Here is a 56,310-nt window from a genome sequence, read left to right as displayed (position 1 = left end):
TGGGTATACGTCGCGCTTTAGGCTGAACGTTTTAAGCTTTACGCATCTCCAGACTATGTTTTATAAAACAAGAAGCTTGCTTTACAGCTAACTCAGAACTTAAAACTTGAAGAGATTCTTCACTTCGCTATCGCTACATTCAGAATGACAGTTTTATTTTCGCTTATTGCTTAAACCCCGCGTTAGGGATAGTAGTGGAAATCCTTTTGTAAGAATTGTATTTTCTATAATCACTTCTAATCTTCTTCTACAAAAGATTGGAACGGATAGCCCGACCGAAGGGAACGCCATAATAATTACGCTTATCATTATGTTTTATTAATATTTGTCCATCTGCTATAATTTTAGTACATTGAAGAATAATTTAATTTTGAATAAAATTTTATTTATTCAGCAAGAGGTTTTCTATCTCTTTATATGTTGTAATCATTAGATTACTCATTCTATTCTGTTTTACACAGTTTTTATAGAAGTTAGTTTCTATATCAGGTCGTTTCAGACATAAAAATCAATTACTATCGAGAGATAGTTGAGTAGTTCATATAAGTTTAATTAAAAACAATTCATGAGTTTAAAAGTAGGCATTATCGGGGCTGGACCAAGTGGTTTGGCAATGTTAAGAGCATTTGAGTCAGAAGAGAAAAAAGGTAACAAAATTCCAGAAATTAAATGTTTTGAGAAGCAAGACAACTGGGGAGGAATGTGGAACTACACTTGGCGTACAGGAGTAGGTAAATACGGAGAGCCATTGCATGGCAGTATGTATAAATATTTATGGTCGAATGGACCAAAAGAATGCTTAGAATTTGCAGATTATACATTTTCTGAACACTTTGGTCAAACAATATCTTCTTATCCACCTAGAGAAGTATTATTCGATTATATAGAAGGGAGAATTAAACAAAGTAATGCGCGAAAGTACATTCAGTTTAATACCGTTGCAAGGTGGGTAGATTATGTAGAGGATAAAAAACAGTTTCGCGTTGTTTTTGATGATTTAAAGAAAAATGAAACTTTCGAAGAATATTTCGATTATTTAATTGTCGGAACTGGACATTTTTCTACACCAAATATGCCTTATTTTAAAGGTATCGAGAATTATACAGGAAATGTAATGCATGCGCATGATTTTCGCGGAGCTGATCCATTTAGAGGCAAAGAAATTTTATTGATTGGTAGTAGTTATTCGGCAGAAGATATTGCGGTACAATGCTATAAACACGGAACTAAATCGGTCATAATTTCTTATCGTACAAACCCGATTGATTGTAAATGGCCCGAAGGGATAAAAGAATTGCCTTTAGTGACACATTTTGAAGATAAGAAAGCATTTTTCAAAGACGGAACATCAAAAGAGTTTGATGCAGTAATTATGTGTACAGGTTATCAACACAAATTTCCGTTTTTACCAGATAATTTCCGTTTAAAAACAAAAAACTGTTTGTATCCAGAAGGAATGTATAAAGGTGTAATATCAGATGTTAATGCTCAATTGTTATTTTTGGGAATGCAGGATCAATATTACACATTTAATATGTTTGATGCGCAAGCATGGTTTGCACGTGATTATATTTTAGGACGAATTAATTTACCTTCAAAAGAAGAAATTCAAAAAGATATTCAGAAATGGGTTGATTATGAAAAACAATCGATTTCTGCTGATGATCATGTTGATTTTCAAACTGATTATTTGAAGGATTTAATTCATTTAACTGATTATCCTATGTTCGATTTGGATAAAGTTGCTAATATGTTCAAATCTTGGTTAAAAGATAAAGAAGAAAATATTTTAACTTATCGAGATAAAACCTATACCTCAGTTATGGACGAAACGAAAGCAGAAAAACATCACACAGCTTGGATGAAAGAGTTGGATGATAGTTTAGAACGCTATTTGGATGAAGATCCGATTGATGAAAAACAATTAGAAAAAACAAATTATTATTAATATTAACAAAAAGACTAACAAATGTGTTGGTCTTTTTTTATTTTCGATTGTATATTTAAACATCGTTAAAAAAGAAAAAGTGTTTATTTTTGACAGAGCACAACACAATATGATTTAATACAATAGAAATGGAGATTCAATATTTTTTCGAATTATTTGGTACGCTTTTTTTTGGAATTTCGGGCGCTTTAGCTGCAGATGAAAAATCGGGTAACGATTGGTTTGGTGTAACCTTTATTGCTTTCCTAACTTCAATTGGAGGCGGTACAATTCGTGATATTTTACTTTCCGTTGAGATTATGTGGATAAAGGATGTGAATCTTATTTATGCGGTAGGGATTGGTGTTATTTTAGCCGCAATTTTCTATACGCCTTTACTTAAACTTCGTAAAACATTTATGCTTTTTGATACGTTAGGAATTGCTTTGTTTACGATTGTTGGTTTAGAAAAAGCTCTAAATCTTGGAATTCATCCTGTAATTGCACCTGTAATGGGAATGTTTACGGCGGTTTTTGGATCCATTATTCGCGATATGATGTTGAACGAAGTTCCTATTATTTTCAAGAAAGAAATTTATGCGTTTGCATGTCTTTGTGGTGCAGTTATTTATATGATTTTATGGAAATTGGGACTTGATCGTAACATCAATTTCTTTATTTCGGGGGCTGTAATTGTCGCAATTCGTTTGACTGCAATTAAGTATAACTTATCATTACCGAAATTCAAAAGCCATTAATTTATAGATTCGTATCTTAGCGAACTAATTTTTTATAGATGGAAATTCAATACATTTTTGAATTATTTGGGACGGTTGTGTTTGCTATTTCTGGTGCTTTAGCTGGAGATGAAAGACAAAAACATGATTGGTTCGGAATTGCTTGTTTTGCTTTTATAACGGCTGTTGGTGGTGGAACTTTACGCGATCTATTTCTTAACAGTTATCCGTTAGTTTGGATAAATGATATGAATGTCATTTACGCAGTTTTTGCTGGAATTTTGTTGGCAGGATTATTTTTTAAATATTTTTCACGATTAAGAATAACATTAATGCTTTTCGATACATTGGGAATTGCTTTATTTACAATTGTAGGTTTGGAAAAAGCGCATTCTTTGGGCGCAAATGATTTTATTTCTGTGATGATGGGAATGATGACCGCTGTAATGGGAGGAATGTTAAGAGATGTTTTGATGAATAGAACGCCTACAGTTTTTGTGAAAGAAATTTATGCAATGGCATGTGTCGCAGGAGGTGTAATGTATTTAATTTTTGAAAGTTTTGGATTAGATCGTAATATCAATTTTATTGTTTCGGGAGCTATTATTGCCGCAATTCGTATTGTTACTGTAAAATATAATTTGTCGTTACCTAAATTTTATTAATCATGCAAAAAACACCATTTAATCAAGAAAATTGGACAGGAAGAATTGATTCTGAAGATGGAGAATTAGGTTTAAGAATTCATCAAGTAATTTCTGATTATGATAAATTTGAATCATCATCTGTTCAACCAAAAGTACTGTTAGGATTTTGTTCGGAAGAAGGTGTTAAACGGAATAAGGGTAGAATTGGTGCGAAAGATTCACCAGATTTGATTCGAAAAAGTTTGGCGAATTTACCTTTACATTTTTCCGAAACTGATTTTATTTTTGATGCTGGAAATATTCATTGTGATGATAATAATTTAGAATCTGCACGTGAAGAACAAATCAATCAAGTGGATAAAATTATCCAACAAAATCATTTTCCGATTGTAATTGGTGGTGGACACGAAACAGCTTTGGGTGATTTTTTGGCTTTAGCAAAATCATACAAAAATATTGGAATTATCAATCTTGATGCGCATTTTGATTTGAGAACGCCAAATCCGCAATCAACTTCTGGAACGCCTTTTTACGAAATGGCAAAGTATTGCGAAGAAAATGAAATGAAGTTCAATTATATTCCAATCGGTATTCAAGAATTAGGAAATACGAAAGCATTATTTCAACGTGCTGAAAATATAGGAGTTAATTTTATTTTGGCAGATGAAGTGCATTTCAATTTGAATAAAGTATTAGATGATTTGAAAACGATTGTTCAACAATTTGATGTGCTTTATGTTTCGTTGGATATGGATGTTTTTGATGCAGCTTATGCGCCAGGTGTAAGTGCAACGACAATTAATGGTTTGACACCTTTTCAGGTTAAATATATTTTGAAGGTTCTAATGAACTCAAACAAAGTGAAAATATTTGATTTAGTTGAATATAATTCGCTTTTTGATGTTGATAACTCGACAGCGAAACTCTCTGCACAAATGATTTACGAAGTTTTAAGATATTAATTCTGAAATAATTTACAATATTTTGTAACCTTTTTCAGTTATCTGCGTATACATATATAGTGGTGTTGATAAAATGCCAAAAGAAATCGATAATAATCATTAATAATAGGAGGGTTTTAGTTAAATGAGACAGCTTAAAATTACAAAGCAGGTAACAAATCGTGAAACTGCGTCGTTGGATAAATACTTACAAGAGATTGGTAAAGTAGATTTGATTACAGCGGAGGAGGAAGTAGAGTTAGCACAACGTATCAAAGCAGGAGATCGTGTTGCCTTAGAAAAATTAACAAAAGCAAACTTACGTTTCGTGGTATCTGTTGCGAAACAATATCAAAATCAAGGTTTAAGTTTACCAGATTTAATTAATGAAGGAAATTTAGGTTTGATTAAAGCTGCACAACGTTTTGACGAAACACGTGGTTTCAAATTTATCTCGTATGCAGTTTGGTGGATTCGTCAATCTATCTTACAAGCATTAGCAGAGCAATCTCGTATTGTACGTTTACCATTAAATAAAATTGGATCGATCAATAAAATTAATAAAGCCTATGCTTTATTAGAGCAAGAACATGAACGTGCTCCATCTGCAGAAGAAATTTCTGAAGTTTTGGATATGTCTGAAGGTGATGTAAAAGAGTCGATGAAAAACTCTGGTCGTCACGTCTCAATGGACGCACCATTAGTAGAAGGAGAAGATTCTAACTTATACGATGTATTAAACATTGGTGAATCTCCATCTCCAGACGTTCAATTGATGATTGAATCTTTACGTGTAGAGATTGAGCGTGCATTACAAACATTAACGCCTCGCGAAGCTGATTTAATTCGTTTATACTTCGGATTAAACGGTCAACATCCAATGACGTTAGAAGAAATTGGAGAAACGTTTGATTTAACAAGAGAACGTGTTCGTCAAATTAAAGAAAAAGCAATTCGTCGTTTAAAACATACTTCAAGATCTAAGATTTTGAAAACGTATATCGGACGATAGAAACATAAGAAAGCAGCTAAATAAGCTGCTTTTTTTATAAATACTAAAACACTTTATGAGAAACTTTATTTTACTATTTACTCTTATACTTTTTTCAACTTATACTTTCGGTCAAAAGAAAGTTGATCAAAATTTAGTTGGATTTTGGTCTTCTTCAATTCCTAAAACAAAAGCTGATCCTATTGATGGAAAATGGTTAATCAACCGTAAAAATGATGGAACATTTATTTTATATTTTGAGTTGTTGAGTGGTCGAGATTCTATTTATGCAAAAGAAACAGGAACTTGGTGGACAGATAATAATCAGTATTTTGAGGAAGGAAATGAATTAAACTTCAATGATATTTATTTGTATAAAATCAATGAAAATAAAATTGAGTATAGATTAGAAAAAGGAAAATTACCAAGAGGTTTTAAAACGACTAAATATTCAGAAGAAAAAAGTAATAATTTGACAGATTATTATGAAGAAAAGTATTCTGTATATAAAGCTAAAACCATGAAAAAAATCTTTGATATGGAAAGCTCTGTAGATGGGTTTGCATATGATCAGACAGATGGTGAAGCAGACGAACGTTTTGTAGGTATTTGGATAGGTTCGGAAAAAGATAATCAAGTGAAAGGATTATCTAAAGAATGGGCAATGACAAGAAATGCAGACGGAACTTTTGTTTTGGATTTTAAAACTAAAATGAAAGGAAGAAAAACAGAAAATTCTATAGAAAAAGGAAAATGGTGGGTAAAAGATAATAAGTTTTACGAATACCACGAAGATTCTGAATCAACAGATGTTTATGAGTTTCAGATTTTAAATGAAAATCAGATAAAGTTTAAAGCATTTAATATGGCTTTTGAACAAGAAAATGAAACGTACGAATTTATTGATACAAGAAAAAAATAAATGAAAAACTCCAACTAAATTTAGTTGGAGTTTTTTGTTATAATAATTTTCCGCTTAGTAAAATTGCAGCAATTGTAAAATAAATAATCAATCCTGAAACATCAACCAAGGTTGCGACGAAAGGCGAGGATGCTGTTGCGGGATCAAATCCAATTTTTCTCAAAATAAATGGAACTAAAGATCCAGAAAGTGTTCCCCATAAAACAATGACGATTAAAGATAAAGCGACTGTTAAAGCTACATATAGCCAATATTCTCCATAACTATAAATTCCAGTTTTTTGCCAAATTAAGATTCTGATAAAACCAACAAATCCTAGAATTGCACCTAAGATTAATCCCGAAGCAAACTCTTTCTTCATTACATACCACCAATCTTTTAGTTTCAATTCACCCAAAGCCATTGCTCGGATAATTAGTGAAGCCGCTTGAGAACCAGAATTTCCACCACTCGAAATAATCAATGGAACAAATAAAGCCAACACAACCGCTTTTTCGATTTCTTGGTCATAATAACTCATAGCAGAAGCAGTAAACATTTCGCCAATAAATAAGATAACCAGCCAACCTGCGCGCTTTTTGATTAATTCCGCAATAGGTGTTTTAGTATACGAAACATCCAATTCTTCCATACCTCCAAATTTCTGAATATCTTCTGTATCACGCATTTTCATACGATCCAAGATGTCGTCGAAGGTTACAATTCCGACCAAAACATCATTTTCTGTCACAATTGGCATTGCAGAACGATCGTATTTATCAAAAACTTCTAACGCATCTTCTAAAGGAGTCGTCGTCTTGATTGAAACAAAATTATGATCGATCAAATTTTCTACTTTCGTGTCTTCATCAGCCAAAAGAATTTCGCCAATTTTTAAATCATCAATCAATCTATTTTTTCCATCCACAATAAAAATATACGTCAACGTTTCCGCTTTTTTTCCATATTTTTTGATGTGCGCCAAAACTTGTTTTACCGTATAATGTTCTTTTACCTGAATATAATTTGGCGTCATCAAACGCGCAATCGAATCTTCTTTGTATCCAATCAAATTCAGTGCTGTAGCGCGTTCTTCAGGATTTAAAAGATTAATGGAATGTTTGATTAATTGATCTGGGAAATTTTCAAAAAGTTCTGTTCGGTCATCAGGATCAAGATTGTTCAAAACTTCAGCTAAATCTTCGTCCGTCAAACTTTTTACAATTTCGTACTGAATATCGGGCTCAAAATACGAGAATACTTCAACTTTATCATCATTCGAAAGCGAGTAAAAAGCGATATTTCTTTCCTTTACGTTCAGCGCAGTTAATTGCTCGGCAATATCTGCTGGATGTTGATTAAGCATATTATTTTCCATAAATTTGTTGTTTTTTATCCCGAGCTGCAAATTAAGTTTTTTTGAGATGAAAAGAAGTATAGATTGGCTACTTTTAAGCTAATTTTAATATAGAAAATCATGATGAACAAAGCTGATCAAAACCAAATGAAAGAATATATAAAATCTATGGATGTAGATGACAGATTCGTTGGAATTTGGTCTGGAACTGATCATGGAAAATTTTTTAAAGGCGAAACAAATAGTTGGTTGGTGAATAGAAAAGCTGACGGCACAATGACGGTTAACTTTAAAACGATTTATAGTGATGATCGTGTAACTTTTTCTGAAGACGAAGGCGTTTGGTGTACAATTGGTGATGAATATTACGAGTTTAGAGATTCTGATGAGATGGCAGATATTTATACTTATATTTTTATGTCAAAAGATTCGATTCATTTTATCATCAACGAAGAATTAAAAGACGAAGAGCCTTATAACTTTATTGACAATAGAGTTTTCTTGGATTAAAAATAATTTTGCTGAATCATTTTTTCTGTTATATTCGTATTGTATTAATTAACACTGAAAATGAAAAAACTATTATTTACTTTCTTATTATCATCTTCTCTATTTGCTCAAGAAAAAGCAACAGATTTGTTTAATGCAAACGTTAGTTTTATTGGAATCGGAATTCAATATGAAAAAGCTTTATCCGAAAATTTTACGGCTGTTGGATCTTTAGATTATTTAGGAGGTTTCAGATACAGCTATAGCGATTTTTATGGGAGTGATTTTGAGTATATTTTGACAACAAATATAGCTTTAGAAGGACGTTATTATTATAATTTTGACCGAAGAATTGGAAAAGGAAAAAATACCAAAAATAATTCTGGTAATTATATTGCTTTAAAAGGAACTTATACACCAGATTGGTTAACAACGTCTAATAGTGATAATTTAGGTGTTAATCCGCAAGGTTCTATTACGTTAAATTACGGATTTAAACGTTCTTTTGCTCAAAACTTTTTTTACGAGTTTTATACAGGATTAGGACTTTCTCTTTATCAAGAAACATATACAAACTATGATTTTGATAATTATACAACATCAGAAGTAAAAAGTACAAATACAGGAGTTGCTTTAGATTTAGGCTTTCGAGTTGGTTATAATTTCTAAAAAATATAAATCGTTGAGTTTTCAACGATTTTTTTATTTCATTACCTTTGTATCACAAAATACAAACAAACAACAAATAAGATTATGCCAATAGTAGCACCATCAATTTTAGCAGCCGATTTCGGGAATTTAGCAAAAGACATCGAAATGGTTAATAATTCTCAAGCCGAATGGTTTCATTTAGATGTAATGGACGGCGTTTTTGTCCCTAATATCTCTTACGGAATGCCAATTATTGAGAAAATAAATTCGTTAACAGACAAAGTTTTAGATGTACATTTAATGATTGTTGATCCAGATCGTTATATTTCAACTTTCAAACAAGTTGGCGCAGATATTTTGACTGTTCATTACGAAGCGTGTACACATTTACATCGTACAATTCAGGCTATAAAAGCAGAAGGAATGAAAGCAGGAGTGGCGCTTAATCCGCATACACCAGTATCTGTTTTAGAAGATGTGATTAATGATTTAGATTTGGTGTTAATTATGAGTGTTAATCCAGGTTTTGGAGGTCAAAAATTCATTGAGAATACATACAACAAAGTATCAAAATTAAAAAAAATGATTACAGAAGCTAATGCAAATGTGATCATCGAAATTGATGGAGGAGTTGGAGTACAAAATGCATCAAAATTGGTAGAAGCTGGTGCAGATGCTTTAGTTGCTGGTTCGGCAGTTTTCAATGCTGAGGATCCAACAGCATATATCGCGGAATTACAAAAAGCTTAATAAAAATAGTATTGAGATGTGAGAAATTAGAATTGAGAAGTTCATATTTTTCCTTCAACTATTTAAACAAATAATAAAAAACTGAATCAGAAATGATTCAGTTTTTTTGTTGATTAATCCTGAACTTTTTTCAGGATCCTCATCAAGTTAATCAAACAATTTTCTTATTAAAATCTTAACTTTGTTGCATGAATTTCTCTAAAGACAACCCAAAAAAGATTTATACGATTGATGAAATCAAAGATAAAATGGCAAAATATTGTCTTTATCAAGATCGTTGTCATTGGGAAGTAGAGAAAAAACTTCGTGATTTTGATTTGATTCCAGAAGCGAAAGATGAGATTATTTTTAAGCTAATTCATTACGGATTCCTGAATGAAGAACGATTTGTTCATAATTTTGTTCGAGGAAAAGTCAATCAAAAAATGTGGGGAAGAAATCGTCTTCGTCAAGAATTAAAAATGCGTCAAATTGATCAAAAATTAATTGAAAAAGCATTTAAAGAAGAAATTGATTTGGATAAATATTGGAATAATTTATTGCATTTAACACAAAAAAAGTTCAATTTATTAGCTTCTGAGCGTGAATCTTTCAAGAAAATAAACAAAGTAAAAGCATATTTAGCGTACAAAGGTTACGAGTTCGATTTGATGAATGATGCTATCGAAACAGTGAAAATAAAAGAGTAATACAATTCATCCTTGAAATTCGACAATTCGGTCAATAATTTTTAAAATTAAAAACGACTTCACTTAATTTTATTCCATAATAAATAAAGACATTATGGAACATTTAGTCAAAATCATTATTTACATTCACGCTTTTTTTGGAGGAATTGGTTTAGTTGCTGGTACAGCTGTTATGATTATAAAAAAAGGAAATTCGACACACAAAAAAGTGGGAAAAATATTTTCGATTGGTATGTTAGTCAGTTCTGTTCTTTCGTTAATTATTTGTGCTTTTCCAAATCACCACAATTCTTTTCTTTTAATGATTGGTATTTTCACGATTTATATGATTTTGATTGGAAATAGAATTCTAAATTATAAGCGTAAAAATTATTCTAATAATTTGGATAAAATCATTTCTGGAGCAATGTTTATCACATCTATTGTGATGATTGTTTTTGGATTACTTCCACTTTTCAAAAGCAATGCAATTGGATTATTGTATTTAATTTTTGGGTTTTTAGGAGGATTTATGTCTTATCGAGATTTTATTTTTTACAAGAACCCAGAGAATTATAAAAAATGGACAATGAATCATGTTGGAAAAATGATTGGCGCTTATATCGCATCAGTAACAGCGTTTTTGGTTGCAGGCGCTGGATTTGGAGATAATATTTATTTTTGGATTGTACCTTCAATTATCGGAACGATTTATATTTTTTCTTGGTCAAAAAAACTAAATAAAAAAGTTGCAGTGAATTGATTATCTTTAATTAAAACACTTGTATGAAGAATTTATATATTTTTCTCTTATTCATTCTTTTTGTTCAATGCGAGCAACCGAGTAATCAATCTGCTAAAGGTTGGGAAAAGAAGAATGAAATAAAATCAGATTCTGTTTTTAAAGATAAAGAAACTGAGGAAGCTATAAAACAAGTAATTGATATTGCTGAAAGAAATAATGTAAGATTTTCTTCTATAATAATTTATTTTGCTGGAAATAGATTATATGTTTTTCCAACTATAGCTCAACAAAATTGTTTATTTACTCCTCGTTATGAAAGTAATTATGAATATAACAATCGAGATTATTATTTTGTTTTTTATCAAGATGAAGAAATGATAAAGGAGTTTGTAGAGTTAAAAGATATGACATATTATAAATTAGATATAAAACCTACAATTTGTGACCATATAAATTATACATTTAGATTTGATTGGGATGAAGAATATGCTAAATATCAATTATTTGCTGTTTCAAAATATCAAGATATTATTTTAGAAGAAGATAGTAAATATTTCCCTTTTTTGGAAGTTATTGAACCAGAACCATTTATTCATCCTAATGATGTAAAATAAAAAAACGAATTTCGAAACTCGAAATTCGTTTTTACTATTTCTAATATTTACCTAATTCGTATTCAAATTCTTGCAGATAATTCGCCAAATGAAAACCGTCTACAAAACCATGATTCGCTTCAACCGAAACAGGCATATACATTTTATCATTTTGCGTATACGCTTTTCCAAAAATAATTCGCGGAATAGATTCTCCTGTTCCAAAATTACTTGGTTGCACTAATCCCGTAAATCTCGACCATGGAAACGTAGAATGACGAACCAAACCAATGGTAATTTCTTCATTTTTGATGTGTAAACCAACCGAGTTTTCTACACTTTGTATTTGCTCTTGAAGTTGCGCGTTAAATGCATCAAAATCTTCGGTAAAATTCATCAATGCAAAACCAAAAGTTCCGTCTTTTCTTCCAATTGTTGTTCCGCAATTTAAATGATCGTACACAAAAATTTCATCATCTTCGATGCGATATTTAAACTCATTAATCTTATTTTCTGCCAACATCGAGCAATGTAAATAGACTGCGAAAAAAGACAATTTATTTGCTTTGGCAAATTTGTACGTTTTAGAACATTCAACCTCCGCAACAACTCCGACATACGGATTATCCATTTTCGAGAACATATTAAAATGCTCTATACGATTCCAACCTTCAGGATTAAATTTCTGTTTCATTGATGCAAAGTTAAAAATAGGATTTACAATTACTTCAATCTTTTTTGTTGATATGCATCACCAATTACATTCAGAGTTACGCCTAGAATAATCATAAAAATTCCTAAAGCTAAACTCAGCGAAAAATCTTCACCAAACATCATAACACTTACAGCAACGGCAACCACAGGTTCTGATGCGCCAAGAATAGAAGTGGCTGTAGAACCAATATTTTTAATCGCATAAATCAATGCGATGCTCGAAACAACTGTCGTAACAAACGCAAATGTAAAAAAGTTGAAGGTTAATTCTAATGATGGTAAAATGAAGGATTCTTTGTGAATAATCATTTTTGTTGCGTAATAAATCGTTGTAAATAGAAACGAATAAAAGCTTAATGTAAAGCCTTTTATATCTCGTACTTTCGATTTGTTGACTGTCACAATATATAATCCGTAACCCAAAGCACTAATAAAAACAATTCCTAATCCGATTGGATTTAGCTCGAATTTTCCTTCTTTAAAACTTAATAAAATTACACCAGCCAGTACAAAAACAATGGCTACAATAGTTGAAATTGTAATTCTTTCTTTGAAGAAAACAGCCATTATGATGGCAACAATCAACGGATAAACGAATAATAATGTGGAGGCAATTCCAGGAGTTAAATAATCATAACCTAAAAATAAAGCATCCGCTGAGATTCCGTACAATAATCCTAAAATGATTAAAAATGGAATCTGTTTCACATCTATTTTGAATGATTGTTTTTTGATGAATAAATATGTTCCGACAATCAATGCAGAAAAAAAGAATCGATAGAATAATGTAGTATCCATCGAAAAATTTGCCTGTTTTATAGGTAGGATAAATAATGGAATTAATCCATAAGATATGGAAGAAATTAGTCCATATGCGTAACCTTTGAATTTCATTTTTAATAGAAAAAACGAAGTTCTAATTTCGAACTTCGCATTTGATTAGTATTTATTAAAATTTATTTTCTCGTAAAATCTAAATCTTGGAAGTCGTAACTAAAATCTGTTAACGGAGAAATGGCCTTCATTTTGAAACCTGTCATTTTTCCATCTTTTATTTCTGCATAAACAAAAGCGTCTGCATGGAAATAACGATTGTACCATTTTACTGCAAACGTATTGTCTTTGTAAAAAAGCATTTCACCAGTTAATTGAGGTGAACGTTTCGATTCGAAAATGATTTTTCCTTTCTTTTCATAAATTACAACATCACCAAACCAATTGTCCTTATACGTTCCGATTACACTTTTTGAATCAAATTTGATGGCTTTATTTTTTTGATTTGCTTCAACTGTTTTCCAAACTTCATCGGTAATAACATCGGCTTCTTCCACATTTTTCTTCATTATATCATCATACGTTTTTACCCAATCTGTAGATGGATTTTTTAAGTAAAAATCTTTGATTGTATTCGAGATTGCTCGGAAAGCTGCACCCGATTGTTGGTTTGTCAAAATCACAATTCCTAATTTTTCTTGAGGATAAAACATCGTTTGTGTTACAATTCCTTCCAATCCACCAGTATGCGAAACTTCCAATTTTCCGTTCATATCCTGTAATTGCCATCCCAAACCATAAGCTTTGAATAATGAATTATAAGGCGGAGTTGTACGATTTGGTTGTAAAGTTTGTGGCGTAATCATTTCGTTCATTTGTTTTTCAGAAATAATTTGTTTTCCGTTCACTTTTCCTTTATCCAAATTGAATTGCAACCATTTTGCAATATCATCAACATTAGAATAAATTCCTGCAGCTGCATCAAAAATAGTGTTCGTATAACGATCAATGACTTGTAATTTTCCGTCAATCGGAACGTGTGGATCAATTGCATTTTTCTTGTCTTTTACTAAGTGCCAATTCGCCGCTGTATTCGTCATTCCAATTGGTTCTAACAATCTTTTTGTTACAAAATCTGTCCAAGATTGCCCCGAAACTCGTTCAATCACAACTCCTGCAATAATATATAATAAATTATCGTAATCATATTTGACACGAAAATCTGAAACTGGTTTTAAAAACTGAATATTAGAAATAATATCTTTAGGAGTGAAATTGTGTCCATCAGGCCAAACCATCAAATCTCCTGCGCCCAAACCTAATCCACTGCGATGCGTTAATAAATCACGAATTGTGAACTCTTTGGTTACATAATCGTTGTACATCTTGAATTCAGGAATGTGCGTAATCACTTTATCATCCCACTTTATTTTTCCTTCATCAACCAAAATTGCCAAGGCCGCTGCTGTAAAAGCTTTCGAGTTAGAAGCAATTCCAAAATTTGTATTCGACTTAACTTTTTCTCCCGTTTTAAGCGATTTTACACCATAACCTTTCGAATGTACAATTGTTCCATCTTTGATAACCGCAACAGACATTCCAGGAACATCAAAAGTTTTCATGGCATTTTCTGTGACTTGATCAATGGTTTGATTCGAAATATTTTGTCCAAAAGCTGTAAAAGAAGCTAATGTGATTGTTGATAAAAGTATATTTTTCATGTGTGAGTTTGAATTTTCACGAAGTTAGAAATTTTTATTCATCAGCTTATAGCTTTTAGTAAAATATCAAAAATAGAGGATCAATTAATTTTGAATGATTTAAAACTAAATTATAATCAAGTATAAAGTAATTTACAATTAATTAAAAACGTAAATTAGTTAAAAATAATTTAATGAAAATAGCTTTCTTTTCGTCTAAGCCTTATGACAAAACTTTTTTTGAGGCTGAAAATAAAAATTACGGTTTTGAACTTAATTTTTATGAAACACATTTAGGTCCGCATATCGTAAACGCGATTGAAGATGAGCATGCTGTTTGTGTGTTTGTGAATGATAAAGTGAACCGACAAGTCATTGAAGTTTTAGCAAAAAAAGGCGTTAAAATTATTGCATTGAGATGTGCTGGTTTTAATAATGTCGATTTGGAAGCTGCGAAAGAATTTGGAATTAAAATTTGTCGTGTTCCTGCATATTCTCCCGAGGCTGTTGCTGAACATACAATGGCGATGTTGTTAACATTGAATCGAAAAACACATAAAGCTTATAATCGTGTTCGTGAACAAAATTTTGCATTGAACGGTTTACTTGGTTTTAATCTTTTTCAGAAGACGATTGGAATTGTTGGAACAGGAAAAATAGGAAAGGCTTTTATCAATATTGCGAAAGGTTTTGGATGTAAGATTATTGCTTATGATTTGTATCCAGATCAAGAATTGATGAATAATGGCGTGGAATATGTTGAGCTGGATAAGTTGTTTAAAAGCTCAGATATTATTTCGTTGCATTGTCCTTTGACGCCAGAAAATCATTACATGATTAATCAAGAAACGATTACGAAGATGAAAGATGGCGTAACGATTATTAATACAAGTAGAGGTGGTTTAATCAACACACATGAAGCGATTGAAGCTTTGAAAAATCATAAAATTGGTTATTTAGGAATTGATGTTTATGAGCAAGAAGAAAAATTATTCTTCAAAGATTTATCGGCAGAAATTATTCAGGATGATATGATTCAGCGATTGATGAGTTTTCCAAATGTTTTGGTAACTGCACATCAAGCTTTTTTTACACAAGAAGCGTTGGAACAAATTTCAGAAATTACGATGCGAAGTATTTCAGAGATTAAGGAAAAAGGTTCGACAGATGAGGTTGTGATGTTATAAATCTCCTAAATGAGTGGACTTGAAACCATCATATTTTTTGAGACCAAATCCTAAAAAACGATCGAACGCAATATGAGCGGAAAATATTAATCCAATCATCAAGCACCATTCAATATGTAAAAAATAACCAATAAGAATCAATGAAATTGTCGTAAAATAATTATGAATAAAATTATAAGATATTGCACCAATATTATTTCCAAAAAGATAACCTAACATAAAAATATCGGGAGCAAGAAAAAGAATTGCAAACCATATCCATGATAATTTTAGGAGACTATATAAAACGATCATAAAAATTAATAGAGCAAGTTGTTCTAATTTTAGTATGTTTTTCATGCGATTGGTATTTAATTTATTAGTACAAATATTTTACCAATTGTTACAAAAAAAGCCACTCTATTGTGAGTGGCTTTGATAATTATTTATATCCCATTATTTAGTGAGGAAAGAGTTTCATTAATAGAAAAGTATTCAACATTGATATTTGTTGCTCCTATTTGTTTTACTCGTTCGCTATGCATTTTAGCATAATTTTGAGCATTTTCTAAAGTGTCAAATATATAAATACCTCCACTTCTTGCAGTGTCTGAATTTTCGATCCATATTTTTGAGATGAATCCTTTTTCAGTATTTATACTTTCTGCTAATGAACGAGCATTTTTTGTTAAATTTTCTCCCATCATTTGAATAGGAAAATCAAAATTTATTTGAATTAAAATCATTATTACTTTTTTATCAAAGTTCATTAAATTGTTTTAAAATATCTGTAATATTTGTTACAGTGAGTTCAAAAAAAAAGAGCTACTTTAAAAAGTAGCTCTTATATAATTATATAAAAATTTTAATCATTCAATTTCAAAACAGCTAAGAAAGCAGATTGCGGAACTTCTACACGTCCAATTTGACGCATTTTCTTCTTACCAGCTTTCTGTTTTTCTAATAATTTACGTTTACGAGAAATATCACCACCGTAACATTTTGCAGTAACGTCTTTACGTAACGCTTTGATTGTTTCACGCGCAATAATTTTTGCACCAATCGCTGCTTGAATTGGAATATCAAACTGTTGACGAGGAATTAATTCGCGTAATTTCTCACACATTTTTTTCCCAATATTGTAAGCATTATCAACGTGAATTAAGGCAGATAAAGCATCTACAACTTCACCATTAATCATGATATCAACTTTTACCAATTTCGAAGCTTTCATTCCAGAAGGTGCATAATCAAACGATGCATATCCTTTTGAAATAGATTTTAATCGATCATAAAAATCAAAAACGACTTCAGCCAAAGGCATATTGAAAATCATTTCTACTCTATGTTGTGTCAAATAATTTTGAGATTGTAATTCACCACGTTTTTCAATACATAAACTCATTACAGGACCTACGAATTCAGATTTTGTAATGATAGCTGCACGAATATATGGTTCTTCAACACGATTTAATCCTGATGGATCTGGTAATTCAGATGGATTATGAACCGGAATCATTTTTTCTGGATCTTTTTCCAAATAAGCTTCATACGAAACGTTAGGAACAGTCGTAATTACTGTCATGTTGAACTCACGCTCTAAACGCTCCTGAATAATTTCTAAGTGTAACATTCCTAAGAATCCACAACGGAAACCGAAACCTAAAGCAGCAGAAGATTCAGCTTCAAAAGTTAACGAAGCATCATTCAAACGTAACTTTTCGATAGAAGCACGCAAATCTTCGTAATCTTCTGTGTCAACCGGATAAATACCCGCGAAAACCATTGGTTTTACTTCCTCGAAACCATCAATAGCTTCGCTTGCAGGATTTTCTACTAATGTAATTGTATCTCCAACTTTTACCTCAGAAGCTTCCTTAATTCCAGAAATAATATAACCGACATCACCAGTTTTAATGACTTTCTTCTCAACTTGATTCAGTTTTAATGTTCCAATCTCATCGGCACCATATTTTTTGTTAGTTGCCATGAATTTTACTTGATCTCCTTTTTTGATTTCTCCATTTACCACTTTATAAAAAGCTTCAATTCCTCGGAAAGGATTATAGACAGAGTCAAAAATCAAGGCTTGTAACGGAGCATCTGGATCACCAACTGGCGCAGGAACTTTCTCGATAATTGTGTGTAACAATTCTAACACACCTTCACCTGTTTTTCCACTTACACGCAAAACGTCTTCGGGATCACAACCAATCAAATCAACAATATCATCTGTTACTTCTTCTGGATTTGCAGAAGGTAAATCGATTTTGTTCAAAACTGGAATGATTTCCAAATCATTTTCTAAAGCCAAATAAAGGTTAGAAATAGTTTGTGCTTGTATACTTTGCGCAGCATCTACAATTAACAAAGCTCCTTCACAAGCGGCAATCGAACGAGAAACCTCGTAAGAAAAATCCACGTGACCAGGAGTGTCAATTAAATTTAAAATATATTTTTCACCATCTTTTTCATATTCCATTTGGATGGCGTGCGATTTAATTGTGATTCCGCGTTCGCGTTCCAAATCCATATCGTCTAAAGTTTGATTTTGTAACTCGCGATCAGAAATCGTGTTTGTTACTTGCAATAAACGATCGGCCAAGGTACTTTTACCATGGTCAATATGGGCGATAATACAGAAATTACGGATATTTTTCATATTCTATTTGTCGAATAGGCAAAAATAATCTTTTCCGTGCAGACTGCAAGTATTTTGAAAAATATTATGAATTATATTTTAATAAATTAACGAGAGTTGAAGTGTGTTTTTTACTAAAAAATAAATCTAGGCAATTATCCGATGAAAAAAAGTATATAATTCATCTTCTTTTACTAGACCAAATTTTTGTTTCAAACGATACTTTGTTATTCGTACACTTTTTGGTTCAATATTAAGAAGAGTTGCAATTTGTTTGGTGTCTAAACCAAGATAGATATACGAACAATATTTCAAATTAAGAGGTGTTAGTTTTTGCTTAGAATGCTCGTTTAGCGTTTTGAAAAAGTTTGAATGTAATTCTTGAATTCTAAATTTAGCACTTTCAAAATCATTATCCATTAAATTTTCTTCTCGCATAACTTGTTTTAAATTGATAGAAGAATCATTTCCATTTTTTTGTAGTTTCCGCTTGATCTTGATTGTATAAATCGGTTGAATAATCAGTTGCTTTTTTCTGAAATTCAAATATAGCCGAGTCAACCTAAGTTTAGCATATTCATTATTCCCATAATTAACGAAGCCTATATTATGTATTCAACAAAAGAAATTGTTTTTAATAATCTCTTTTGTGTTTATATGAATTTTAAACCTAATTTTATCCTTATGAAAATCAGCACAAAATGAGGAGATTACTATTTTTTGTTATTACTTTTTTTACATTTATTCAACTTTCTGCTCAATCGACTCGAAATTTGAATTTAGAGAATTGGACCTTTCAACAAAAAGGAGATTCAAAATGGCTGAAAGCTGAGATTCCTGGTTCTGTTCATACCGATTTGATGTTAAATAATATTATTCCAAATCCTTACAAAGACGTTAATGATGCAAAAGTGCAATGGGTAGAAAACGAAGATTGGAACTACAAAACTTCTTTTGATTTGACTGAAGCCGAACGAAAAGCGCAAAATATTCAGTTAAAATTTAATGGATTGGATACATATGCAAAAGTTTTTCTGAACGGAAAATTAATTCTGGATGCGAATAATATGTTTCGAATTTGGGAAGTTTCGGTCAAAGATTTACTGAAAGATAAAAATAATTTGCTCGAAATACAATTCAAATCGTCGCCTAATGAAGGAAAACGATTAGCAAATCTTCTTCCATATAAATACCAGAAGGTGAGCGTGTTTTTACTCGAAAAGCGCAATATCAGTATGGTTGGGATTGGGGACCAAGATTGGTAACGGTTGCGATTTATAAACCAATTGAACTTATTTCTTGGAATAATTTAAAACTGAATGACTTGTCTTATGAAATTGTCAAATTGGATAAAAATCAAGCGAAAGTAAAGTTTAAATTTATTATCCAATCGGAACAAAATACAGCTGTAGAAATTAATTTTAATCAGAAAATAATCACTCAAAAATTAACCAAAGGAATTAATCATTTTTCGATTGATGAAACGATTCACAATCCAAAATTATGGTGGCCAAATGGAGTGGGCGAACAGTATTTATACGATTATCAATTCAAAATTAAACAAGGGAATGAACAGATATTTAAGTATTTAAAATTTGGTTTACGTACGATAGAATTGGTACAAGAAAAAGACGAAGTTGGCTCTAGGTTTTATTTTAAAGTGAATAGGGTTCCAACTTATATAAAAGGTGCAAATTATATTCCGCAAGATAATTTTGTTTCACGAGTTTCAAAAAATGATTATGAAAAGTTGATAAATAGTTCGGTTGAAGCCAATATGAATATGATTCGTATTTGGGGTGGTGGAATTTATGAGGACGATTATTTTTATGAATTATGCGACGAAAAAGGTTTGTTGGTTTGGCAAGATTTTATGTACGCTTGTGCTTTTTATCCTGGCGATCAAGATTTTCTTCACAATGTAAAACAAGAAACAATTGATCAAGTGAATCGCCTAAAAAATCATACTTCTATTGCGCTTTGGTGTGGAAATAATGAAATTGATGAAGCGTGGAAAAATTGGGGATATCAGAAACAAATGGGCTGGTCGAAACAAGATTCGTTGAGTATTTGGAAAGATTATCAAACGACTTTTCATTATATTATTCCGAATGTTTTAGATTCGATTTTACCAAAATCAGAGAATCGCTATTGGCCGTCTTCACCTTCGGTTGGTTGGGGAAGAAAAGAAAGTTTGACGCAAGGAGATTCGCATTATTGGGGCGTTTGGTGGGGAATGGAATCGTTTGAAACGTATGAAAAAAAAGTTCCACGTTTTGCTTCTGAATATGGTTTTCAAGGAATGCCAACGTTGGAAACGGTGAAATCAATGTTTTCTGAAAAAGATACATTGAGTAAAAATTCTGCAATAATTTTAGCGCATCAAAAACATCCAAAAGGTTGGGAAACAATCAACGAATATATGCAGCGAGATTATGTTGTTCCGACCGATTTTGTGCAGTACAACTACGTTTCTCAATTGTTACAAGCACGCGGAATTCAGTTGGCAATTGAAGCACATCGACGTGCAAAACCTTATAATATGGGAAGTTTGTATTGGCAATTGAATGACGTTTGGCCAGTAACTTCGTGGTCGTCTTTGGATAAATTAGGAAATTGGAAAGCGTTACATTATCAAGTGAAAAGAAGTTTCGAAAATGTGCTAATTTCAGTAGAAAAAGAAGAAAATGTGTACAAAATTTATATCGTAAATGACTTATTGAAAGATTTGAAAGGAAAAGTAAAATTTTCTGTGGTAGATTTTAATGGAAATAAACATTGGACTAATGATAAAGATGTAATTATTTTATCAAATTCTTCAACCAAGATAATGGAATTAACTGATGAAATTTTGAAAGGAACTTCTTCAACTAAAGCTTTTCTTCGAATTGAATTTGAATCAAATGGAGAAAAGTATTCGAGAAATTATTTCTTCGAAAAACCGAAAGATTTAGCTTTAACAAAACCAACAATTAAAATTAAAAAGATTAATCATAATCAATTCGAAATTTCGACAAATGTTTTGGCAAAAGATGTTTATTTATTGGACGAAAACAATCAATTTGATGATAATTTTTTTGATTTAATACCAAATGAAACTCGTATTATAACAGGAGAAAAATCAATTCAAAATCTAAAAATTTATTCGTTGTATGACACTATGAATGCTGAAAATCAATAATATTTTTATCCCTATTTTTAGTGAAATTTCACAAACGATTTGGAAATGTGAATTTTATTGACTTAAATTTGCACTGATAAAAATCATAACGTATAACAATTTAATAACGAAGAAATAAAATGTTCAAAGAAACGACATATCAGTTTTTAGCTATTGCAACAGATTTTGCAATGAGCATTCTTCGTGCTTATAAATCGTAAATAATTTACTTATTATATCAAAAGCCCGGAGGATTCTTCGGGCTTTTTCTTTTATTATTCCATTCTAGATTCAGAATAACTTCTAAAAACTTCCGAAGAAGAAATAGTTAGCGCTAATTATTTCAAAATAATTATTTGCAATTAAATAATCCATTTTATGGAAGATTCAATTTTCTTTTCTACTCAATTACGAACAAAAAGAGCGAGGAAAAGAAGTGTAAAAACAACGAAAGAAAAAAATGTAAGAGAGAAATATAAACGTCAAAAAGAAATTTTTAAAGAACAAAAAGAAATTCCGCTTGTTCTTTTAAAAGAGCCGTGTCAAAAAGGTTTTGAGCGATATTTTGTATTGAGAGAAGATATTAAAAAAGAAAATGAGATTGAGTTTTTTACTCAAATTCTAAAGAAAATAAATACTTCTCAATATGCAGAAACGCGAAAGTTTGTAAAAAAACGAAAACGAAACGGAAAGCGAATTTATGTTCAGAGAATTCAAGAGTTGAAACAATTGCAACCTTACGAATATTCAGGTCCGTATTCAATTTTGAATGATGAAGAACGTCTATATTTTGTGTGTATTCAGGTGTATGATCCCAAGACAAAACGTTTCAAAGGAATTTATGAATTTCTACAACCGTGGCGTTTTCGATTGATTATAAAACCAAATATGATTACGTATTACAAACCGCTTGATATTGATTTGAAGCGCGAAGAAGCGCAAATCGATCATTTTTTTGACAAGTATAAAAATCAAGGAATCCTCTTAAAGAAAATAATTAGAGGAGGTTATTCGTATGAGCGAAAACCAAAATTTAAAAATCCTTTTACCAAAAGGAAATTTTTAACAACAAAAATTCAGCGACAGAAATCGCTGAAATGCTGATGGAACAAGAGCATCAGCTATCTAAAAGATATTAATCATGGGAAATAAAATCTCTGGAAAGGACTTTATAAAATTAGGCTTTCCAAAAAATAATTCAATCAATATTGCAATTGGGCAAATTCATCGATACAGAAAAAAAGAAAAGAAACAAGCGATTCTTAATGAAGCAAAAGAAGTTTTGCTCGAACCAGAAAAGTACATCGGTCACGGAATTTGGGGAAAAGTTGCAGAAGGATTGATAAAACCAATTGAGGTTAGATTACAAGAGTTGAAAACGAAGCGTTCACCTTTTTCGATTTTTGGAGAAAATGAAATTGACGAGCAAGCAAAATTTCAATTATATGATGCGTTGAAATTGCCAATTTCGGTAAAAGGAGCTTTGATGCCAGATGCGCATTCTGGTTATGGATTGCCAATTGGTGGCGTTTTGGCGACGGATAATGCAGTGATTCCGTATGGAGTTGGAGTGGATATTGGTTGTAGAATGAGTCTTTCTGTTTACGATTTACCAGCAAGTTTTTTGAAAGGGAAATCGCATCAATTGATTCAGATTTTGCAAGATCATACCAAATTCGGAATGTATGAAACGCATAAACTAAAAGTGGATTACGAAATTTTTGAGCGCTCTATTTTTGATGAAATTCCAATCTTGAAAAGTTTAAAAACAAAAGCTTATCAACAATTAGGAACTTCTGGTGGAGGGAATCATTTTGTTGAATTTGGGATTGTGAAATTAGATGAGGTAAAACCTGAATGGAACTTGATTCCAGGTGAATATTTGGCTGTTTTATCGCATAGTGGTTCGCGTGGTTTGGGTGCAAATATTGCAAAACATTACACGTATTTGGCGGCGAAACAATGTCCGCTTCCGAAGCAAGTTCAGCATTTGGCTTGGTTAGATTTGGATACACACGATGGCCAAGAATATTGGGCTGCGATGAATTTGGCTGGAGATTATGCCAAGGCTTGTCATGACGATATTCATCGAAGAATAGCGAAAGCTTTAGGAAAACGTATCGTTTTTAACATCGAAAATCATCACAATTTTGCGTGGAAAGAAATGGTTGATGAAACGGAACGAATTGTTCATCGTAAAGGAGCGACGCCAGCTGGAGAAGGAGTTTTAGGAATTATTCCAGGTTCGATGACAGCAAATGGTTACATTGTTGAAGGTTTGGGAAATGAATTGAGTATTAATTCGGCTTCGCATGGTGCGGGAAGAAAAATGTCGCGTGCGAAATGTAAATCAACAATAACGAAAAGCTTTATGAATTCACAATTGAAAGATGCAGGAATTGAGCTGATTGGCGGAAGTGTAGATGAAGCACCATTTGCATATAAAAACATCAAAACGGTGATGAATTTGCAAACAGAACTAGTGAAAGTGTTGGGAATTTTTACGCCAAAAATTGTAAGAATGGATAAATAAATGATGATGAAAAAAATTATTCAACTTACATCGGGTAGAGGACCTACGGAATGTAATTTTGTGGTGACCAATGTTTTTAAAAAGTTTTCGGAAGCGTGTACAAAATCAGACATTAAGTTTGATGTGATCGAAAGAGAAATTGATAAAGATTTTAATCAACTTTCATCTGTAGTTATAGAACTTGAAGGAAATGATTTAAACAGTTTTTTGAAAGAATGGATTGGAACAATTTTATGGATAGGTAAAAGTCCTTATCGAAAATTTCATCAACGAAAAAACTGGTTTATAGGTTGTTTTGAATTAGAAATTGTGAAAGAAAATTTAATCAATTCAAATGAAATTGTTTACCAAACAATGCGAAGTTCTGGGAATGGAGGACAAAATGTAAACAAAGTAAATTCGGCTGTTCGAGCAACACATCAACGAAGTGGAATTTCAGTTGTTTCGATGGATTCGCGTTCACAACATCAGAACAAAAAAATTGCAACAACTCGTTTGTTATTGAAATTACAAGGATTTGAAACCAATAAATTGAAGGACTTGGTTCAAAAAAAATGGAATAATCAAACGTCTATTGCAAGAGGAAATCCTGTGAAAATATTCAGAGGAGATAAATTTAGTGAATAAAAAAAAGCCGCTCAATGAGCGGCTTTTAGTTTATTTCTTCAAAATAGCTTGGATAATTCCTTCCAAATTTTCATTGAATTCGAGCAATTGAGCAAAAACTTTATCGTCTTTATTCAAGCCACCGTGTTTGTTATTTTTTACAAAGGTTGCTTTTATCGTTTCCCAACGTTCTTTTTCTTTAGCAGTTATCAAACCTGCAATTTCTTTTAATCGCAACAAATTCGATTCTGTATCTGTTGTCAATGTTTGCGATTCACTTTCGTAATGCGCTAAAATAGTTTCGTTAATTTCTTTTTCGTTCATCATTGGAACAATTTTCGAAACCAATTTTGACATATTTCTGTACGAACCTTGCATTTTGAAAGGCGGTTCCGTTCTGTAATCATCTTGCATTGCTGCGCTCGAAATATAATTTTGATTGACTTTTACGACAATATTTCTAATCTTAATCACATGTTTTAGAACTGCAATAAAATCATCAATTTCTTGTTTCAAATAATTGCCTTCCAAATCCGGAAGTTGTTCTTGATTTTCGGTTACAAAATTTGTTAACTTGTAAAAATCTGTCAAACTTTTTGAAGCAATTTTATCCAAATAAGGATTATCTCCTGTTGCATTTTCAATCAAACTTAAATTGAACAACGTTTCCGTATCACCAATTACATCACCCAAATTATAAACATCAGCACGATTAGCCAACATATCTGGAATCTGAAATTTAGAGCCGCTTTCCGTATATGGATTTCCTGCCATTACAATGCAAAAACGTTTTCCGCGTAAATCGTAGGTTTTACTTTCTCCTTCAAAAATTCCATCAATTTTTCGCTGTCCATCGGCTAATGAAATAAATTTCTGTAAAAATTCGGCACTCAAATGCTGAATATCGTCCAAGTACAACATTACATTATCTGCCATTTCAAACGAAAGATTTATCTTTTTTAATTCCTCTCTTTCTCCAGAAGTTTTGGCTTCTATTGGATCGATTGATGTAATATTATGTCCAATTGTTGGTCCATTTACTTTCACAAAATGTAGGCCCATTGTTTTTGCTAAATACTCCATCAACGTCGTTTTTCCATAACCAGGAGGCGAAATTAACAACAACATTCCCATTCGTGCAGTACGCTTGTTATCGCCTGCAGTTCCCAATTGTTTGGCTAAATTATTTCCGATTAAAGGAAAATAAACTTCGTTGATTAATTTATTTCGAACAAATGATGTTAAAACTTTTGGTTCAAATTCTGCGATTTTTAAATCCTTTTCATAAGCTTTCGAAATTTCTTCTTTTAACTTTTGGAATGATTTAAAATTTGGAACATCAACAGTTGAAAAATGCTCTAATTTAGAAATGATTTCATGATAATTTTGTGTATAAATACCATCAATTATTACGGTATGATTTCCTTTTAAATCTTCAATTATAATAGATGAATTTCCATTTATTAACTGAAATTTATCTTTAGAAAACAATAACATCGTTGCTACTTCATTTACAACATTTCTGTAAGTTGAAAAATTTTCATTTTCATCGATAAAAGAATGAATCCAGTTTTCGATCAAGTAAAATTTTTCGGTTGAAGAAAATTGTTCATCTGCAATCAACGCATTAAAATCATCTGAATTTTTATTTTTCTCTAAGTAATTAATGAATTCTTTTCGAAAATTTTCAGCTTCATTACTCATCGAAAAAGCTTGATATTTTGTGAAAGTTCTAAACAAATAATTGGCAACTTTTTCTGAAGTTGTTATTGTTTTATCCCATTCCGTTTCCCAATTTTCAAAAGGCGATTTGATTTCATTTAGAATATTTTCAAATCGAGTTGAATTCGGAAAATTTTTCAAAATTAATTGAGCCGAATTAATCATTGCATTCAATTTATCTTGCAAATTTTGTTCTAAAGAATGCCAAAAAATTTGAGCAGTTGTACGAGTTGGTGCATCAAATTGCAACACATCTAATTTTGAATTAATGTTTACCAATTCAGTAAAAATTCGCAACGCATCAAAATTGTGAACGCCTTTTATATAACCTTCCGAATAATTTTGTTCAATGATTTGATTGATAAATTTTTCAGCATCAAAATCGTTTTCATTTCTTGCTAAAAAAGCTTGATAAGCTAAATATTCAGCACGATAAACCAATTGATTTTCCGAAACAAATTCTTGGTTCCAAATATCTTGGTAACGATAAATCTCATCGTTTTTAACTTTTTGATAGAAACTTGTACCTGTTAAATGATAAAATAATTCGTTGTTACGATTCAACAATGTCAGCGCTAATTGCTGCGTATTGACCGTAAATTTATTTTGACCAAGCGCAATAATATTTTGCCCATCAACAAAAAGTTCGGTTTTATCACGTAAAACTCTAAGTGTATCTTCTTGCGATTTTTTCAAAAGATTTTCAAGGTTTTCGGCTTTCGAAACATCTTTTAAATCTTTTAATTCTTGAATGATTTGACGCATTTTGTCAATCATCAAATCCGAAGAATAAAACGCTAAGATTTCTTCTTTCTCAGAAAAAGTTTTGGCTTTATTTTCGATATTTTTCAAGACGCGTAAACCAATTTGCTCTAAAGAATTGGTACGTTTGTTAGTTTGTTCAACTAATTGTTCACGTTTCGAATTGAATGCCTTGATAATTTCGTCGCGCTTATCTGCAATTTTTAAAGCGAAATCATCAAAATCAGAAAATTTACTTTCTAATTCTTCAAGCTGAACAATGATTTTTGTATTGTATTCTTCCGTTTTTTCGGCAGTTGTTGATAATTCTAAAAAGTTAACCACACTTTGCTCCAACAACGTGATTTGAGCAGAAAATTCTGCAACAGCTTCTTTGCTTTTTAACGCAGAAGTTTGACGTGTTAATTGGGCACGAACTTCGTTAAGCGAAGCAAAAATAACCGAGATTTTCTCAATGATTTTTGTTGTTTGTGTTGCGTCTTCAATTTTTAAACTGTTCAGAATATCAATCAATAATTCTAATTCTGAGGCAATTTTAAGACAGGCTTCTTCGATAACTTTCGCATCAATGACTTTTTCGATAGAAGCTACTAAGTTTTTCTGTTCAGCAACTTTTTCTTCGTATGGAATTAGTGCTTCATCCAATAAAAGAAACTCAATTGTTTTGGTTGATAAATTTTCGTTTACCTCTTGCAATCGGTTTTCTAATTCTTGAACACGCTCTAAATTGATGTAGCGAATTGAACGTAAATCAATAACTTTTCCTTGAATTTTACGAGCCTCAGCTAAATGTTCAACCAATAAATCCAATTGATTGTACGTTGTGCTATTTACTTTGAAAACGATTTCTTCAATCGATTCTTCCGTTTTTTCTAAGGTTTCTTGCGCAAATTTTTTCTGAATTTGAACTTTAGCAAATTCATCAATCGCTGTATTGGCAACTGTTTTTATTTCTAATAAAGGAACAGCAAGCTCAAAAGTCTCTTGATCATTAATCCAAAAATAGCCATCTACAATATTATTCGCTTTTTTTACAATGTCCTCGTATAAACCTTCGTACGAATCTTCTTTGTTGATTAATTGAATAACCTCCTGAGATTCAGCCATTGCTTTCACAATGTCTTTGTTCCCAATTTTATATAATGGATGATTTGTTTTCTCTGTATTTTCAATCAAACGTTCAACATAAGGTGTTTGCCAAATTTGAACTTGATGATGTCTTGTCGCTTCTTCTTCGGTGCGGAAATAAATTAAACTTCCATCTTTAAAAATCGTAAAACCATTACAAACTATAGGTGTTTCCACAGTTTGTTGAATGATATTGTACGATAAAAGAATGTATGTATTGGTTTCATCTTGATTGAAAATGTACATAAAATCTTCTCCGTTCGGAGAATTTACACGACGGAAAAATTGAAAATGCTCTAAATTATTATTATCGAAAAGATGATACGTTCCGTTTTGTAAATAATAACCATTCGAAAAAATTAAACCTTGATTATCGGGTAACAGAACTGCTGCATCTAAAAGTGCAGGAATGTTGATAACTTCTTTGGTGCGAACATTGTAAATATAGGCTCTGAAATCTTCTTGAAACGGTTTTATTTTAACCGCAATTAGATTTCCTAAATCGGCATAATAATATTCGGCATCGTCTAATTGTTGATCTAAATGTGTCACTTTTTCAGTGAAAATTCCTTTTCCTGAATCCGTATTATCTTCAATTTTAAAAGTAATATCACCACCAATTGCTTCGATAAAAATCTTATCTAAAATAGAAATATGTGGAAACTTTCCTAATCGACGATCATCGATAGAAGTTTTTTGCCATTCAAAATCAAATTGATCTGCTTTTTTTACTTCGTGAATGCTGCGATCATCTTGATAAATTAATTTTCCGTCTTTGATTAACCATTTAAACGCTTTCAAATCTTGTGCGCTTTTACTGGTTTGGAAAACCATGTATAGATAATTATCTGTTCTACGAAATTTAGAAAAGATAGAATCGCGGTAATATTTATATAAATTCTGAAAATCTGTAAAGAAATTCTGATCGTTTATTAAGTCGAGAGGTTGAGGAATAAATTGATTTTCTTGAAACAGATAAATACTAAAAACATCGCTCAACTGAATGTCTGTGCGTAAACCGAAATGCACGTTGTAACCAAAAATACACAATTTATCGAACGCGATAATTCCACGTGCGACACATGTATTTTCTGTCGTAATTCTTTGGTTTGCGCTTAATGCAAAATTGGTAGAATTGAAGACTTCTTTTCGAGCATCATTCAATTTCGTTAATCTTTCCGAAAGAAAATCTTTTTGTGTAAGAAGTCTTTTTCGGATGATTTCGTACGCGCCTGCATCAAGCGTTTCGGTAACGTTAATATTTTTTTCTTCTTGCATTAAATTAAAATCTAGAAGGTGATTAAACTGTAATTAAGAGCGATTGAAACGAGTAGATTCAATCACTCTATTGTTGTTTAATGGATTAACCTATTTTTTTATTTGAAACACCTAACTGATTCGCAATTCCGAAAAGAGAATTTATAAATCCAGTATCTTCGTTATTTCCAGAAGCCGAAGCAGCTTGCTGTAATTTAATTAATGCCGCAGTAATTGTTAAGTTTTTGATGTCGTTAGACGAGATACCATATTTATCAGCAAGACTTCTTACTTTGCCAGCTAAATCACCTCCGCCATCTTCGTCAATCAATGCATTTTTGATGTCTGTTGCGTGTTTCGAATTGTCGATTAAATGATCGAAACCTTTTGCATTCGAAACTTGTTTGACAATATTTTCGAAGAACATTGTTTCTCCACCAACAATGTCAATTTTCGCAGATTTCAATGCATTTGATAACACCTCAGCTTGTGCTCCAGCAATATCTTTTTGAATGTTGATATGAGCCAATTCGATATCTTTTTCTTTTTGTAATTGAAGTTTGAACTCTTCGTGCTCTTTTCCAACACCGTCCAGTTTCTTCATAGCTTCTGCTTTTTCTTCAATTCCTTTTGCTTCTGCTAATGCTTTTTCACGAACAACTTCTGCTTGTGCTAAGCCTTCTTTACGTAACGCTTCTGCTTTTTTCTCGATAACAGATGCTTCTACAGTTCCTTGTTTTTCTTCTGCTTCTGCTTTTGCAACCATTACTTCTGCTTCAGATAGACCAATTGCAGCTTCTTCTTTTGCTTGTGCTTCAGCAATTATTTTACGAGCTTCAGCTTCTTTTGCAGAAGCTTCTTTTTTAGCTTCCGCATCAATTAATAACTCTTGCGCTTTGCGTTCTGCAACTTGTTTTTGTGCATCTGCTTCGATAACTTGACGAGCAGCTTCTTGCTCTGCCGCAATTTTTGCCGCTTCCGCAGCTTTTACAGTTTCGATTAAACGCTCTTCCGCTTCTTGCGATGCAGCAATAATTCCGGCTTGTTTCTGACGCTCAACTTCACGGTAAACTTCAACATCTTTCACACCTTGTTGCTCTTCAATCACGCCTTTTTCTAAAAGAACGCGTTCTTTGATAACGCCTTGAATATTTTTCTTCTCAACTTCGATAGACCTTTCTTTATCAATCTGAGCTAAAGTCACAATTCGCTCACGTTCTGTTTGCTCTAATGCACGATCTTTTTCAACGCGTTCCGTTTCGATTGCATCAGTACGAACTTTATTTTTTTCTGCGATAATAATTTGACGCAATTTATTTTCTTCTTGTACCGCCAATTGCTCTTCTGTTGTAATACGAACAGATTCAGCTTTTAGACGTTCTTCTTCGCGAACTTTTGCAATTTCTGCCTCTTCGCGCGCTTTTATATTTTCGATTTCTCTGCGTTGACGCTCTTCTTTTTCGGCTAATTGTCGCTCTAATTCTAAGATTGCTTCGCGCGCTTCAACGTTTTGTTTTTTGATTACTTTTTCTTCTTCACGACGAATTAAGTTGGCGTTCATATTTTGTTGAGCCGTTAATTCCGTGATTTTTTTAATACCTTCCGAATCTAAAATATTATCAGGGCTCAAGAATTGTAATTCAGTTTGTTCTAAATAATCAATCGCACAGTCATCTAAAATATATCCATTCAAGTCTGTTCCGATGATATTTAAAATTTCATCTCTAAATTCGCGACGAGCTTCGTATAATTCGATAAAATCGAATTTTTTTCCAACTGTTTTTAAAGCTTCTGAGAATTTTGCTTCGAAAATACTTTTTAATGTTTCTGGTTCTGATGCTCGTTCTGTTCCTAAGTTTTGTGCAACATTGATTACATCATTCACCGATTTATTAACGCGAACAAAAAATGCAACTTTGATATCTGCACGAATGTTGTCTTTACAAATTAAACCATCGTGTTGTTGACGAGTAATATCAATTTTCTTAATCGAAATGTCCATAATTTCCATTTTGTGGAAAACAGGAATTACATACATTCCTTTGTTGAAAGCTACTTGCGATCCACCAACACCAGTACGAACGATGGCTTTTCCTTGCGGAACTTTTTTATAGAAAACGCTTAAAACGACGATGAAAGCAATAAAGATGAAAACGATAACACCAACTGCTAAAAGAATAAAATTTGTCATGAGATTTTTATTATATTTTGATTGATTTAGTGAATAATTAAGATTAAAATTTCTTCGATAAGAAACGAAGTAAGTTGAAATATTAGTGTCATAATAGTGTTAAATGTTGTTTAAGGTTATATGTTTGATGACGAAATAATAATGATTTGAAGGCGATTCGTCGGTGATAATAATGGTATCTCCAAAATTAATTTCTTCGCCATTTTGACTTTTGATGTTAAGCGTAATAATATCTTTCTCGATTTGAAATTCCGCAGAGCCTATTTTATCTCCTGTGATTTTAGATTTTGATTTTCCGACTCTTCCGATAAAATCAGTTTCTTCTTCTCCATGATAACCTAATTCTGAATACATTTTAACTAATGGTTTAGTGATCCAATGCATCATAAAATAAGCGATGATGAAAACCGGAATTAAGATTAAAACTGAATACAATCCTAATTTGCTTAATCCAAAAACAATCGAAGAAATAATGGTAATCACCCAACTGATAAATTTGAACAAAGTAATAATCACCATTAACGGAACTTTACCAACATTGATGAATTCTAAACATTTTGCCCAAAAACCTGGTTCGCGATGCACGTCTGCATCAGCATCGTGATCAGCGTCAATTTCGTGGTGGGCATCAACATCATTGATGTCTCCGATATGAAAATCAGAATCTGTTCCAAGATCAATTCCGTCACCAGCTAACAGTTGAAATACCCAATAGACAAGAGAAAATCCCATCAAAATGGTCATAATTCCGTTGGCCAATGGATTAAAAAGAAGGTCTAAAATTTCGGTCATTTAGTGTTAATTTTTAATGTTAAATAGCTCTTCTGAATGTATAATAAATAATTTTCGTTGTGCTGTTGATGGAAAGCGGAGTGGAAGTGATTAATTCCCAGCCTTCATTTCCATATTTATTTAGTAAATCATCCAAAAATGTTTTATCTATTTTGATAGAAAATAAGCCAGCGTTAGGCATTATTTCTATTGTTTTGTATTCATATTTAGATGCCATAGTTTTGATTTTTTAAAAGAGATTAATTTACTAAAAATTTTATAGAAATAATTCACTATAAAAAGTGATTTATTCTTGATTTTTCGACTGAATTTTTAGCTTTAAAGCTTCTAATTCATTTTGAATCAAATCACCTTTCAAGGTTTCGTTAATTTCGTCATCAGCGGTTTTCGAATTGTCCGCTAAACTTCCGTAAGCTTGTGCAAGTGCTTCGTCTTCTTCTACTTTGGCTTTCATGCGTTCTAACATGCTAATTGTGCTATTCGCATCAATTTTTGCCATTTGTTTGTTTACTTGTTTTGTGGCATCAGCAACTTTTACACGAGCTTTTAATGTTGTTAATTCATTTTCCCATTTATTAATGTTGAATTTAAGAACCTCAACGTTTTTGTGCACTTCATTTGCAGATTTTTCATGAATAATCACTTGATTTTCTAATTCAGTAATTTCTTCTAACAATTGATTTTTTAAGCTCAAAGCTTCTTTCGCTAAATTTTCGGCTTGTTCAATTGTAATTTCATTTCGCTCAGCTTTTTCTAACAAAAGAATTGCTTTTCGTTCATAATCTGCAGCTTCTTCTTTCTTTTTGTCGACGCTATTTTGCGAACGAATTGCCATTGCTTTTACCTTTGCGTAAGCCTCTAATGATTGATTAAGATCGTCGCGCATTTCGCGAATTCCTTGTTCTGTCATTTTGATTGGGTCTTCCATTTTTTCGACAACCGAATGTATTTCCGCTTGTCCAATTCTAAAAATACGTTTGAAAATATTCATAGTGATATTGTTTTATTGTTTAGAAAATTCGATTAATTGAGCAGAATATTCGCTCATCAATAAGCTCAAAGAGTTTAACGTTGCTTCAAATTCGTTTTGATCAAGATTCGCAACTTGAAGTGTGTAACGATAAATGACTTTGTTTCCGTCTTCTGTTATTGCAAAAGCACCATGAATGATATCGCGATTTTTCATCAACAACGCTTTTAGCATTTCCAGATTATCATTTGTAATTGTAAATAAATACAACTCGAAAATGATAACAGGTGGTGCAATCCCTACAATCAGATTTTGAACACCATCCAATAAATTTTCAATCATAAAAACACCTTCTTTTTCGTCTTTGTAAGTGATGGTGTAATTGATGTTTTGAATAAAATTTTCAATCTTCGAAAAATAATTCATTTTGTTGTTATTAGTGTTTTTTGTAATTTGTTTCCATAAAATTAAACAATTTGCTAAAATAATTAGCAAATAAAAATGTTAAAATTTTAAATAATGACAAAAATTGGTGAAAATATAAAGAAATTAAGACAAGTTAAGAACTTAACTCAGCAAGCTTTTGCTGATTTATTCGATGTTAGTAGAGGGAATATTTCATCTTACGAAGAAAAACGTGCAGAGCCACGAATTGAAACGATTTCTCTAATTGCTAAATATTTTAGCATTCCAATAAGTCATTTGATCGAAAAAAACTTAACAGTTAACGAAATATTACACTTTGATAACTATTTTGAGGAAGCTGATATGTTACGAAATGTTAAAAATTTGAGCGCGATTCCTTTTTTATCACGAGAAATAATTCAGTTAAAAAAAGAATTATTTTCTAATATAGAAAACTATCCGTCGATCTATTTTCCAATCTATAATTCGCATCAATTTATTGCGTTAGAATATTCTTCGAATATCGCTTCACCTATCGATTTTACAGAAGAAGAATCATCTATTTTATTTTTTGAACATTTGGAAGTGGAAAATTTACATTTGGTAAATGATAAGTTTGGTTTGTATTTGAATGATGATGAAATTTTTGTTGGGAAGTTTACTCAACACGAAAATCAATTGATTTTGGAATTAAATCAATGGAAACAAATTATTTTTGATGTTGAAAATATTCAGCACTTTTATCAGTTTTATGCTGTTTATAAGAAGGTTTAGAAATAATTTTTATAAGTAAGATTGTTTTCTAAATATTAGATGTTTCTACATCGTTTGACTCGCTCAACATGACAAGAAAATCCAATCTAGGCTGATAATTAATGTCATGTCGAGGAATCGAGACATCTCTTCTAAAAACTTATAATTTACTACTCAAGACTTTTAAACTTTAATATAAATCTTCTTTTTATCTAATAAATAAGCTAACCACCAAAAGAAAGCTAAGAAAATTAGCGAATAAACAAATGAACCAATTTCTGGAATTCCAGGAATTTTAGCGCAAACATTTTCGTAGAACCAATCCAATGGTGAAATGAATTTGATTTCTCTTTTGTCGTTTAAACCAGCTTCAATTTTGATTAAACCTAATAATCGAGGTAATAATCCGCTCAAAACAAAGATGAATAAAGGATTTTTTCCAAAAACATCAAAGAATTTCATGAAACCATTTTTGATGCCTAAAATTTCGATGAACCAAATCATTGATCCAATTGTCAAAATTGCTAAACCAGTTGTGTTGAAAACATAAGAACTGCTCCAAATCTTTTTATTGTACGGAAAATCCCATTGCCAAACGTAACCAATTGTCAACGCAATTGTTCCTAAAACAAATAAGCCAGCTAACATTTTATATTGCGGATTGTCAGTTTTTGGTAAAGGACGATTCAACCAATTGATATTTCCTTGTTTCTGAATATAATCACCAACCAAATACCCAAATAAAACCTGTGGAATAGTAGAAATTGTACTGAAAATTCCTTCGGGATCAAACGGAACACCTTCTCCTTTGTAAATATGTGCTAAACCTAGCAATTGATTATCGATTTTAGTTCCGATGAAACCTTCTAATGAATAAGGGTCAGAAGTTCCAAGTCCGAAAGTTAAAACCCAATAAAGTAGAAGAATCGCACAACTTATCAATAAAACTTGTTTTTGTTTAAAATAAAAAGCAATCACCGAAGCGAAAAAATAAGCAATTGCAATTCGTTGTAAAACGCCCATTATTCGGATTCCGCTTTTTTCTGAATCTTTCCATGCTTTGAAAATAAGGTCATTATTATCCCACTTGAAAAATGGCCACCAATTGATGAATAATCCAATTCCGAAAATTAGAATTGTTCGTTTTATTACTTTTTGCCAGAAAATTTGTTGAGGTTGTTGTTGCAATTTTGGAATCACAAAAGCCATTGCATTTCCTACAGCAAACAAAAAGAAAGGAAAAACCAAATCTGTTGGCGTACATCCGTGCCATTCTGCATGCTCCAAAGGATCGAACATAGCCGACCAAGTTCCTGGATTATTTACCAAAATCATCAACGCAACAGTTGCGCCACGAAAAACGTCTAATGAATAATAACGAGCTGCTTTCATCTCTTTTGTGTTAATGTTTTAAAGATATAGATTTTTTGAATTTTTAGACAAAATGCTTTTCAAAAAGATACTAGATTATTCCTTACCTTTAATTGTCAATAACAAACAATAAATAAAATGAGAACGGAGTCTGATTTATTAGGAGAGTTACAAGTTCCTGAAACGGCTTATTATGGTGTGCAAACGCAACGTGCTATTAATAATTTCAAAATTTCCAATAATTATTTGTCGCATTATCCCGAATTTGTAAAGGCACTTGGTGTCGTAAAATTAGGAGCTGCGCAAGCCAATCACGAATTAGGAATTTTATCGAAAGAATTATTTGATTCAATTTCTTTTGCTTCAAATGAGTTAATTGCTGGTAAATATACAGAGCAATTTCCGATTGATATGATACAAGGTGGTGCGGGAACTTCTACAAATATGAATGCAAATGAAGTAATTGCAAATATTGCTTTGGAGTATTTAGGAAAACAAAAAGGAGAGTATCAATTTTGTTCGCCAAATGATCATGTGAACCTTTCGCAATCTACGAATGATGCCTATCCATCTGCTTTGAAATTAGCATTATTTAATATGAATAAACCTTTGGTTGAGGCATTAACTTCGTTGTATGAGGCACTTGATAAAAAAGGGAAACAATTTGGTAATGTTATAAAAATGGGACGTACGCAATTGCAAGATGCAGTTCCAATGACGCTTGGGCAAGAGTTTGAAGGTTTTTCGAATACATTACATAAAGAAGTTGATAATTTAAACCGAATTGCTGCCGAATTATTAGTAATTAATATGGGTGCAACTGCAATTGGAACTGGATTGAATGCTGTTCCAGGTTATGCACAATTGTGTACAACTAAAATAGCTGAAATCATGAATGAAGATGTTTCGTTGGCTGATAATTTAGTTGAAGCAACTTCGGATACAAGCTCGTTTGTGGATTATTCATCAGCTTTGAAACGTCTTTGTGTGAAGTTGTCGAAAATTTGTAATGATTTACGTTTGTTAACATCTGGTCCGAGAACAGGTTTGTTCGAGATTAATTTACCTCCAAAACAACCAGGATCTTCGATTATGCCAGGGAAAGTAAATCCAGTAATTCCAGAAGTAGTGAATCAAGTTTGTTTTAAAGTGATTGGAAATGATTTATCAATAACAATGGCTGCCGAAGCTGGTCAATTACAATTAAATGTAATGGAGCCAATAATTGGTTTTTCGATTATGGAATCGATTCAATATTTAACAAATGCGATGAATACGCTACGTGTTGAATGTGTGGATGGAATTACAGCAAACGCAGAACATTTGAAAAATGAAGTACAAAATAGTATTGGAATTGTTACAGCTTTAAATCCTTACATTGGTTACAAAGCAAGTACAAAAATTGCGAAAGAAGCTTTAGAAACAGGAGGAGGTGTATATCAATTGGTCTTAGATCACGGTTTATTGTCGAAAGAACGTTTGGACGAAATCCTTGATCCTAAAAATATGCTTGGTCCACATATCTAGAAGTTGTGAGTTAGTAGTTATGAGTGATAAGTTTTGAAAAAATAAATTAATAATGAAACCTTCGAATCTTCTAAAAATAGAAACATTAAACGATGAATGGCTAGATAAGGATGTGATTATTTTACATGCTTGTTTTCAGATTTTATGCGATTGTATTGAAAAAGAAAATTTATTTACAAGTCATGTTGATTGGATGTATGATGATGAACATAAAAATGCAAAAATTGAAATTGAAAACTTATATAATTGGTGGAATAAACGTAAGCTCGATAATGATAATTTAGAAAATAATCAATATGAAGAAGATAATCAAATGTTGAAAAAATTAATAGAGTTTAGACAATATCTTTGGACTTGATTTAATTAAAAAATTATGAGTAATGAGTTCAGAGAAAACTTAGAACTTGTTACTCATAACTTAAAACTTATTTTAATATCCGTGTAAATTCACATTATCAGTTGGAAGTAAATCAACTTTTTTACCCATTTTTTTCTGAATGATTTTGAAATGATGCAAATCTTCTTCTGTAATCAAACTAATGGCTTTTCCGTTTGCATTTGCACGACCTGTACGCCCGATTCTGTGCACATAATCTAAAGGCGAACGAGGTAATTCGTAATTAATAACAGTTGGTAAACCTTCGATATGAATTCCGCGTCCAATCAAATCTGTTGCAACCAAAACTTTAATATCACCTAGTTTAAAATCTTCCAAATTATCCATTCTAGCGCCTTGGGATTTCTTACTGTGAATCGCCATTGCAGAGATTTTATTCTTTTTTAATTTTTCTACTAAATTATCTGCAGTTCGTGTCGAAGAAACAAAAACCAAAACTTGTTCTAAGTTTTCAGATTTGATTAAATAACGTAAAAAAGGACCTTTTGTTTCGGCATCAACTTTATAAGCAACTTGTTCGATTTGTTCCAAATCAATTTCTTGTTTTTTGATTTCAACAACAATTGGATCAATACTTAATGTAGATTTTATTTCATCAATTTTATCATTCAAAGTTGCAGAAAATAGAATTGATTGTTTCTTTTTCGGAACACTTTTCAAAATTCGGTTCATCTCATCTCCAAATCCTAATTGGAACATTTTGTCTGCTTCGTCAATCACCAAATATTGCAATTGATCCAATGATAACGCATTATGATCCATTAAATCCAATAAACGACCAGGAGTTGCAATCAAAATTTCTGTTCCATACAAATTTTTCATCTGTGGATTAATCGAAGTTCCTCCATACACCGCTTGCGTTTGTACCTCACGGCGTAAAGCAGTTCGCAATCCTGCAAAAGTTTGTTCAATCTGAACCGCTAGTTCACGTGTTGGAACTAAAATTAACGCTTTTATATTACGAGATTTTTCGTACGATTGATGTTGAATTTTTTGTAGCAAAGGCGCAACAAAACACAAGGTTTTTCCAGAACCAGTTTTTGCAATTCCCATCACATCTTTTCCTTTTAAAATAGATGGAATTGTTTCGGTCTGAATTTCAAAAGGTTTTAAAAATCCAAGTTTTGTAATTGCTTTTGATAAATATGGTGATAATCCTAAATTTTCGAATGACATAAATTGATATAAGACTGCAAAGGTAGAGATTAAATTTGAATGATATTTTAGGAATAATTACTCGTTTAATCATTTTTAATCGTGATGAAAATGAAAGTTTTAAAATCGTTTCTGAAATATTTCTAAAAATCTTTTTAGAAACAGTCAAATTATCGAAACAACGATTGAAAACAGAAATAATTTCTGTTTAAAACTTTATTAAAAGCTTTTTGCTTAATAAAACTATCGTTAACTTTGATTCTTATGAAAAAAGATCAGTCTAAGATAATTCGTGAGCAAGCGCCAAGATCTGCTACTCGCGAGCATTCGGTTCCATTATATTTAACATCAAGTTTTATTTTTGATAGCGCAGAGCAAGGACGTGCAATTTTTGCAGAAGAAGAGCAAGGTATGGTTTATTCACGTTATGCAAATCCAAATACAACAGAGTTTATTAATCGCGTTTGTGCTTTGGAAAAAGCAGATGCAGGTTTAGCTTTTGCTTCGGGAATGGCTGCTGTTTTTGCATCTTTTGCTTCGTATATAAAAAGTGGAGATCATATTGTATCGAGTCGTGCAATTTTTGGTTCTACACATCAATTAATTACGCAATTATTTCCGCGTTGGGGCGTAACTTATACATATGTAGAAACGCCAAATATCGAGGATTGGGAAAAAGCAATTCAATCAAATACAAAAATTGTTTTCTTAGAATCGCCTTCAAATCCTGGATTAGAATTATTTGATTTAGAAGCTTTGGCAAAATTGAAAGAAAAACATCCGAATGTTATTTTTGCAATTGACAATTGTTTCGCAACGCCATATTTACAACAACCTTTGCAATTTGGATTTGATTTATCTATTCATTCTGCAACAAAATATATGGACGGACAAGGTCGAGTTTTGGGTGGAGTAGTTGTAGGAAAAGAAGAATTAATCAATGAAATGATGTTTTTTATTCGTCATACAGGTCCGGCGATGTCGGCTTTTAATGCGTGGACAATTTCTAAAAGTTTAGAAACGTTGCCACTTCGTATGGATCGTCATTGCGAAAATGCGTTGGCGTTGGCAGAAGCTTTGGAAAATCATGCTGAAATTGCAGATGTGAAATATCCATTTTTACCATCGCATCCGCAATATGAGTTGGCGAAAAAACAAATGAAAGGCGGGGGTGGAATCGTAACATTTGAAGTGAAAGGAGGAAAAGAACGTGCTTTCAGATTTATTGATGCATTAGAAATGATTTTATATACGTCTAATTTAGGGGATTCGAGATCGATTGCAACGCATCCAGCAACTACAACTCACGCAAAATTATCAGATGCAGAACGTGCAGATTTGGGAATTAGGCCAGGTTCTATTCGTTTATCGGTCGGTTTGGAGGATAAAGTGGATATTATCGAAGATATTTTGCAAGCGTTAGAAAAAACTAAGGTTTAATTAATTGATTAGTTGTTGATTAAATATAAATTTTAATAATTTATTCATTTCAGCACGGACTTTGCTTATTCTAAACGAAAGTTTAGAATATGAAGAAGTTTTTAATTTTTGGTTTTGCGTTGTTTACAATGTCAAGTTATGCGCAAAATAGACCAAATGATGGAAATAATAGAAATGTCGATGTTTTAATTGAAAGATCTGATTATTACGGAATATCAAGTAGTCAAAAAAATAAAATAATTGCTTTAAAAAAACAAGCAAGTAAAGATTTCGAAAGAGTTGGAAGAGATCGTAATTTATCTGGTTACGAAAAAGGTAGAAGAAAAAGAGAGATTTCTTACAATTTACAACGTGATATTGATAAAATCTTAAATGATAATCAACGTTATAAATGGTCAAATTCTCATCGTGACGATTATTACAAAGACCGAATTGATGATCGATTAGAGCGTTTAGAAGACGAATACGAAAGAGATATCAAGCGAATAGAACGTAATTATTCTCACGATAAAAATTTGATGAAACGTAAAAAAGAAATCAGAAAAGCAGAATATAAACGCGCGAAAGAGCGTTTGAAAAATGTGAAAGATTATTATTAAAATAAAAGGATCCAATAATTTATGGATCCTTTTATTTTTTATATTGATTTGATAAAATTTTCTACTTGTTCCTCTGGTGTTGTCCAAGAAGTGACTAATCTAATTGCAGAATTTTGTTCATCAATTTTTTGCCAAATATAAAACTCAAAATCTTGTTGTAGTTTTTCGATAATTGAATTTGGTAAAATAGGGAAAATTTGATTGGAAGATGGTTCTGTCAAAAAGTTGTGACCTTTTGCTGAAATAGCATTTGCTAATTTTTCTCCCATTTGATTGGCGTGTTTTCCCATCTCGAAAAATAAATCATCTCGAAACATTTCCGAAAATTGAATACCTATCAAACGTCCTTTTGCTAACATTCCGCCTTTTTGCTTGATATGATAACGAAAATCTTCGTCCAATTTTAAATTATTTATCACAATTGCTTCACCTAAAAGTGCACCATTTTTAGTTCCACCAATGTAAAAAACATCTGTAAAATTCGCCATATCTTCAAAGCTTAAATCACATTTAGAAGAAGTTAAAGCAGAAGCTAAACGTGCGCCATCAACAAAAAGATATAAATTATTTTCTTGGCAAAAATGATAAAGTTCTTGCAATTCCTTTTTCGAATAAACACTTCCAACTTCCGTAGAATTAGAAATATAAACCAATTGTGGCTTCACCATATGCTCGTCCGTATGTGTGGAAAGAACAATCGAAATTTGCTCAGGAGTTATTTTTCCATTATCCGTCGCAATGGTATTTACTTTATGTCCTGTTGCTTCTATCGCGCCCGTTTCGTGAACGGCAATATGCCCGCTTTCGGCTGCAACTACAGATTCGTGTGGTTTTAGAATAGAAGAAATTACAATTAAATTGGCTTGTGTTCCACCAGAAACAAAATGAATTGCTGAATCTTTTTTCAGTCTTTTTTTGATGAACTCTCTTGCTTCATTGCAAAATTCGTCTTCGCCGTAACCAATTGTTTGTTCTAAATTTGTATCGATTAATCGTTGCAAAATTGCTGGGTGAGCACCTTCGCTATAATCATTTTTAAAGCTATATTTTTTCAAAATTGAAATCTTAAATTTTGAGAATAAAAGTAGGAGTTTTCCTAATTCTTTCCTATTTTACTATCTATTTTTACCAATTATTTAAACTGAAGTTATGAAGATTTTAGTCGTAGAAGATGAAATAAAATTGCAAGAAACAATTGTTGAGTTTTTAGAAAAGGAAAAGATGATTGTCGAAACAGCAGATAATTATCAGCAAGCTTTGGATAAAATAATTTCGTTCGATTATGATTGCATTTTATTGGATATGATGTTACCAGACGGTGATGGAATGTCTTTGTTGAAGGAATTGAAGAATCTTCGGTGATTATTTTGTCGGCGAAAGATTCGGTTGATGATAAAGTAGAAGGATTATTGGTTGGCGCGGATGATTATTTAGCGAAACCATTTCATTTTGCTGAATTATTGGCTCGAATTAAAGTTGCTTTGCGCAAAAATCTACAAAAAGGAGAGGATGTTTTGAGTTATAAAAATATTCAAATTTTTCCCGAAGATCGTTTGGTAAAAGTAAATAATATCGAACTGAAATTAAACAGAAAGGAATATGATTTGCTGTATTATTTTATGTTGAGACCCGAACGTGTTTTTCAGAAAACGACTTTAGCAGAAAGTGTTTGGGGAGATCATATTGAGCTATCTGATAATTTAGATTTTATTTATTCGCAAATAAAAAATCTAAGGAAAAAAATGAAAGAAGCAAACTCCGAAGCCGATTTACAAGCGGTTTATGGGATTGGTTATAAGTTGATTTAACATGAAAATATCACTAAAAAATTATACATTTCGTTACCTCACATTTTGGTTGCTTATCGTTATTGCGATTTGGGCATTTCTTTTTCATTCCTTGATTTTGGATGAAGTTTATGACAATGTAGATGACGGATTAAAGAATCAAAAAATTGAAATTATTCGAGAAGCTTATCGCGATCCGAATTTATTAAATACAACCGAATTTGGATTAAGTCAATTCAAAATTTCCAAAGTTGATCCAAGTAAATATGATGAAAGAAATCACTTTTCGAATGAGTTGGTTTACATGGGATACGATGATGATATGGAGCCTTATCGTATATTGAGAACTGGTTTTTATGACAAAGAAAATCATCCGTATTCATTAGAAATTAGAACCTCAACAGTCGAAGAAGATGAATTGATTTATGATTTATCGATTTCTTTGATTGCGTTGTATGTTTTTATTTTGATTAGTATTTTATTGATTAATCATTTTGGATTGAAAAAAGCCTTCAAACCTTTTGGGCAAATTATTTCTCAATTAAGAAAATATGAAGTGGGAAATAACGAAAAACCAAAACTTGTCGAAACGAATGTGAAAGAATTTTCTTATTTGCAAAAAGAAATTGAGCGAATGATTAATCGAAATGATGAGGTTTTTAATTCACAAAAATTGTTCATCGAAAATGCTTCCCACGAATTGCAAACACCTTTGACAATTGCGCTAAACAAACTTGATTTGCTAATAGAAAATTCAGATTTAAAAGAAAAAGAAGTGATGAGTTTAGTAGAAACCAAGCAAACACTTTGGCGAATGGTGAATCTTAATAAATCGTTGTTAATGTTATCTCGAATCGAGAATAATCAATACAAAAATAATGTTGAAGTTAATTTTACAGCTTTGACAAAAGATTTGATCGAAGATTATGAAGAAATTTTAGAAGCAGAAGAATTTAAATTAGAAACAAATTTTAAGGCAGATTTTATTCTTGATTTTAATATCGATTTAGCGCGAATTTTAATTTCAAATTTGATTCGAAATGCGATCAAACATAATAATGATGAGAAAATTATTAAGATAGAAAGTGATTCAAATCAATTTATAATTTCGAATACAGGGAAAAATGCAACATTGGATTCTAATCTTATTTTTAGTCGTTTTTATAAACAAGGGACAAGTGATGGAAATAATGGATTAGGGCTTTCGATTGTGGACACGATTATCAAAAATCAACAAAATTTGACGTTACATTACAATTATGAGTTTCCTTTTCATCAATTTATTCTGAAAAAATAAATTATTCCCAAATCTTTCTTAATTCACTTTGCAACTTTGTCTTAATAATTATAAAATCAAACAAAATGAAAAAGTTTTTAAGTGTTATCATGTTAAGTGCAACGTTGATTTCTTTTGCTCAAGATAAAGCGATAAAATATAACCAAGTTCCAAAAATGGGACAGCAATTTATCAACAAATATTTTGGTGCAAAACATGTTGGTTCTGTGATGTTGGACGACGATTATTTTTCGAAAGAATATAAAGTGTATTTGGCAAATGGAACAAAAGTAGAATTTGATGGAGACGGAGCTTGGAAAGAAGTCGATGGAAAACGAAATGCTATTCCAACAGGATTTATTCCAGCTAAAATTTCGAATTATGTGAAAAGAAGTTTTCCGAATACTACAATAACAAAAATAGAAAGAGATCGAAAAGAAATTGAAGTGAAATTGAACAATGGACTTGAATTAAAATTTGATAAAAACGGGAATTTTAAGAAAATTGATGATTAATAAATAAAATAAAAAACTCCAACTAAACTTTAGTTGGAGTTTTTTATTCTATTTATCTCGACTTTCTAACATTGGCACAAATTTGAAATCACCAAATTCGTAATGTTCAAATTGATCTTCTGATAATCTCATAATGACAATCATTCGTTGCGATTGTTCACCAACTGGAATCACCATTATTCCTCCAATATTCAATTGTTTTTTTAATTCTTCTGGAATTTCTGGCGCACCAGCCGTTACAATAATTTTATCAAAAGGAGCAAAAGAAGGTAAACCTTTGTAACCATCTCCATACGTTTGATAACGTGGCTCGAAATTGATTTTTTTCAACATGATTTTCGAGAAATCAAACAAATCTTTTTGTCTTTCAATCGTAAAAACTTCAACACCCAAAGCAACCAAAACAGCAGTTTGATAACCAGAACCAGTTCCGATTTCTAAGACTTTTTCATTAGGCTGAATGTCTAATAATTGTGTCTGAAAAGCAACTGTAAACGGATGCGAAATCGTTTGTCCAGCAGCAATCGGAAAAGCTTCGTCGCGATATGCGAATTCCGTAAATGCGCTGTCTAAAAATAAATGTCGTGGCACTAAATTAATAGCTTCCAATACGTTTTCATCTTCAATTCCTTTCGAGCGCAACAAATCAACCAACATTTTGCGTCGTCCTCTGTGTTTAAAATCGTCTACAGACATATTCCAAAATTTTTACAAAAATGCATTAAATACAACTTATTCTCATTAATTTTAACGGCAAAATCTACCAAATGTTAAAAGTAGGAGTGATCGGTGCTGGGCACCTTGGAAAAATCCATTTAAAGTTATTAAATCAATCGGAAAGATACGAATTAATTGGCTTCTTTGATTCTTTTGAAGAAAATGGAAAAAAAGTTGAAGCTGAATTTGGGTATAAATATTTTAGTTCGATGGACGAATTAATTGATGCTGTTGATGTTGTCGATATTGTGACACCAACGTTATCACATTATGAAGTGGCATTGAAAGTGATCGAAAAAAATAAACATTTTTTCATCGAAAAACCAGTTACGCATACCTTAGAAGAGGCAGATCATTTGTTGAAATTGACAAATGAAAAAGGTTTGAAAGCGCAAGTTGGACACGTAGAGCGTTTTAATCCTGCATTTACAGCGGCTGCACCTTTTATCGAAGAACCATTGTTTATTGAAACGCATCGTTTGGCAGAATTTAATCCGCGCGGTACAGATGTTCCTGTAGTTTTAGATTTGATGATTCATGATTTAGATGTGATTTTATCGATTGTAAAATCAGAAATTAAATCAATTCATTCGTCTGGAGTTTCGGTAATTAGTGATACACCTGATATTGCAAATGCTCGAATTGAGTTTGAAAATGGTTGTGTGGTGAATGTTTCGACAAGTAGAATGTCAATGAAAAATATGCGAAAAATGCGTGTTTTTCAACGAAATGCGTATATTTCAATTGATTTCTTGACGAAAAAGACTGAAATTATTAAAATGCACAAAGCGCCAGAAAATCCAAGTGAATTTGCGATGATTTTGGAAAACGATAAAGGAGATCGTAGAGAAATTTGTTTTGAACATCCAGAAATTTTACCAAATAATGCAATTTTGGATGAATTAGAAAGCTTTGCAGATTCTATTGTGAATAATTCACCAATTAAAGTTTCGTTACAAGATGGACGAAATGCATTGAAAGTTGCATTGGAGATTATTGCTTATTTTGAAAAAGAACAGCAAGTCATCAAAAATCAAACAATCGAGAAAGAATAAATCGATGTTAGATTTTAGAAGTTCGAATTTCGCTAAACGCATGAATATGATGTGATTTTGAAACAAGTTCAGAATGACGAAAATTTGTCAAGCTGAATTCATTTCAGCTTCTCATTCTGAAAAATCAAATTTCGCAAAACTCATTTCGAACTTCGAATCTCGAAAAAAAATAAATAATAAAAACAAACATACAAAAAGATGAAAAACATTACAGTTATTGGAGCTGGAACGATGGGGAATGGAATTGCTCACGTTTTCGCACAATCAGGATTTGCAGTGAATTTGGTTGACGTTTCTCAAGATAGTTTGGAGCGTGGATTGAAAACAATCGCTGGAAATTTGGAGCGTATGATCGCCAAAGAAAAAATTACGGAAGCTGACAAAACAGCAACTTTAAATAATATTACAACATTTACAGATACTGCGGAAGCGGTAAAAAATGCGGATTTAGTTGTAGAAGCTGCAACAGAAAATTTAGATTTGAAATTGAAAATCTTCAAACAAATTGATGAAGCTGCGCCAGCAAATGCAATTTTAGCGTCTAATACTTCTTCTATTTCGATTACAAAAATTGCGTCTGTTACAAGTCGTCCAAAACAAGTGATTGGAATGCATTTCATGAATCCAGTTCCGATGATGAAATTGGTTGAAATTATTCGTGGTTACGATACAACAGACGAAGTAACGAAAGCGATTATGGAAATGTCAGAAAAATTAGGAAAAGTTCCAGTTGAAGTGAATGATTATCCAGGTTTTATCGCCAATCGTATTTTAATGCCAATGATTAACGAAGCAATTTATTCTTTATATGAAGGAGTTGCGGGCGTGAAAGAAATTGACGAAGTAATGAAATTAGGTATGGCTCATCCAATGGGACCATTACAATTAGCAGATTTTATCGGTTTAGACGTTTGTTTATCAATCTTAGAAGTGTTGTACGATGGTTTCAAAAATCCTAAATATGCACCTTGTCCATTGTTAGTTAACATGGTAACTGCTGGTAAAAAAGGAGTAAAATCTGGAGAAGGATTCTATGATTATTCAGAATCTAAAAAAGCAGAAAAATTAGCTGCTCAGTTTGCGAAGTAGTTTATCTTACACAAAATAGTCAAAACAAAAAGCGTTACTTTTCGGGTAACGCTTTTTTTTATTTTGATTACTTAATTGCAGCTAAAGCATGTGTGTAATCTGGTTCTTGTCCAATTTCAGGAACTTGTTCTGCATAAGCAACTTCTCCATTTGGATTAATTACTACAACTGCGCGAGATAATAATCCATTTAATGGTCCATCAACCATTTTAACACCATAAGCATTTGCGAATTCTTCATTTTTGAAATCAGATAAAGTGACTACATTATCCAAACCTTCGGCAGCACAAAAACGAGATAAAGCGAAAGGTAAATCTTTCGAAATACATAACACAACTGTATTTGCAGCAGAAGAAACTTCTTTGTTAAAAGTTCGTACAGATTGCGCACAAACACCAGTGTCAACACTTGGAAAAATATTTAAAACAACATTTTTTCCAGCATAATCAGCCAATGTTTTGTCGCTTAAATCTCCTGCTGTTAAAGCAAAAATCGGCGCTTTTTCACCAATTATAGGTAAATCTCCGCCTGTATGAATAGGATTTCCTTTGAATGTAATTTCAGCCATAATTTTTTATTTTATTCTTAGATTTTTAATGATTAAAAGTAACAAAATTCTACGGAGAAAAAAGTATCTTCGCAATAATAAATTGTTACATTACAAATAACACACAAATATTATGCAACTTTCAAAGCGTTTACAGAATTTGAAACCATCTGCAACTATTGCAATGTCTGCGAAAGCAAGAGAATTAAAATCACAAGGAATCGATGTGATTAGTTTAAGTATTGGAGAACCAGATTTCAATACACCAGATTTTATCAAGGAGGCAGCTAAAAAAGCTATCGACGAAAATTATTCAGGATATCCTCCAATTGCAGGGTATGCAGATTTGAAGGAAACAATTTGTAAGAAGTTTAAACGTGATAACAATATTGAATATACAGCAAATCAAGTTGTTGTTTCTACTGGAGCAAAACAATCTATTTATAATGTTTTACAAGCAATTGTAGACGAAGGAACTGAAGTAATTATTCCAACACCTTATTGGGTTTCTTATTCAGATATCGTAGAATTATCAGGAGGAACGCCAGTTTTTGTGGAAGGAACTTTAGAAGCTGATTTCAAAATTACACCAGCACAGTTAGAAGCTGCAATTACAGATAAAACTCGTGCTATTATTTATTCATCTCCTTGTAATCCGTCAGGATCAGTTTACACAAGAGAAGAATTGAAAGGTTTGGCTGAGGTTTTAGCAAAATATCCAGATGTGATTATTATTTCGGACGAAATTTATGAGCACATTGTTTACGGAGAAAAAAATGTTTCGATTGCATCTTTCCCAGAAGTTTATAATCAAACAGTAACTGTAAATGGTTTAGCAAAAGCTTTCGCAATGACAGGTTGGAGAATTGGTTTCATTGGAGCGCCAGCTTGGTTAGCAAAAGCATGCGAAACGTTACAAGGACAAGTGACTTCGGGAGCAACGTCTATCGCTCAACGAGCGGCAATTACGGCTTTAGAAGCAGATCCAAGCTCAGTTCAATACATGGTTGATGCGTTTGCAGAACGTCGTGAATTGATGTTAGGTTGGGCGAGAGAAATTCCAACATTCAAAGTTAACGAACCAAAAGGAGCTTTCTATTTATTCCCAGACGTTACGGCAACTTTCGGAAATACGTACAATGGTGTTACAATTAACAATGCAGATGATTTGGCTTTATATTTATTAGAACATGCTCAAGTTGCGGTTGTTTCTGGTTCGGCTTTCGGATCTAAAAATTGTATTCGTATCTCGTATGCGGCGTCTGTAGAGGAGTTGAAAGAAGCAATGACACGTATCAAAAATGCTTTAGCATAAGTAGAAAAGCAGATAAAATATCAAAATCCTCAAGTTTTGCTTGAGGATTTTTTTGTAGATGATATTTTCTTCAAAAAAATGTGATTTTAATTTTAATGAATTTCAATTGATTAGCCTATTTAAGCGACTTTTTATTGAAAATATTTCAAAAAAGATTTGTTTTAATCGAAAATAACCTCTTATATTTGCACCACTAAAAACAAGGCGAGGTAGCTCAGATGGTTAGAGCGCAGGATTCATAACCCTGAGGTCGGCAGTTCGATTCTGCTCTTCGCTACAAATTCAAAAGACAAATTCATTATTGAATTTGTCTTTTTTATTATCAATAAATATTATTAGACTTCTGATGATAATCATCGATTAATCCTTTCAAATTCATTAAATTTGCATTCAATTTAGTAACGTTCTAAATAAAATTCAAAAAAATGATTCAAACAGATATAGTTATAATCGGAGCTGGACCAACTGGTCTTTTTGCCGTTTTCGAAGCTGGTTTATTAAAAATGAGATGTCATATTATTGATGCACTTCCTCAACCAGGAGGGCAATTGACAGAATTGTATCCAAAAAAACCAATTTTTGATATTCCTGGTTATCCTTCTGTTGGTGCAGGTGAATTGATTGATAACTTAATGGAGCAAATCAAACAATTTGAGCCAGGTTTTACATTGAACGAACAAGCTGCAACAATCGATAAGCAAGAAGACGGAACTTTTATTGTAACAACAAATAAAGGAACGCAAGTGCAAGGAAAAGCGGTTGCGATTGCAGGTGGTCTTGGATCTTTTGAGCCTCGTAAGCCAATTATCGAAAACATCGAAGCGTATGAAGAAAACGGAGTGGAGTATTTTGTAAAAAATCCTGAACTGTTCCGTGATAAAAAAATCGTAATTGCTGGTGGTGGAGATTCTGCTTTGGATTGGTCGATTTTCTTGGCTGATGTGGCTGCGGAAGTTACGTTGGTACACAGAAGAAATGAGTTCCGTGGAGCGTTAGATTCTGTTGATAAAGTAATTGAATTGAAAAAAGCTGGAAAAATTAATTTGGTTACTCCAGCTGAAATTACTGGAATCAAAGGTGAAGGAAAAGTGGAAAGTTTGGTAATTGAAAAAGAAGGTGAAACTTTTGAACTTGAAACAGATTATTTTATTCCATTGTTTGGTCTTTCTCCAAAACTAGGTCCTATTGCAAATTGGGGATTGGAGATTGAGAAAAATGCAATCAAGGTAAATAATGCGTTAGATTATCAAACAAATATCGAAGGAATTTACGCGATTGGAGACGTAAATACTTATCCAGGAAAATTGAAATTGATTTTATGTGGTTTCCATGAAGCAACGTTAATGTGTCAGTCTGTTTACAATAGAATGAATCCTGGGAAAAAATTTGTCTTGAAATACACAACTGTTTCTGGTGTTGATGGTTTCGACGGGACAAGAAAAGAAGCCGAAAAAGCGGTTGTCAAAGCTATTGACTAATTTTAACAAAATAAATAGAAATATTTTTTAAATCTTTTACGTTTTGCGTAAAAGGTTTTTTTTATTCACATTCACAAGGTTCTCTACTTCGTCTTTTGGCTTCATTGTCCCAAAAAGGATAAAATTTTAATCCAAAATAAAAGTTCGCAGAAGTTAATTTTTTCTGTTTGAAAACGATTGGAATTGCATTATCACTGCCCAAAATCAGAGGGCCAATTCTTACATAACCACCAAACGTTACATTTTCATAATCATAGATAGAAAGGGAAGGTCCAATTCCAAATCCATCTTTTTGGATAGTATAAGACGTTTGTAGCACATTGATACGTTTCAAACTATTTTCAAAAACTGGAATTCGTTGCATCCAATTGAAATTTAAGTAATGATTTTCGATAATTTTTTTACTTAGATTAAGATGTAAACTGGTTGGTAAACCGATTGAAAAATTATTTCCCGTTTTAGATTTTGTCTCATCTCCATAAACTTCTTTGCTCAAAAGTCCTAAATATTGATCAACACTTTCAAATTCAACTCCATCTAAATTTGGATTATTACGAAGTTGAATTCTTTGTGAAGGATTGTAGAAATGATGGTTATCGCCTCTGAATTTCACTAATCCAACATCTAATAAATTTGCCGAAAATTTGAAATCATATAATTCATCATTCGCTCTTCTGTTCACAAAAGAAATTCCTAAATCTATTCCAACTCCATTTCCTCTATTTCGTAAAACATATTTATCTCGATCAAAATCATAATTGGTAGAATATCCTGCTTTTATATCATAATTTGACGCATAAATATCTAGCTTCTAATGATCAAATGTGCCTGATAAATTTGGTTCTGCTTCTAATTTTATCGCGTTTCTACTTTTGATATAAGCACCATCTAAACCCAAAAGATATTTAATATTTGCCCCAATAATAACTTCAGAAGTATTAGTTGTATACAAATTTGTCGCAACATTTAAGCCTAATTCAGCCCAATTCATTGCATTTGTCTTTGTAGGTTCAAACTCATAATTTTTTGGTTCTATTTCATTCTGATTACTAAAACGAAAATAATTATCTAAATCTTTAATAGAACCTTGTGTACGAAGTCGGGTGAAAATTCCAAGACGATAAGTTTGATTATTAATTTTCTTTTTAAAAGAAACGGAAGGTCCCAGAAAATCATTTTCCAAATGATAAGAAATCGTATTTCTAGTTGCGAAATCTAAAATATTAGAATGCGTTTCTCCTCTTATTCCAGCTTTTATATTTGCTGATTTTGTTTCACCTTTTATTAAACCTAATACGTTTTGATCGGATACGTAAGCGTAATCATTTCTGAATAAAATATCCTCAGAAATAATATTAATATCCCATTTATTCGGGTTAAAATATGAAGTTGTCGGAGAAAAAACACTACCGTTAATCCCGCTATATTGATCATTACTAAAAGATAAAATATTTTGTCCAAACGTAAATCCTGAACAAAAAATAACGGTTAATAAAAGTTTTTTCAAATTGTAAATCTTCAGCAAAAAGTGGATAGTTAAGACCTAAAAATTAAGTTAGTGTTTTCATTAAAACATTAACTTTAATTATGGTAAATTCTAAAAAGAAAACCCCAGAAAATTTTGTAAAAGATATCCGTAATAATACACGAAGAATCTTTTCAGCTGAACAAAAGATATTAATCGTAATGGAAGCTTTACGAGCAGAGACTTCTGTTGCTGAACTATGTCGAAAATATTCGATTTCACAATCTCAATTTTATAAATGGAATAAAGAGTTTTTGGAAGCTGGTAAAAAGCGACTTTCAGGCGATATAACACGTGAAGCAACGAGCGATGATGTTTCTGATTTACGTAAAGAAAATATGCGTTTAAAGGATATTTTAGCCTATTTAGTTGTTCGCTATGATAGCGTAAAAAAAACCTTGGACTCGTTAGATTGATCAATAAATTCAAGAAATATATGCGATTATCAGCAAGTGAAAAATACGAGATTATTGAAGTTGTCATACGTTCAGAAATCGCTGTTAAACGGACTTTGGACGAGTTTGGTATTTCCAGAAGTACATTTTATAAATGGTATTCTAATTATCTTGAAAATGGATTTGAAGGCTTAGAATCAAAACGTCCATCTATTCATAGAAAATGGAACAGTATTCCCGAATCTCAGAAAGATTTGATTGTAGAATTAGCCTTTAAAATGATGGACGAATTAGGTGTTTTTATTTCAGAATCGATCGTTTATCGGATATTAAAGCAAACAGATTTTACATATTTCAAGATTATTGGTTGGGGATGGTATTATTTGAGTACTGTTTTGGACGATTACAGCCGATATATTATTCATTGGGAGTTGTGCAGCTCGGTGAAGACTGAAGATGTAAAAAGAACCGTGAAAAAGGCAATTGAAAAGGCTCAAATTAAAACCAAACAGAAACCAAAATTATTGTCAGACAATGGACCTTGTTATGTTTCGAATGAATTAAAAGATTATTTGAAAAATACTCAAAAAATGAAACATGTTCAAGGAAAAACGCTACATCCTCAAACGCAAGGAAAAATTGAACGTTATCACAGAACAATGAAAAATGTGGTAAAACTGGATCATTATCATCCTGAAGAACTAATTTTTGCCCTCGAAAATTTTGTCGAAAATTATAATAATCATAGATATCACGAGGCTTTAGATAATTTGATACCTGCTGATGTATATTTTGGAAGAGGTGATAAAATTTTGGAGTAAAGAGCTATTATAAAACAACAAACAATTGCAAAAAGAAGACAATTGTATTTTAAACAAAAAATTATAAATTTATAAAACAAACACTCTCTTAATTTTTTAACTGATATGTCTCATTTGTTTTGAAAACTTACAATCAGAAAAATTAAAGTTTAAACAACTTAAGTATTTAGAATTCTTCTAAAAAAAACTTTTTTTAAAAATATCCTTTTTAATATAAGTTATATTATATAGATTTAATTTAACTAATTTATAATATGATTTTATTTAAAAGAAAATCGATTTTTTTTATTATTATACTTTTAAATTCAAGTACAGTTTTTTCTCAGAATGATAGTACAATTATTCTTAATAAAGTATCTGATACCTTAAAAACTGAAAATTTAAAAGAAATAGTAATAAGTGGTAAAAAAAAGTTAATTGAACGAAAAATAGATAGAACTATATATAATGTAGAAAATTCAATCTCTACAATTGGAGGGGATGCTTTGGATGCACTTAAAATGACTCCACGAATAAATGTGAAAAATGATCAAATTTCTATGATTGGAAAAAGTGGAATGTCTGTAATGGTTGATGACAAGTTAATTCAAGTATCAGGAGATGATTTGATTAATTTATTAAAGAGTATTCCTTCAGACAATATAAAAAGTATTGAAGTCATTACCACACCGCCTGCAAAATATGATGCAGAGGGTAATAGTGGAATTGTAAATATAAAACTAAAAAAAACTAGAATCAACCAATGGAATTCTTCATTGAGAAGCTCATATACTCAAAGCACTTATCCAAAGGGAGCTTTTGGGGGAAGCTTTGAGTATCAAAAAAATAAACTTTCATTGTATAGTGATATAAATTATATAAATGGATCCAATGCACCTATAGAAAACACTAAAACCTATTACTCTGATGGTCTTTGGAATGAAGGAAGTACAAGAAGAGACTATCAAAAATCTCTAAATACAAGATTAGGATTTGATTATAAAATGAATGATAATTGGAGTGTAGGTATTCAATATCTTGGAAACTTAAATAAACCTAGTGTTCAAGAAAATATATTGACTACTATTTATAATCCCGATAATTCGAGTGTTAATTCATATTTGAAAACCCTTTCGTATACTCAAAAAAAAAATAATAACCATTCCATAAATCTTAATTCTATTATTGAAATGGATACCATTGGAAAAAAAATGATTGTAAATTTTGATTATTTTAATTATAAAAATACTGAAAATAGAAATTTTAATACGATAGATCTATCCTCTGCAAACAATATTAGTTTACAGAATATTGAAAATTATTCAACAAAAATAGACTTTGAGCATCCATTAAAATGGATTATTTTGACTTATGGAGCAAAAGTTTCTTTTACAAAAACTAATAGTGATGCGAATTATTTTGATACCACAACAGGATCTCCAATTTTTGATTATTCACAAAGTAATGTTTTTGAATATAAGGAAAATACACAATCTTTTTATATTTCAGGAAATAAAAAATTATCAAATAAATGGGAATCTCAATTAGGCTTTAGATTAGAAAATACACAAACACAAGGCTATTCTAAAACACAAGAGCAAAAAAACAGAAATGATTATACTAAGCTTTTTCCTACTTTTTATATCTCTTATACTCCTAATGAAAAAAATTCGTTATCTATTAATTATAACAAAAGGATAAATAGACCCTCTTATGATAAACTTAACCCTTTTAGATGGTATAGTAATCCTTACTCTTATGTAGAAGGAAATCCTTTTTTACAACCCTCATTTACTGACAATGTAGAATTTAATTACATTCACAATGACAATTGGTCAAATTCAGTATATTTTTCTCATACTAAAAATGGTTTTGAACAAATAACAATTTTGGATGAAACTACTAAAAATCAACAAACAACTTCTAAAAACTATTTTAATACCAATATCATTGGATTTTCTGAATCTTATACTTTAAAAAAACTAAAATGGTTATCTACTACATTTTCATTAGATTGGAACTATAGCTGGTCTAAATCTTTAATTTATATTACCAATCAAAACCTAAAAGGATCTAATACTTATTTTTCTATAAACAATGATTTTGTCTTGAATAAAAATAAAACATTATTATTTAATATCTCTTATTGGTATAACTTCAAAGGAGTCTCCGATCTAGATAAAAATAATGCTTACAGCCAATTATCTGCATCAATAAAGTATTTAACATTGGACAAAAAGCTCCAAATAAGTCTCAATATGATTGATATTTTAAAAACAAATAAACCTATCTATACAAGTTATACCAATAATATTAAAATTGATTATGATAACTATTATGATCGTAGATTATTTAGACTTTCGTTAACATATAAATTTGGTAATAAAAACATCAATATAATGAAAAAAGAATTTGGAAATGAAGAAGAAAAAGAAAGAGTTAATAAATAATATTTTACAATATTGAAAACTAAAGATAAGTATTGCATTATTGCATACAATACCAACGAAGAATCTAATGTATCAAAACTTTGATTCAAATTCTTAATTTAATTTTGTAATCTTCCCCTTGTTAAGAACACTTAAAAGTAGAGTTTTTATTTAATATTATTGTATTATTATTTTGATTAATTTGATTAATTTGAAATGTAG

General features: G+C 31.5%; 51 protein-coding genes, 1 tRNA gene and 2 pseudogenes. 33 read left to right on the top strand and 21 right to left on the bottom strand.

All coding sequences use genetic code 11. From position 1 onward, the window contains the following. Positions 1 to 565 precede the first annotated feature (565 nt). The 6 genes from B3M86_RS12880 to B3M86_RS12855 all read left to right on the top strand — a co-directional run bounded on the left by B3M86_RS12880 (position 566) and on the right by B3M86_RS12855 (position 6,165). Positions 566 to 1,948: an NAD(P)-binding domain-containing protein gene (locus tag B3M86_RS12880; protein WP_291076502.1), complete on the top strand. Its 1,383-nt coding sequence runs from the start codon at positions 566 to 568 to the stop codon at positions 1,946 to 1,948. A 128-nt stretch (positions 1,949 to 2,076) separates the two neighbouring features. Next, complete coding sequence (locus tag B3M86_RS12875; protein WP_125350022.1) at positions 2,077 to 2,685, top strand: trimeric intracellular cation channel family protein; 609 nt, start codon at positions 2,077 to 2,079, stop codon at positions 2,683 to 2,685. A gap of 38 nt (positions 2,686 to 2,723) precedes the next feature. Then, positions 2,724 to 3,329 carry a trimeric intracellular cation channel family protein gene (locus B3M86_RS12870; protein WP_125350023.1) on the top strand — a complete coding sequence of 202 codons (606 nt, stop codon included), beginning with the start codon at positions 2,724 to 2,726 and terminating at the stop codon, positions 3,327 to 3,329. Between the two features lie 2 nt (positions 3,330 to 3,331). Continuing rightward, entirely contained in the window at positions 3,332 to 4,273 is a 942-nt protein-coding gene (hutG, locus tag B3M86_RS12865; RefSeq protein ID WP_219035272.1) for a formimidoylglutamase, read from the top strand. Positions 4,274 to 4,397: 124 nt separating this feature from the next. Further along, a complete protein-coding gene (locus tag B3M86_RS12860; protein WP_019975176.1) occupies positions 4,398 to 5,264 on the top strand; it encodes a sigma-70 family RNA polymerase sigma factor in 867 nt (288 codons plus the stop codon). 55 nt (positions 5,265 to 5,319) lie between these two features. Continuing rightward, positions 5,320 to 6,165, top strand: coding sequence for a lipocalin family protein (locus B3M86_RS12855; RefSeq protein ID WP_219035271.1), 846 nt, complete (start codon positions 5,320 to 5,322; stop codon positions 6,163 to 6,165). A gap of 37 nt (positions 6,166 to 6,202) precedes the next feature. Here the strand turns inward: B3M86_RS12855 and mgtE are convergent, their stop codons facing one another. Continuing rightward, a complete protein-coding gene (gene mgtE, locus B3M86_RS12850) occupies positions 6,203 to 7,522 on the bottom strand; it encodes a magnesium transporter (RefSeq protein WP_291076500.1) in 1,320 nt (439 codons plus the stop codon). A 99-nt stretch (positions 7,523 to 7,621) separates the two neighbouring features. Here mgtE and B3M86_RS12845 point away from each other — a divergent pair, with 99 nt between their 5' ends. From B3M86_RS12845 to B3M86_RS12820, 6 genes are all read left to right on the top strand, one after another. Further along, positions 7,622 to 8,011 (top strand): hypothetical protein, encoded by a 390-nt coding sequence (locus tag B3M86_RS12845; RefSeq protein WP_125350026.1) that lies wholly within the window; start codon positions 7,622 to 7,624, stop codon positions 8,009 to 8,011. A gap of 60 nt (positions 8,012 to 8,071) precedes the next feature. Next, the gene (locus tag B3M86_RS12840) at positions 8,072 to 8,659 is read left to right on the top strand and encodes a hypothetical protein (RefSeq protein ID WP_125350027.1); all 588 of its coding nucleotides are present in this window, start codon (positions 8,072 to 8,074) and stop codon (positions 8,657 to 8,659) included. An 84-nt stretch (positions 8,660 to 8,743) separates the two neighbouring features. After that, positions 8,744 to 9,391: a ribulose-phosphate 3-epimerase gene (gene rpe / locus B3M86_RS12835; protein WP_280036965.1), complete on the top strand. Its 648-nt coding sequence runs from the start codon at positions 8,744 to 8,746 to the stop codon at positions 9,389 to 9,391. A 188-nt stretch (positions 9,392 to 9,579) separates the two neighbouring features. Continuing rightward, the gene (locus tag B3M86_RS12830; protein WP_291076498.1) at positions 9,580 to 10,080 is read left to right on the top strand and encodes a regulatory protein RecX; all 501 of its coding nucleotides are present in this window, start codon (positions 9,580 to 9,582) and stop codon (positions 10,078 to 10,080) included. Positions 10,081 to 10,174: 94 nt separating this feature from the next. Further along, positions 10,175 to 10,822 carry a hypothetical protein gene (locus tag B3M86_RS12825; RefSeq protein WP_291076497.1) on the top strand — a complete coding sequence of 216 codons (648 nt, stop codon included), beginning with the start codon at positions 10,175 to 10,177 and terminating at the stop codon, positions 10,820 to 10,822. A gap of 23 nt (positions 10,823 to 10,845) precedes the next feature. Further along, positions 10,846 to 11,418, top strand: a complete 573-nt coding sequence (locus B3M86_RS12820; RefSeq protein WP_125350031.1) for a hypothetical protein — start codon at positions 10,846 to 10,848, stop codon at positions 11,416 to 11,418. Positions 11,419 to 11,458: 40 nt separating this feature from the next. Here the strand turns inward: B3M86_RS12820 and B3M86_RS12815 are convergent, their stop codons facing one another. From B3M86_RS12815 to B3M86_RS12805, 3 genes are all read right to left on the bottom strand, one after another. Next, entirely contained in the window at positions 11,459 to 12,091 is a 633-nt protein-coding gene (locus tag B3M86_RS12815) for a CatA-like O-acetyltransferase (protein WP_291076494.1), read from the bottom strand. A 29-nt stretch (positions 12,092 to 12,120) separates the two neighbouring features. Beyond that, on the bottom strand, positions 12,121 to 13,005 hold the full coding sequence (locus tag B3M86_RS12810; RefSeq protein ID WP_286495880.1) for a DMT family transporter: 885 nt from the start codon (positions 13,003 to 13,005) through the stop codon (positions 12,121 to 12,123). Positions 13,006 to 13,067: 62 nt separating this feature from the next. Further along, positions 13,068 to 14,606 (bottom strand): serine hydrolase, encoded by a 1,539-nt coding sequence (locus B3M86_RS12805; RefSeq protein WP_291076492.1) that lies wholly within the window; start codon positions 14,604 to 14,606, stop codon positions 13,068 to 13,070. A gap of 173 nt (positions 14,607 to 14,779) precedes the next feature. Between B3M86_RS12805 and B3M86_RS12800 the strand changes: the two genes are divergently transcribed. Continuing rightward, entirely contained in the window at positions 14,780 to 15,772 is a 993-nt protein-coding gene (locus tag B3M86_RS12800; RefSeq protein ID WP_291076490.1) for a 2-hydroxyacid dehydrogenase, read from the top strand. Here B3M86_RS12800 and B3M86_RS12795 read toward each other — a convergent pair. The 4 genes from B3M86_RS12795 to B3M86_RS12780 form a co-directional block, all read right to left on the bottom strand. Further along, entirely contained in the window at positions 15,767 to 16,111 is a 345-nt protein-coding gene (locus B3M86_RS12795) for a DUF4260 domain-containing protein (RefSeq protein WP_291076488.1), read from the bottom strand. The two genes, B3M86_RS12800 and B3M86_RS12795, sit on opposite strands and share 6 nt — an antisense overlap. Positions 16,112 to 16,197: 86 nt before the next feature. Continuing rightward, positions 16,198 to 16,521 carry a monooxygenase gene (locus B3M86_RS12790; protein ID WP_291076486.1) on the bottom strand — a complete coding sequence of 108 codons (324 nt, stop codon included), beginning with the start codon at positions 16,519 to 16,521 and terminating at the stop codon, positions 16,198 to 16,200. 95 nt (positions 16,522 to 16,616) lie between these two features. Further along, complete coding sequence (gene lepA / locus B3M86_RS12785; RefSeq protein WP_038332533.1) at positions 16,617 to 18,413, bottom strand: translation elongation factor 4; 1,797 nt, start codon at positions 18,411 to 18,413, stop codon at positions 16,617 to 16,619. A 126-nt stretch (positions 18,414 to 18,539) separates the two neighbouring features. Next, the gene (locus B3M86_RS12780) at positions 18,540 to 18,830 is read right to left on the bottom strand and encodes a helix-turn-helix transcriptional regulator (RefSeq protein ID WP_125350036.1); all 291 of its coding nucleotides are present in this window, start codon (positions 18,828 to 18,830) and stop codon (positions 18,540 to 18,542) included. A 263-nt stretch (positions 18,831 to 19,093) separates the two neighbouring features. Here B3M86_RS12780 and B3M86_RS12775 point away from each other — a divergent pair, with 263 nt between their 5' ends. The 5 genes from B3M86_RS12775 to prfH all read left to right on the top strand — a co-directional run bounded on the left by B3M86_RS12775 (position 19,094) and on the right by prfH (position 24,712). After that, the gene (locus tag B3M86_RS12775) at positions 19,094 to 19,657 is read left to right on the top strand and encodes a glycosyl hydrolase 2 galactose-binding domain-containing protein (RefSeq protein WP_280049416.1); all 564 of its coding nucleotides are present in this window, start codon (positions 19,094 to 19,096) and stop codon (positions 19,655 to 19,657) included. Beyond that, positions 19,582 to 21,573: a beta-mannosidase gene (locus B3M86_RS12770; protein ID WP_414647005.1), complete on the top strand. Its 1,992-nt coding sequence runs from the start codon at positions 19,582 to 19,584 to the stop codon at positions 21,571 to 21,573. The genes B3M86_RS12775 and B3M86_RS12770 overlap by 76 nt, the downstream gene beginning before the upstream one ends. Before the next feature lie 357 nt (positions 21,574 to 21,930). Beyond that, positions 21,931 to 22,656, top strand: a complete 726-nt coding sequence (locus B3M86_RS12765) for a hypothetical protein (protein WP_291076481.1) — start codon at positions 21,931 to 21,933, stop codon at positions 22,654 to 22,656. 37 nt (positions 22,657 to 22,693) lie between these two features. Further along, positions 22,694 to 24,085: an RtcB family protein gene (locus B3M86_RS12760; protein WP_291076479.1), complete on the top strand. Its 1,392-nt coding sequence runs from the start codon at positions 22,694 to 22,696 to the stop codon at positions 24,083 to 24,085. 6 nt (positions 24,086 to 24,091) lie between these two features. Then, the gene (prfH, locus tag B3M86_RS12755) at positions 24,092 to 24,712 is read left to right on the top strand and encodes a peptide chain release factor H (RefSeq protein WP_291076477.1); all 621 of its coding nucleotides are present in this window, start codon (positions 24,092 to 24,094) and stop codon (positions 24,710 to 24,712) included. Between the two features lie 30 nt (positions 24,713 to 24,742). On the opposite strand, the gene B3M86_RS12750 is transcribed toward prfH, so the two are convergent. The 6 genes from B3M86_RS12750 to B3M86_RS12725 form a co-directional block, all read right to left on the bottom strand. Further along, the gene (locus B3M86_RS12750; RefSeq protein ID WP_291076475.1) at positions 24,743 to 29,581 is read right to left on the bottom strand and encodes a DNA repair ATPase; all 4,839 of its coding nucleotides are present in this window, start codon (positions 29,579 to 29,581) and stop codon (positions 24,743 to 24,745) included. Positions 29,582 to 29,666: 85 nt separating this feature from the next. Beyond that, complete coding sequence (locus B3M86_RS12745) at positions 29,667 to 31,751, bottom strand: flotillin family protein (RefSeq protein ID WP_291072160.1); 2,085 nt, start codon at positions 31,749 to 31,751, stop codon at positions 29,667 to 29,669. A gap of 99 nt (positions 31,752 to 31,850) precedes the next feature. Next, positions 31,851 to 32,543 (bottom strand): OB-fold-containig protein, encoded by a 693-nt coding sequence (locus tag B3M86_RS12740; RefSeq protein ID WP_291076473.1) that lies wholly within the window; start codon positions 32,541 to 32,543, stop codon positions 31,851 to 31,853. Positions 32,544 to 32,562: 19 nt separating this feature from the next. Then, a complete protein-coding gene (locus tag B3M86_RS12735; RefSeq protein WP_125350043.1) occupies positions 32,563 to 32,760 on the bottom strand; it encodes a DUF4177 domain-containing protein in 198 nt (65 codons plus the stop codon). A gap of 69 nt (positions 32,761 to 32,829) precedes the next feature. Next, positions 32,830 to 33,534 (bottom strand): PspA/IM30 family protein, encoded by a 705-nt coding sequence (locus B3M86_RS12730; protein WP_125350044.1) that lies wholly within the window; start codon positions 33,532 to 33,534, stop codon positions 32,830 to 32,832. Positions 33,535 to 33,546: 12 nt separating this feature from the next. Then, on the bottom strand, positions 33,547 to 33,939 hold the full coding sequence (locus B3M86_RS12725; protein ID WP_115001905.1) for a molecular chaperone Tir: 393 nt from the start codon (positions 33,937 to 33,939) through the stop codon (positions 33,547 to 33,549). Positions 33,940 to 34,032: 93 nt separating this feature from the next. On the opposite strand from B3M86_RS12725, the gene B3M86_RS12720 reads away from it, so the two are divergent. Then, complete coding sequence (locus tag B3M86_RS12720) at positions 34,033 to 34,692, top strand: helix-turn-helix domain-containing protein (RefSeq protein WP_291076470.1); 660 nt, start codon at positions 34,033 to 34,035, stop codon at positions 34,690 to 34,692. A 162-nt stretch (positions 34,693 to 34,854) separates the two neighbouring features. Here B3M86_RS12720 and B3M86_RS12715 read toward each other — a convergent pair whose 3' ends face one another. Beyond that, positions 34,855 to 36,063 (bottom strand): acyltransferase family protein, encoded by a 1,209-nt coding sequence (locus tag B3M86_RS12715; RefSeq protein WP_291076468.1) that lies wholly within the window; start codon positions 36,061 to 36,063, stop codon positions 34,855 to 34,857. A gap of 108 nt (positions 36,064 to 36,171) precedes the next feature. Between B3M86_RS12715 and aspA the strand changes: the two genes are divergently transcribed. Both aspA and B3M86_RS12705 read left to right on the top strand, forming a co-directional pair. Next, positions 36,172 to 37,569 (top strand): aspartate ammonia-lyase, encoded by a 1,398-nt coding sequence (gene aspA, locus B3M86_RS12710; RefSeq protein ID WP_291066697.1) that lies wholly within the window; start codon positions 36,172 to 36,174, stop codon positions 37,567 to 37,569. Positions 37,570 to 37,621: 52 nt separating this feature from the next. Further along, complete coding sequence (locus B3M86_RS12705; RefSeq protein WP_114997765.1) at positions 37,622 to 37,927, top strand: hypothetical protein; 306 nt, start codon at positions 37,622 to 37,624, stop codon at positions 37,925 to 37,927. Between the two features lie 72 nt (positions 37,928 to 37,999). Here the strand turns inward: B3M86_RS12705 and B3M86_RS12700 are convergent, their stop codons facing one another. After that, positions 38,000 to 39,142 (bottom strand): DEAD/DEAH box helicase, encoded by a 1,143-nt coding sequence (locus tag B3M86_RS12700; protein WP_114997763.1) that lies wholly within the window; start codon positions 39,140 to 39,142, stop codon positions 38,000 to 38,002. Positions 39,143 to 39,385: 243 nt separating this feature from the next. Here B3M86_RS12700 and B3M86_RS12695 point away from each other — a divergent pair, with 243 nt between their 5' ends. Further along, entirely contained in the window at positions 39,386 to 40,561 is a 1,176-nt protein-coding gene (locus B3M86_RS12695; RefSeq protein ID WP_280049430.1) for a trans-sulfuration enzyme family protein, read from the top strand. 89 nt (positions 40,562 to 40,650) lie between these two features. Continuing rightward, positions 40,651 to 41,160: a hypothetical protein gene (locus B3M86_RS12690; protein WP_286475725.1), complete on the top strand. Its 510-nt coding sequence runs from the start codon at positions 40,651 to 40,653 to the stop codon at positions 41,158 to 41,160. 38 nt (positions 41,161 to 41,198) lie between these two features. On the opposite strand, the gene B3M86_RS12685 is transcribed toward B3M86_RS12690, so the two are convergent. Beyond that, entirely contained in the window at positions 41,199 to 42,215 is a 1,017-nt protein-coding gene (locus tag B3M86_RS12685; RefSeq protein ID WP_291076466.1) for a threonine aldolase family protein, read from the bottom strand. A 94-nt stretch (positions 42,216 to 42,309) separates the two neighbouring features. On the opposite strand from B3M86_RS12685, the pseudogene B3M86_RS13910 reads away from it, so the two are divergent. From B3M86_RS13910 to B3M86_RS12670, 3 genes and pseudogenes are all read left to right on the top strand, one after another. After that, positions 42,310 to 42,968: pseudogene (locus B3M86_RS13910) on the top strand (response regulator transcription factor). 1 nt (position 42,969) lies between these two features. After that, on the top strand, positions 42,970 to 44,244 hold the full coding sequence (locus B3M86_RS12675; protein WP_291076464.1) for a sensor histidine kinase: 1,275 nt from the start codon (positions 42,970 to 42,972) through the stop codon (positions 44,242 to 44,244). Between the two features lie 65 nt (positions 44,245 to 44,309). Then, positions 44,310 to 44,738, top strand: a complete 429-nt coding sequence (locus tag B3M86_RS12670) for a PepSY-like domain-containing protein (protein WP_291076462.1) — start codon at positions 44,310 to 44,312, stop codon at positions 44,736 to 44,738. Positions 44,739 to 44,786: 48 nt separating this feature from the next. On the opposite strand, the gene B3M86_RS12665 is transcribed toward B3M86_RS12670, so the two are convergent. After that, a complete protein-coding gene (locus B3M86_RS12665) occupies positions 44,787 to 45,434 on the bottom strand; it encodes a protein-L-isoaspartate(D-aspartate) O-methyltransferase (protein WP_038332579.1) in 648 nt (215 codons plus the stop codon). A 71-nt stretch (positions 45,435 to 45,505) separates the two neighbouring features. Between B3M86_RS12665 and B3M86_RS12660 the strand changes: the two genes are divergently transcribed. Further along, positions 45,506 to 46,510 (top strand): Gfo/Idh/MocA family protein, encoded by a 1,005-nt coding sequence (locus B3M86_RS12660; RefSeq protein WP_114997742.1) that lies wholly within the window; start codon positions 45,506 to 45,508, stop codon positions 46,508 to 46,510. A 198-nt stretch (positions 46,511 to 46,708) separates the two neighbouring features. Continuing rightward, the gene (locus tag B3M86_RS12655) at positions 46,709 to 47,599 is read left to right on the top strand and encodes a 3-hydroxyacyl-CoA dehydrogenase family protein (RefSeq protein WP_114997739.1); all 891 of its coding nucleotides are present in this window, start codon (positions 46,709 to 46,711) and stop codon (positions 47,597 to 47,599) included. Between the two features lie 67 nt (positions 47,600 to 47,666). On the opposite strand, the gene tpx is transcribed toward B3M86_RS12655, so the two are convergent. Next, the gene (gene tpx / locus B3M86_RS12650) at positions 47,667 to 48,167 is read right to left on the bottom strand and encodes a thiol peroxidase (RefSeq protein ID WP_114997736.1); all 501 of its coding nucleotides are present in this window, start codon (positions 48,165 to 48,167) and stop codon (positions 47,667 to 47,669) included. A 112-nt stretch (positions 48,168 to 48,279) separates the two neighbouring features. Here tpx and B3M86_RS12645 point away from each other — a divergent pair, with 112 nt between their 5' ends. The 3 genes from B3M86_RS12645 to B3M86_RS12635 all read left to right on the top strand — a co-directional run bounded on the left by B3M86_RS12645 (position 48,280) and on the right by B3M86_RS12635 (position 50,939). Continuing rightward, positions 48,280 to 49,461, top strand: a complete 1,182-nt coding sequence (locus tag B3M86_RS12645) for a pyridoxal phosphate-dependent aminotransferase (protein WP_219034881.1) — start codon at positions 48,280 to 48,282, stop codon at positions 49,459 to 49,461. 203 nt (positions 49,462 to 49,664) lie between these two features. Next, positions 49,665 to 49,738, top strand: a tRNA-Met gene (locus tag B3M86_RS12640). 148 nt (positions 49,739 to 49,886) lie between these two features. Next, positions 49,887 to 50,939, top strand: a complete 1,053-nt coding sequence (locus tag B3M86_RS12635; RefSeq protein WP_115001902.1) for an NAD(P)/FAD-dependent oxidoreductase — start codon at positions 49,887 to 49,889, stop codon at positions 50,937 to 50,939. 61 nt (positions 50,940 to 51,000) lie between these two features. Here B3M86_RS12635 and B3M86_RS12630 read toward each other — a convergent pair whose 3' ends face one another. Together B3M86_RS12630 and B3M86_RS12625 are read right to left on the bottom strand one after the other, a co-directional pair. Continuing rightward, entirely contained in the window at positions 51,001 to 51,621 is a 621-nt protein-coding gene (locus tag B3M86_RS12630) for a DUF5723 family protein (protein WP_349679592.1), read from the bottom strand. Positions 51,622 to 51,750: 129 nt separating this feature from the next. Then, the gene (locus tag B3M86_RS12625) at positions 51,751 to 52,446 is read right to left on the bottom strand and encodes a DUF5723 family protein (protein WP_291066672.1); all 696 of its coding nucleotides are present in this window, start codon (positions 52,444 to 52,446) and stop codon (positions 51,751 to 51,753) included. Positions 52,447 to 52,526: 80 nt separating this feature from the next. Between B3M86_RS12625 and B3M86_RS12620 the strand changes: the two are divergent. Continuing rightward, positions 52,527 to 53,677 (top strand): annotated as a pseudogene (locus B3M86_RS12620) (DDE-type integrase/transposase/recombinase); the annotation flags it as partial. 257 nt (positions 53,678 to 53,934) lie between these two features. Then, positions 53,935 to 56,109 carry an outer membrane beta-barrel family protein gene (locus tag B3M86_RS12615; RefSeq protein WP_125349802.1) on the top strand — a complete coding sequence of 725 codons (2,175 nt, stop codon included), beginning with the start codon at positions 53,935 to 53,937 and terminating at the stop codon, positions 56,107 to 56,109. The last annotated feature ends 201 nt before the right edge of the window (positions 56,110 to 56,310 follow it).

It is taken from the genome of Empedobacter sp. UBA6305 (genome assembly GCF_002440405.1).
Lineage (GTDB): Bacteria > Bacteroidota > Bacteroidia > Flavobacteriales > Weeksellaceae > Empedobacter > Empedobacter falsenii_B.
Note: the sequence above shows the minus strand (reverse complement) of the source record. Positions and strands in the feature narration are given on the sequence as shown.

Bases quoted from the DNA above. Each gene is read 5' to 3' on its own strand.
- B3M86_RS12715 (WP_291076468.1), bottom strand. From the start codon at position 36,063: ATGAAAGCAGCTCGTTATTATTCATTAGACGTTTTTCGTGGCGCAACT.
- B3M86_RS12795 (WP_291076488.1), bottom strand. From the start codon at position 16,111: ATGAAAAACATACTAAAATTAGAACAACTTGCTCTATTAATTTTTATG.
- B3M86_RS12675 (WP_291076464.1), top strand. From the start codon at position 42,970: ATGAAAATATCACTAAAAAATTATACATTTCGTTACCTCACATTTTGG.
- B3M86_RS12775 (WP_280049416.1), top strand. From the start codon at position 19,094: ATGAGGAGATTACTATTTTTTGTTATTACTTTTTTTACATTTATTCAA.
- hutG (WP_219035272.1), top strand. From the start codon at position 3,332: ATGCAAAAAACACCATTTAATCAAGAAAATTGGACAGGAAGAATTGAT.
- B3M86_RS12820 (WP_125350031.1), top strand. From the start codon at position 10,846: ATGAAGAATTTATATATTTTTCTCTTATTCATTCTTTTTGTTCAATGC.
- B3M86_RS12860 (WP_019975176.1), top strand. From the start codon at position 4,398: ATGAGACAGCTTAAAATTACAAAGCAGGTAACAAATCGTGAAACTGCG.
- B3M86_RS12840 (WP_125350027.1), top strand. From the start codon at position 8,072: ATGAAAAAACTATTATTTACTTTCTTATTATCATCTTCTCTATTTGCT.
- B3M86_RS12665 (WP_038332579.1), bottom strand. From the start codon at position 45,434: ATGTCTGTAGACGATTTTAAACACAGAGGACGACGCAAAATGTTGGTT.
- B3M86_RS12880 (WP_291076502.1), top strand. From the start codon at position 566: ATGAGTTTAAAAGTAGGCATTATCGGGGCTGGACCAAGTGGTTTGGCA.
- B3M86_RS12705 (WP_114997765.1), top strand. From the start codon at position 37,622: ATGAAACCTTCGAATCTTCTAAAAATAGAAACATTAAACGATGAATGG.
- B3M86_RS12870 (WP_125350023.1), top strand. From the start codon at position 2,724: ATGGAAATTCAATACATTTTTGAATTATTTGGGACGGTTGTGTTTGCT.
- rpe (WP_280036965.1), top strand. From the start codon at position 8,744: ATGCCAATAGTAGCACCATCAATTTTAGCAGCCGATTTCGGGAATTTA.
- B3M86_RS12745 (WP_291072160.1), bottom strand. From the start codon at position 31,751: ATGACAAATTTTATTCTTTTAGCAGTTGGTGTTATCGTTTTCATCTTT.
- B3M86_RS12875 (WP_125350022.1), top strand. From the start codon at position 2,077: ATGGAGATTCAATATTTTTTCGAATTATTTGGTACGCTTTTTTTTGGA.
- B3M86_RS12690 (WP_286475725.1), top strand. From the start codon at position 40,651: ATGAAGAAGTTTTTAATTTTTGGTTTTGCGTTGTTTACAATGTCAAGT.
- B3M86_RS12700 (WP_114997763.1), bottom strand. From the start codon at position 39,142: ATGTCATTCGAAAATTTAGGATTATCACCATATTTATCAAAAGCAATT.
- B3M86_RS12805 (WP_291076492.1), bottom strand. From the start codon at position 14,606: ATGAAAAATATACTTTTATCAACAATCACATTAGCTTCTTTTACAGCT.
- B3M86_RS12635 (WP_115001902.1), top strand. From the start codon at position 49,887: ATGATTCAAACAGATATAGTTATAATCGGAGCTGGACCAACTGGTCTT.
- B3M86_RS12780 (WP_125350036.1), bottom strand. From the start codon at position 18,830: ATGCGAGAAGAAAATTTAATGGATAATGATTTTGAAAGTGCTAAATTT.
- B3M86_RS12695 (WP_280049430.1), top strand. From the start codon at position 39,386: ATGAAAAAAGATCAGTCTAAGATAATTCGTGAGCAAGCGCCAAGATCT.
- B3M86_RS12655 (WP_114997739.1), top strand. From the start codon at position 46,709: ATGAAAAACATTACAGTTATTGGAGCTGGAACGATGGGGAATGGAATT.
- B3M86_RS12765 (WP_291076481.1), top strand. From the start codon at position 21,931: ATGGAAGATTCAATTTTCTTTTCTACTCAATTACGAACAAAAAGAGCG.
- B3M86_RS12760 (WP_291076479.1), top strand. From the start codon at position 22,694: ATGGGAAATAAAATCTCTGGAAAGGACTTTATAAAATTAGGCTTTCCA.
- B3M86_RS12845 (WP_125350026.1), top strand. From the start codon at position 7,622: ATGATGAACAAAGCTGATCAAAACCAAATGAAAGAATATATAAAATCT.
- B3M86_RS12615 (WP_125349802.1), top strand. From the start codon at position 53,935: ATGATTTTATTTAAAAGAAAATCGATTTTTTTTATTATTATACTTTTA.
- B3M86_RS12720 (WP_291076470.1), top strand. From the start codon at position 34,033: ATGACAAAAATTGGTGAAAATATAAAGAAATTAAGACAAGTTAAGAAC.
- B3M86_RS12735 (WP_125350043.1), bottom strand. From the start codon at position 32,760: ATGGCATCTAAATATGAATACAAAACAATAGAAATAATGCCTAACGCT.
- lepA (WP_038332533.1), bottom strand. From the start codon at position 18,413: ATGAAAAATATCCGTAATTTCTGTATTATCGCCCATATTGACCATGGT.
- B3M86_RS12645 (WP_219034881.1), top strand. From the start codon at position 48,280: ATGCAACTTTCAAAGCGTTTACAGAATTTGAAACCATCTGCAACTATT.
- B3M86_RS12670 (WP_291076462.1), top strand. From the start codon at position 44,310: ATGAAAAAGTTTTTAAGTGTTATCATGTTAAGTGCAACGTTGATTTCT.
- prfH (WP_291076477.1), top strand. From the start codon at position 24,092: ATGAAAAAAATTATTCAACTTACATCGGGTAGAGGACCTACGGAATGT.
- B3M86_RS12830 (WP_291076498.1), top strand. From the start codon at position 9,580: ATGAATTTCTCTAAAGACAACCCAAAAAAGATTTATACGATTGATGAA.
- B3M86_RS12730 (WP_125350044.1), bottom strand. From the start codon at position 33,534: ATGAATATTTTCAAACGTATTTTTAGAATTGGACAAGCGGAAATACAT.
- B3M86_RS12790 (WP_291076486.1), bottom strand. From the start codon at position 16,521: ATGAACTTTGATAAAAAAGTAATAATGATTTTAATTCAAATAAATTTT.
- tpx (WP_114997736.1), bottom strand. From the start codon at position 48,167: ATGGCTGAAATTACATTCAAAGGAAATCCTATTCATACAGGCGGAGAT.
- B3M86_RS12815 (WP_291076494.1), bottom strand. From the start codon at position 12,091: ATGAAACAGAAATTTAATCCTGAAGGTTGGAATCGTATAGAGCATTTT.
- mgtE (WP_291076500.1), bottom strand. From the start codon at position 7,522: ATGGAAAATAATATGCTTAATCAACATCCAGCAGATATTGCCGAGCAA.
- B3M86_RS12810 (WP_286495880.1), bottom strand. From the start codon at position 13,005: ATGAAATTCAAAGGTTACGCATATGGACTAATTTCTTCCATATCTTAT.
- B3M86_RS12800 (WP_291076490.1), top strand. From the start codon at position 14,780: ATGAAAATAGCTTTCTTTTCGTCTAAGCCTTATGACAAAACTTTTTTT.
- B3M86_RS12660 (WP_114997742.1), top strand. From the start codon at position 45,506: ATGTTAAAAGTAGGAGTGATCGGTGCTGGGCACCTTGGAAAAATCCAT.
- B3M86_RS12740 (WP_291076473.1), bottom strand. From the start codon at position 32,543: ATGACCGAAATTTTAGACCTTCTTTTTAATCCATTGGCCAACGGAATT.
- B3M86_RS12750 (WP_291076475.1), bottom strand. From the start codon at position 29,581: ATGCAAGAAGAAAAAAATATTAACGTTACCGAAACGCTTGATGCAGGC.
- B3M86_RS12825 (WP_291076497.1), top strand. From the start codon at position 10,175: ATGGAACATTTAGTCAAAATCATTATTTACATTCACGCTTTTTTTGGA.
- B3M86_RS12725 (WP_115001905.1), bottom strand. From the start codon at position 33,939: ATGAATTATTTTTCGAAGATTGAAAATTTTATTCAAAACATCAATTAC.
- B3M86_RS12855 (WP_219035271.1), top strand. From the start codon at position 5,320: ATGAGAAACTTTATTTTACTATTTACTCTTATACTTTTTTCAACTTAT.